Annotated in this window: 55 protein-coding genes (1 of these 55 only partly in view); 31 read left to right on the forward strand and 24 right to left on the reverse strand. The window is 70.9% G+C overall.

The window, feature by feature from the left end; all coding sequences use genetic code 11:
- Positions 1–756: 756 nt before the first annotated feature.
- Positions 757–1,989, forward strand: coding sequence for an arsenite efflux MFS transporter ArsK (gene arsK, locus ACX9GQ_RS00005; RefSeq protein ID WP_459627470.1), 1,233 nt, complete (start codon positions 757–759; stop codon positions 1,987–1,989).
- On the opposite strand, the gene chrA is transcribed toward arsK, so the two are convergent.
- Positions 1,969–3,261 carry a chromate efflux transporter gene (gene chrA, locus ACX9GQ_RS00010; protein ID WP_459627471.1) on the reverse strand — a complete coding sequence of 431 codons (1,293 nt, stop codon included), beginning with the start codon at positions 3,259–3,261 and terminating at the stop codon, positions 1,969–1,971. The genes arsK and chrA overlap by 21 nt on opposite strands.
- 97 nt (positions 3,262–3,358) lie before the next feature.
- Between chrA and ACX9GQ_RS00015 the strand changes: the two genes are divergently transcribed.
- The 7 genes from ACX9GQ_RS00015 to ACX9GQ_RS00045 all read left to right on the forward strand — a co-directional run bounded on the left by ACX9GQ_RS00015 (position 3,359) and on the right by ACX9GQ_RS00045 (position 10,370).
- Complete coding sequence (locus ACX9GQ_RS00015; protein ID WP_459627472.1) at positions 3,359–4,228, forward strand: hypothetical protein; 870 nt, start codon at positions 3,359–3,361, stop codon at positions 4,226–4,228.
- Between the two features lie 237 nt (positions 4,229–4,465).
- Positions 4,466–4,912, forward strand: coding sequence for a type II 3-dehydroquinate dehydratase (gene aroQ, locus ACX9GQ_RS00020; RefSeq protein ID WP_459627473.1), 447 nt, complete (start codon positions 4,466–4,468; stop codon positions 4,910–4,912).
- The gene (locus tag ACX9GQ_RS00025; RefSeq protein ID WP_459627474.1) at positions 4,909–6,096 is read left to right on the forward strand and encodes an MFS transporter; all 1,188 of its coding nucleotides are present in this window, start codon (positions 4,909–4,911) and stop codon (positions 6,094–6,096) included. Before aroQ ends, ACX9GQ_RS00025 begins: the two co-directional genes overlap by 4 nt.
- Before the next feature lie 517 nt (positions 6,097–6,613).
- Entirely contained in the window at positions 6,614–7,834 is a 1,221-nt protein-coding gene (locus ACX9GQ_RS00030) for a multicopper oxidase domain-containing protein (protein WP_459627475.1), read from the forward strand.
- A gap of 16 nt (positions 7,835–7,850) precedes the next feature.
- A complete protein-coding gene (locus tag ACX9GQ_RS00035; RefSeq protein ID WP_459627476.1) occupies positions 7,851–9,077 on the forward strand; it encodes a multicopper oxidase domain-containing protein in 1,227 nt (408 codons plus the stop codon).
- Positions 9,078–9,090: 13 nt separating this feature from the next.
- Complete coding sequence (locus tag ACX9GQ_RS00040; protein WP_459627477.1) at positions 9,091–9,765, forward strand: SCO family protein; 675 nt, start codon at positions 9,091–9,093, stop codon at positions 9,763–9,765.
- A gap of 5 nt (positions 9,766–9,770) precedes the next feature.
- On the forward strand, positions 9,771–10,370 hold the full coding sequence (locus tag ACX9GQ_RS00045; protein WP_459627478.1) for an SCO family protein: 600 nt from the start codon (positions 9,771–9,773) through the stop codon (positions 10,368–10,370).
- 3 nt (positions 10,371–10,373) lie between these two features.
- On the opposite strand, the gene ACX9GQ_RS00050 is transcribed toward ACX9GQ_RS00045, so the two are convergent.
- The 6 genes from ACX9GQ_RS00050 to gspG are packed head-to-tail and all read right to left on the reverse strand — an operon-like array spanning position 10,374 to position 14,295.
- On the reverse strand, positions 10,374–10,853 hold the full coding sequence (locus ACX9GQ_RS00050) for a prepilin peptidase (RefSeq protein WP_459627479.1): 480 nt from the start codon (positions 10,851–10,853) through the stop codon (positions 10,374–10,376).
- A complete protein-coding gene (locus ACX9GQ_RS00055; RefSeq protein ID WP_459627480.1) occupies positions 10,847–11,740 on the reverse strand; it encodes a hypothetical protein in 894 nt (297 codons plus the stop codon). Before ACX9GQ_RS00055 ends, ACX9GQ_RS00050 begins: the two co-directional genes overlap by 7 nt.
- Positions 11,737–12,165 carry a hypothetical protein gene (locus ACX9GQ_RS00060; RefSeq protein ID WP_459627481.1) on the reverse strand — a complete coding sequence of 143 codons (429 nt, stop codon included), beginning with the start codon at positions 12,163–12,165 and terminating at the stop codon, positions 11,737–11,739. The genes ACX9GQ_RS00055 and ACX9GQ_RS00060 overlap by 4 nt, the downstream gene beginning before the upstream one ends.
- Complete coding sequence (gspM, locus tag ACX9GQ_RS00065) at positions 12,165–12,701, reverse strand: type II secretion system protein GspM (RefSeq protein WP_459627482.1); 537 nt, start codon at positions 12,699–12,701, stop codon at positions 12,165–12,167. Before gspM ends, ACX9GQ_RS00060 begins: the two co-directional genes overlap by 1 nt.
- A complete protein-coding gene (locus ACX9GQ_RS00070; protein ID WP_459627483.1) occupies positions 12,698–13,807 on the reverse strand; it encodes a PilN domain-containing protein in 1,110 nt (369 codons plus the stop codon). Before ACX9GQ_RS00070 ends, gspM begins: the two co-directional genes overlap by 4 nt.
- Positions 13,808–13,857: 50 nt before the next feature.
- Positions 13,858–14,295, reverse strand: a complete 438-nt coding sequence (gene gspG / locus ACX9GQ_RS00075) for a type II secretion system major pseudopilin GspG (protein WP_459627484.1) — start codon at positions 14,293–14,295, stop codon at positions 13,858–13,860.
- 312 nt (positions 14,296–14,607) lie between these two features.
- On the opposite strand from gspG, the gene gspD reads away from it, so the two are divergent.
- The 9 genes from gspD (at position 14,608) to ACX9GQ_RS00120 (ending at position 23,764) form a co-directional block, all read left to right on the forward strand.
- Positions 14,608–16,815, forward strand: coding sequence for a type II secretion system secretin GspD (gene gspD, locus ACX9GQ_RS00080; RefSeq protein ID WP_459627485.1), 2,208 nt, complete (start codon positions 14,608–14,610; stop codon positions 16,813–16,815).
- Between the two features lie 8 nt (positions 16,816–16,823).
- On the forward strand, positions 16,824–18,539 hold the full coding sequence (locus ACX9GQ_RS00085) for a GspE/PulE family protein (protein WP_459627486.1): 1,716 nt from the start codon (positions 16,824–16,826) through the stop codon (positions 18,537–18,539).
- An 8-nt stretch (positions 18,540–18,547) separates the two neighbouring features.
- Entirely contained in the window at positions 18,548–19,756 is a 1,209-nt protein-coding gene (locus ACX9GQ_RS00090) for a type II secretion system F family protein (protein WP_459627487.1), read from the forward strand.
- Positions 19,753–20,193, forward strand: a complete 441-nt coding sequence (locus tag ACX9GQ_RS00095; RefSeq protein WP_459627488.1) for a GspH/FimT family protein — start codon at positions 19,753–19,755, stop codon at positions 20,191–20,193. The genes ACX9GQ_RS00090 and ACX9GQ_RS00095 overlap by 4 nt, the downstream gene beginning before the upstream one ends.
- Complete coding sequence (locus tag ACX9GQ_RS00100) at positions 20,190–20,570, forward strand: hypothetical protein (RefSeq protein ID WP_459627489.1); 381 nt, start codon at positions 20,190–20,192, stop codon at positions 20,568–20,570. The genes ACX9GQ_RS00095 and ACX9GQ_RS00100 overlap by 4 nt, the downstream gene beginning before the upstream one ends.
- A complete protein-coding gene (locus ACX9GQ_RS00105) occupies positions 20,567–21,232 on the forward strand; it encodes a prepilin-type N-terminal cleavage/methylation domain-containing protein (RefSeq protein WP_459627490.1) in 666 nt (221 codons plus the stop codon). The genes ACX9GQ_RS00100 and ACX9GQ_RS00105 overlap by 4 nt, the downstream gene beginning before the upstream one ends.
- A gap of 125 nt (positions 21,233–21,357) precedes the next feature.
- The gene (locus tag ACX9GQ_RS00110) at positions 21,358–22,818 is read left to right on the forward strand and encodes a sensor histidine kinase (protein ID WP_459627491.1); all 1,461 of its coding nucleotides are present in this window, start codon (positions 21,358–21,360) and stop codon (positions 22,816–22,818) included.
- The gene (locus ACX9GQ_RS00115) at positions 22,811–23,473 is read left to right on the forward strand and encodes a LuxR C-terminal-related transcriptional regulator (RefSeq protein ID WP_459627492.1); all 663 of its coding nucleotides are present in this window, start codon (positions 22,811–22,813) and stop codon (positions 23,471–23,473) included. The genes ACX9GQ_RS00110 and ACX9GQ_RS00115 overlap by 8 nt, the downstream gene beginning before the upstream one ends.
- Before the next feature lie 78 nt (positions 23,474–23,551).
- Positions 23,552–23,764, forward strand: a complete 213-nt coding sequence (locus ACX9GQ_RS00120; RefSeq protein WP_459627493.1) for a heavy-metal-associated domain-containing protein — start codon at positions 23,552–23,554, stop codon at positions 23,762–23,764.
- Positions 23,765–23,766: 2 nt separating this feature from the next.
- On the opposite strand, the gene ACX9GQ_RS00125 is transcribed toward ACX9GQ_RS00120, so the two are convergent.
- The 7 genes from ACX9GQ_RS00125 to ACX9GQ_RS00155 all read right to left on the reverse strand — a co-directional run bounded on the left by ACX9GQ_RS00125 (position 23,767) and on the right by ACX9GQ_RS00155 (position 31,425).
- Complete coding sequence (locus ACX9GQ_RS00125; protein WP_459627494.1) at positions 23,767–25,431, reverse strand: methyl-accepting chemotaxis protein; 1,665 nt, start codon at positions 25,429–25,431, stop codon at positions 23,767–23,769.
- A gap of 192 nt (positions 25,432–25,623) precedes the next feature.
- On the reverse strand, positions 25,624–26,529 hold the full coding sequence (locus tag ACX9GQ_RS00130) for an N-acetylglucosamine kinase (RefSeq protein WP_459627495.1): 906 nt from the start codon (positions 26,527–26,529) through the stop codon (positions 25,624–25,626).
- A 7-nt stretch (positions 26,530–26,536) separates the two neighbouring features.
- Complete coding sequence (locus ACX9GQ_RS00135) at positions 26,537–27,211, reverse strand: N-acetylmannosamine-6-phosphate 2-epimerase (protein WP_459627496.1); 675 nt, start codon at positions 27,209–27,211, stop codon at positions 26,537–26,539.
- On the reverse strand, positions 27,208–28,065 hold the full coding sequence (locus ACX9GQ_RS00140; RefSeq protein ID WP_459627497.1) for a carbohydrate ABC transporter permease: 858 nt from the start codon (positions 28,063–28,065) through the stop codon (positions 27,208–27,210). The genes ACX9GQ_RS00135 and ACX9GQ_RS00140 overlap by 4 nt, the downstream gene beginning before the upstream one ends.
- Entirely contained in the window at positions 28,062–28,991 is a 930-nt protein-coding gene (locus ACX9GQ_RS00145) for a carbohydrate ABC transporter permease (RefSeq protein ID WP_459627498.1), read from the reverse strand. Before ACX9GQ_RS00145 ends, ACX9GQ_RS00140 begins: the two co-directional genes overlap by 4 nt.
- 232 nt (positions 28,992–29,223) lie before the next feature.
- On the reverse strand, positions 29,224–30,504 hold the full coding sequence (locus ACX9GQ_RS00150) for an extracellular solute-binding protein (protein ID WP_459627499.1): 1,281 nt from the start codon (positions 30,502–30,504) through the stop codon (positions 29,224–29,226).
- Positions 30,505–30,558: 54 nt separating this feature from the next.
- The gene (locus ACX9GQ_RS00155) at positions 30,559–31,425 is read right to left on the reverse strand and encodes a protein phosphatase 2C domain-containing protein (protein WP_459627989.1); all 867 of its coding nucleotides are present in this window, start codon (positions 31,423–31,425) and stop codon (positions 30,559–30,561) included.
- 174 nt (positions 31,426–31,599) lie between these two features.
- Between ACX9GQ_RS00155 and ACX9GQ_RS00160 the strand changes: the two genes are divergently transcribed.
- Complete coding sequence (locus ACX9GQ_RS00160; RefSeq protein ID WP_459627500.1) at positions 31,600–32,778, forward strand: ABC transporter substrate-binding protein; 1,179 nt, start codon at positions 31,600–31,602, stop codon at positions 32,776–32,778.
- Between the two features lie 81 nt (positions 32,779–32,859).
- Here ACX9GQ_RS00160 and serA read toward each other — a convergent pair whose 3' ends face one another.
- A complete protein-coding gene (gene serA, locus ACX9GQ_RS00165) occupies positions 32,860–34,098 on the reverse strand; it encodes a phosphoglycerate dehydrogenase (RefSeq protein ID WP_459627501.1) in 1,239 nt (412 codons plus the stop codon).
- A gap of 162 nt (positions 34,099–34,260) precedes the next feature.
- On the opposite strand from serA, the gene ACX9GQ_RS00170 reads away from it, so the two are divergent.
- Positions 34,261–34,458, forward strand: a complete 198-nt coding sequence (locus ACX9GQ_RS00170; protein ID WP_459627502.1) for a hypothetical protein — start codon at positions 34,261–34,263, stop codon at positions 34,456–34,458.
- Positions 34,459–34,512: 54 nt separating this feature from the next.
- On the opposite strand, the gene ACX9GQ_RS00175 is transcribed toward ACX9GQ_RS00170, so the two are convergent.
- A complete protein-coding gene (locus tag ACX9GQ_RS00175; RefSeq protein ID WP_459627503.1) occupies positions 34,513–35,598 on the reverse strand; it encodes a D-TA family PLP-dependent enzyme in 1,086 nt (361 codons plus the stop codon).
- A 143-nt stretch (positions 35,599–35,741) separates the two neighbouring features.
- On the opposite strand from ACX9GQ_RS00175, the gene ACX9GQ_RS00180 reads away from it, so the two are divergent.
- Positions 35,742–36,788: a Gfo/Idh/MocA family protein gene (locus ACX9GQ_RS00180; protein ID WP_459627504.1), complete on the forward strand. Its 1,047-nt coding sequence runs from the start codon at positions 35,742–35,744 to the stop codon at positions 36,786–36,788.
- 11 nt (positions 36,789–36,799) lie between these two features.
- Positions 36,800–37,729 carry an FkbM family methyltransferase gene (locus ACX9GQ_RS00185; protein ID WP_459627505.1) on the forward strand — a complete coding sequence of 310 codons (930 nt, stop codon included), beginning with the start codon at positions 36,800–36,802 and terminating at the stop codon, positions 37,727–37,729.
- A gap of 6 nt (positions 37,730–37,735) precedes the next feature.
- On the opposite strand, the gene ACX9GQ_RS00190 is transcribed toward ACX9GQ_RS00185, so the two are convergent.
- The 3 genes from ACX9GQ_RS00190 to ACX9GQ_RS00200 are packed head-to-tail and all read right to left on the reverse strand — an operon-like array spanning position 37,736 to position 40,533.
- A complete protein-coding gene (locus tag ACX9GQ_RS00190; RefSeq protein ID WP_459627506.1) occupies positions 37,736–39,160 on the reverse strand; it encodes an ATP-binding protein in 1,425 nt (474 codons plus the stop codon).
- A 1-nt stretch (position 39,161) separates the two neighbouring features.
- On the reverse strand, positions 39,162–39,821 hold the full coding sequence (locus tag ACX9GQ_RS00195) for a response regulator transcription factor (protein WP_459627507.1): 660 nt from the start codon (positions 39,819–39,821) through the stop codon (positions 39,162–39,164).
- A 4-nt stretch (positions 39,822–39,825) separates the two neighbouring features.
- On the reverse strand, positions 39,826–40,533 hold the full coding sequence (locus ACX9GQ_RS00200) for a PepSY domain-containing protein (protein ID WP_459627508.1): 708 nt from the start codon (positions 40,531–40,533) through the stop codon (positions 39,826–39,828).
- Positions 40,534–41,042: 509 nt separating this feature from the next.
- On the opposite strand from ACX9GQ_RS00200, the gene ACX9GQ_RS00205 reads away from it, so the two are divergent.
- Positions 41,043–41,216, forward strand: coding sequence for a hypothetical protein (locus tag ACX9GQ_RS00205; RefSeq protein ID WP_459627509.1), 174 nt, complete (start codon positions 41,043–41,045; stop codon positions 41,214–41,216).
- 76 nt (positions 41,217–41,292) lie between these two features.
- On the opposite strand, the gene ACX9GQ_RS00210 is transcribed toward ACX9GQ_RS00205, so the two are convergent.
- Entirely contained in the window at positions 41,293–41,985 is a 693-nt protein-coding gene (locus ACX9GQ_RS00210; RefSeq protein WP_459627510.1) for a cyclic nucleotide-binding domain-containing protein, read from the reverse strand.
- A 339-nt stretch (positions 41,986–42,324) separates the two neighbouring features.
- On the opposite strand from ACX9GQ_RS00210, the gene ACX9GQ_RS00215 reads away from it, so the two are divergent.
- Complete coding sequence (locus tag ACX9GQ_RS00215; protein ID WP_459627511.1) at positions 42,325–43,263, forward strand: ring-cleaving dioxygenase; 939 nt, start codon at positions 42,325–42,327, stop codon at positions 43,261–43,263.
- A 3-nt stretch (positions 43,264–43,266) separates the two neighbouring features.
- Here the strand turns inward: ACX9GQ_RS00215 and ACX9GQ_RS00220 are convergent, their stop codons facing one another.
- Both ACX9GQ_RS00220 and ACX9GQ_RS00225 read right to left on the reverse strand, forming a co-directional pair.
- Positions 43,267–44,727, reverse strand: coding sequence for an aldo/keto reductase (locus ACX9GQ_RS00220; protein ID WP_459627512.1), 1,461 nt, complete (start codon positions 44,725–44,727; stop codon positions 43,267–43,269).
- 74 nt (positions 44,728–44,801) lie between these two features.
- Positions 44,802–45,491 carry a GntR family transcriptional regulator gene (locus ACX9GQ_RS00225; RefSeq protein WP_459627513.1) on the reverse strand — a complete coding sequence of 230 codons (690 nt, stop codon included), beginning with the start codon at positions 45,489–45,491 and terminating at the stop codon, positions 44,802–44,804.
- A gap of 245 nt (positions 45,492–45,736) precedes the next feature.
- Between ACX9GQ_RS00225 and ACX9GQ_RS00230 the strand changes: the two genes are divergently transcribed.
- The 7 genes from ACX9GQ_RS00230 to hydA all read left to right on the forward strand — a co-directional run bounded on the left by ACX9GQ_RS00230 (position 45,737) and on the right by hydA (position 53,018).
- Entirely contained in the window at positions 45,737–46,723 is a 987-nt protein-coding gene (locus ACX9GQ_RS00230; RefSeq protein ID WP_459627514.1) for an ABC transporter ATP-binding protein, read from the forward strand.
- Between the two features lie 27 nt (positions 46,724–46,750).
- Positions 46,751–48,043: an ABC transporter substrate-binding protein gene (locus tag ACX9GQ_RS00235; protein ID WP_459627515.1), complete on the forward strand. Its 1,293-nt coding sequence runs from the start codon at positions 46,751–46,753 to the stop codon at positions 48,041–48,043.
- Between the two features lie 121 nt (positions 48,044–48,164).
- Entirely contained in the window at positions 48,165–49,049 is an 885-nt protein-coding gene (locus ACX9GQ_RS00240) for an ABC transporter permease (protein ID WP_459627516.1), read from the forward strand.
- 4 nt (positions 49,050–49,053) lie between these two features.
- On the forward strand, positions 49,054–49,944 hold the full coding sequence (locus ACX9GQ_RS00245; RefSeq protein ID WP_459627517.1) for an ABC transporter permease: 891 nt from the start codon (positions 49,054–49,056) through the stop codon (positions 49,942–49,944).
- A 5-nt stretch (positions 49,945–49,949) separates the two neighbouring features.
- Positions 49,950–50,684, forward strand: a complete 735-nt coding sequence (locus tag ACX9GQ_RS00250) for an aspartate/glutamate racemase family protein (RefSeq protein ID WP_459627990.1) — start codon at positions 49,950–49,952, stop codon at positions 50,682–50,684.
- A 5-nt stretch (positions 50,685–50,689) separates the two neighbouring features.
- Positions 50,690–51,535 carry a GNAT family N-acetyltransferase gene (locus ACX9GQ_RS00255; RefSeq protein WP_459627518.1) on the forward strand — a complete coding sequence of 282 codons (846 nt, stop codon included), beginning with the start codon at positions 50,690–50,692 and terminating at the stop codon, positions 51,533–51,535.
- A 46-nt stretch (positions 51,536–51,581) separates the two neighbouring features.
- Positions 51,582–53,018 carry a dihydropyrimidinase gene (gene hydA / locus ACX9GQ_RS00260; RefSeq protein WP_459627519.1) on the forward strand — a complete coding sequence of 479 codons (1,437 nt, stop codon included), beginning with the start codon at positions 51,582–51,584 and terminating at the stop codon, positions 53,016–53,018.
- A 12-nt stretch (positions 53,019–53,030) separates the two neighbouring features.
- Here hydA and ACX9GQ_RS00265 read toward each other — a convergent pair whose 3' ends face one another.
- A complete protein-coding gene (locus ACX9GQ_RS00265; protein ID WP_459627520.1) occupies positions 53,031–53,963 on the reverse strand; it encodes a tellurite resistance TerB family protein in 933 nt (310 codons plus the stop codon).
- A gap of 62 nt (positions 53,964–54,025) precedes the next feature.
- On the reverse strand, positions 54,026–54,667 hold the full coding sequence (eda, locus tag ACX9GQ_RS00270; RefSeq protein ID WP_459627521.1) for a bifunctional 4-hydroxy-2-oxoglutarate aldolase/2-dehydro-3-deoxy-phosphogluconate aldolase: 642 nt from the start codon (positions 54,665–54,667) through the stop codon (positions 54,026–54,028).
- Between the two features lie 138 nt (positions 54,668–54,805).
- Here eda and ACX9GQ_RS00275 point away from each other — a divergent pair, with 138 nt between their 5' ends.
- Positions 54,806–54,954 carry the 5' end (the start) of a YihY/virulence factor BrkB family protein gene (locus ACX9GQ_RS00275; RefSeq protein WP_459627522.1) on the forward strand. It continues 952 nt past the right edge of the window, so only the first 149 of its 1,101 coding nucleotides appear in the window; its start codon is at positions 54,806–54,808; its stop codon lies beyond the right edge, outside the window.

The raw sequence follows: 54,954 nt of genomic DNA on the forward strand, positions 1-54,954 counted from the left end.
CGGCGCCTGCCGCGCCGCCGATGCCCGCGGTTGCGTCGCCGGGTCCTGCCGCACCCGCGCCACAGCCTCCCGCCGTTGCCGCCCGGCCGCCTGCAGCGGCCCCGGCACCGGCTGTCTCGGCCCCCGCTCCGGCTCCGGCCGCTCCGGTTCCGGCCGTCGCGGCGCGTCCGCCTGCATCTGCACCTGCGCCCGCTGCTCCCGCGCCGGCCGCGGCTCCGGTCCCGCCGCCCGTGGTGGCCACCCCTGCACCGGCACCGGCAGCGCCTGCACCTGCGCCAGCCGTCGCCGCCAAGCCCCCCGCGCCGGCCGCTGCGCCCGTGCCGCCGCCGGCAGTGGCGGCGACCCCGGCTCCGGCCGCTCCGGCTCCTTCGCCGGCAGTCGCGGCCAAGCCTCCGGTCGCGGCGCCGGTTCCAGCGCCGGCCGTCGCAGCCCGGCCGGCTGCCCCGACCGCGACGCAAGTGCCTGCTCCTGCGGCGGCTCCGACCGCGACGGCGGCCGCACGGCCGCCGCGTGCGCCGTCGGCGATGCCGGTCGCCGACGCGAACGTGGTCAAGCCGATCCGCGTGCCGCGTGCCAACGTGATGGACACGCGCGGCATCTGCGCCACCCCGACCTGCATGTAGCGGGGGCCTCCCGGGCGTGACCGGCGGGCCGCGGTGGTCCATGATCGGCCGCGGGGCGCGGGCATGAATCGGTCGTGACACGGGCTGGACGAGACGGACGGGACCGGCCGCGCCGGAGGGGCTCCGACCGCCGATGACCACGCGCCCGGGAGTGCCCGGTCCGGCCACCGTCGTGTGGCTGCTCGGGCTGACGCAGATCGTCGGCTACGGCTCGCTGTACTACGCCTTCGGAATCCTGGCGGCGGACATCGCGGCCGACCTCGGCTGGCCCGTGTCGTGGGTGTTCGGCGCGTTCTCGCTGACGCTGCTCGCCGGTGGCCTTGTCGCGCCGCGAGCCGGGCGCCTGATCGACCGGCACGGTGCGCCGGTGGTCATGGCGGCCGGCTCGACCTTCGCGGCGGCGGCGATGGTGGCGCTGGCGCTGGCCCCCGGGCCGGTCGGCTTCGTCCTCGGGCTCGCCGCCGTTCAGGTCTCGACGACCTTCGTCACCTATGACGCGGCCTTCGCGTGCATCGTGCAGGTGGCGGGACTCTCCGCCAGCCGGCGGATCGTGCACCTGACGCTCATCGCGGGCTTCGCCTCCACCCTGTTCTGGCCGCTGACGGCGTGGCTGCACGGCTTCGCCGACTGGCGGACCATCGTGATGGGCTACGCCGTGCTCAACCTCGTCGTCTGCCTGCCGGCGCATGCGTGGCTGCGCCGCGCGGTGACGCACGCCCAACCTGCCGCAGTGCAGGGCGTCGGATCGCCGGGCGCCGCCCGGGCGCCCGCGCCCTTGCCGAAGGCGCTGCAGCGGCGGGCGATGGTCGCTGTCGCCGTGGGCTTCGCGCTCGGCGGATTCGTGCTGTCGGCCATCCTCGCGCAGATGGTTCCGCTGCTCTCCGCCATGAATCTCGGCGATGCGTCGGTCGCGGTGTCGATGCTGTTCGGCCCGTCGCAGGTGCTGGTGCGGTTCGCCAACATGCGCTTTGCCGACGACCGGCATCCGGTGGTGCCGACCCTTGTGTCGGCGGCGCTGCTGCCGGTGGCGGTGTTGATCCTGGCGGGTGGCGGGGCCAGCGTCGCCGCGGCCTGCGTCTTCGCAGTGGTGCTGGGGGCCGGGTCGGGGCTGAAGAGCATCGTGCAGGGGACGCTGCCGCTGGCGCTGTTCGGGCGGGCTGCCTATGGCGAGCGGCTGGGGCGCATCGCCTCGGTGCGCCTCGTGCTCTCGGCGCTGGCGCCGTTCGTGCTGGCCGCGATGCTGGAGACGACCGGGCCGGTGGCGGCGCTCATCGGGCTCGCGATCGTCGGCGTCGGGGGCACGCTCGCCTTCGTGTGGGTGGTCCTCGCCTTGCGCAGCGTGCCGTCAGAGGGCGGCGAGGGCTGAGCCGGCGGCCGCGCAGAGGGCCACGACCATCCACGGCGGCACCTTCCACGGGCCGAGGAGGAGGAAGGCGACGGCCGCGAGCCCAACGTCGGCAGGGCCGTGGATCGCGGTGGTCCAGACGGGGTCGTAGAGCGCCGCCATCAGGAGGCCGACGACGCCGGCATTGATGCCGGCGAGCGCCGACCGGGCGGCGGGGGCGCGTCGCAGGCGCTCCCAGAAGGGCAGTGCGCCGATGACCAGCAGGAACGACGGCAGGAAGACGGCCAGCAGCGCCACGAGTCCGCCGCGCCAGCCGTTCGGCTCCGGGCCCATGGCGGCGCCGAGGTAGGCGGAGAAGGTGAAGAGGGGGCCCGGCACCGCCTGCGTCGCGCCATAGCCGGCCATGAACACGTGCTGCGAGACCCAGCCCGGCGGCACGACGGCGGCCTCCAGCAGAGGCAGCACGACGTGGCCGCCACCGAACACGAGCGATCCGGCGCGGTAGAACACGTCGACGAGGCGCAGCGCCTGCGACGGCACGGCGGCGGCGAGCAGCGGCAGGGCGACGAGCAGCACGGCGAAGACTGCCAGGGCGACGGCCCCGGCCCGGCGCGAAACGACGAGGGGCAGGGCCACCGTCTGCTCGGCGGCCTGGCCCGGCAGGACGAGGCGCCCGGCGAGGCCTGCCAGCAGGATTGCCCCGACCTGGCCCGCGGCGGTGGGGACTGCGAGGACGAGGACGGCGGCGAGGACGGCGATGGTCGCGCGCTCGCGGTCCGGCGCGAGGGTGCGGACCATGCCGAGCACGGCCTGCGCCACGACGGCGACGGCGGCGATCCTCAGCCCGTTCAGCCAGCCTGCTCCGGCCGGGTCGCCGACGGCGGCGACGCCGTAGGCGAACAGGACGAGCGCCACGGCCGAGGGCAGGGTGAAGCCGACCCACGCGGCCAGCGCACCGGCGTAACCCGCGCGCGACAGGCCGATGGCGATGCCGACCTGGCTCGACGCCGGACCGGGGAGGAACTGGCAGAGGGCGACGAGGTCGGCGTAGGTCCGGTCATCCAGCCAGCGGCGACGCGCCACGTATTCCTCGCGGAAGTAGCCGAGATGGGCCACCGGGCCGCCGAACGACGTCAGTCCGAGGCGCAGCGCGACGGCGAGGACCTCCGGCCAGCGGGCGGGGCCCGCTGTTGGTGCCGTCCGGGAGATTGGTGCGTCCTCGGCGGGCGGGGGGCCGGATGCCACTGTCACGTTTCCTTCCTCCGCCGTGTACCGCTGCCGTGTCGGCGCCATGGCCGGCCGTCCCCCGGCTTCGTGACGCGGCTACCGGGGGCGTCGCCGGTGTGCTACGTTTGGGCATTCTTTGCTTCATTTTCCTGACGTTTGCACGATGCGTTCCCTCCGACGCGTTGAGGATACCGAGGAAGCGCGGGCTCGTGCCCGGCTGCTGGCTCATTTCGAAGATTATCCGGAGTCGGTTTTCTACAGCCGGCAGCTCGAGGTGCTATTCGAGCGCGAGTACTTCCACTGGATCACCAACCGGGCCATCCGCCGACTGGTGGAGGAGGGGAGGATCGTCAGCGAGACGCGGCGCCTCGCCATCGGTTCGGAGGTCAAGCTCCTGTGGAACCGCAAGTTCCGTTTCCACAGGCGGGCTGCGAGCGACGTCTTCGCCATGGTCGACCGCTACAGCAGCGCGGCGACCGACGGCACCCTCGGCCTGCAGGGAGAGCATCTGATTCTCGCCGCGTTCGCGCGGGGCCAGTACCTGCTGCACGGAGAAGGAACGAACCGCTTCAACGGTCTGCAGTGGGACGAAACGAACCACGACCTCGACTTCATCTTCGAGAAGAGCGGGAGCTTCTACGGGGTCGAGGTCAAGAACACGCTGCGGTATCTCGACGTGCAGGAGTTCGTCATCAAGGTCCGGATGTGCCGTCATCTGGGCATCAAGCCGGTCTTCGCGGTCCGTGCCCTCCCGAAGACGTGGATCGAAGCCCTCATCCAGGCGGGCGGCTATGCGATGATCATGAGCTACCAGTTCTATCCGTGGACCCACGCGGATCTGGCCCGGGAGATCCGGGCGAGGCTCAGCCTCCCCGTCGACACACCCCGGAGGATCGAAGAGGGGACGATGCTGCGGTTCGAACGCTGGGCCAGGAAGAGCGTGCCGGTTTCAGCGGACGGCGCCGGGACGGACCGACTGCTGAAACGTCTCGCCCCCGAGCGCGGCCTGCCGCAAGGTCGTCCGGATCGGTGAATTTGCGTGAGGATTCACGGGGGACGGGGGTGAAGTGCCTGAAAAGCCAACGAAACCCGCGCACCCCTATGAAGACGTAGCTTCTGGTACCCCGCCCGCGACCCTCGCGGCCGCCCCGGACGCGTCCTCTGCGCAGCGGTCCCGGGCTTGTGCAACCGGAAGCTGACGTGTCCGGGCGCTGCCCCGCGGCCGTCCTCTGCTATAAGGGCGTGAATCACGCCCGAACCGGAGCCTGCCATGAGCCGCCTCGTCTTCCTGCTGAACGGCCCGAACCTGAACATGCTGGGCAAGCGGCAGCCCGAGATCTACGGTCGCGAGACGCTGGCCGACGTGGAGGCGGACTGCCGGAGTCTGGCCGGGGACTTGCAGCTCGAGCTGCGGTTCCACCAGAGCAACCGCGAGTACGAGCTGATCGACTGGATCCATGAGGCGCGGGAGACGGCGGGGGCGGTCATCATCAATCCCGGCGCGTTCACGCACACGTCGATCGCCATCCTCGACGCGCTGAACATCTGCGACTGCCCCGTCCTCGAGGTGCACATCTCCAACGTGCACAAGCGGGAGGAATTCCGGCGGCACTCCTACGTCTCGCTGCGGGCGGACGGCGTGATCGCCGGGTTCGGGACGCAGGGCTACCAGCTGGCGCTGCGGCGCGCGGCGACCCTGATCGACGCGCGGACGTGACGGCCACTCCCGGCGCCGCGGCGCCGCCTGGGGCGGCCGTGCGGGTGCGTCCCGTGCGCTGGGCCACGCGGGCGGTGTTCTTCGTGCTCGGTGCCGCCGTCGCGGCCTGGGCGCCGGTGGTGCCCTACGCCAAGGCGCGGGTCGGAGCCGACGACGCGACGCTGGGCCTGCTGATCCTGTGCCTCGGCCTCGGCTCGCTGACGACGATGCCCGTGGCGGGCTGGCTGGTGGGGCGGTTCGGCTGCCGGCTCGTGCTTCCGGTCTTTGCCGCGGCCATGTGCCTGTCGCTGCCGCTGCTGGGGCTGGCGGCGACGCCGCTGCAGCTCGGGGCGGCGCTGCTTCTCTTCGGGGCGACGGTCGGGGGGCTGGACGTCGGCATCAACATTCAGGCGGTGGCGGTGGAGCAGGCGGAGCGGCGGCCGCTGATGTCCGGCTTCCACGGCCAGTTCAGCCTCGGCGGGATCGCGGGAGCGGGACTGGCGACGGGGCTCCTGGCGCTTGGGCTGCCGGCACCCGTGGTGCTGGCGGCGACCGGCGCCGTGGCGCTGGTGGTGCTGGCGGCAGCGACCCCGCAGCTGCTGCCGCGCGTCGAGGGCCGGGGGGGAGGACCCGCGTTCGTCCTGCCGCCGGGGCCGGTGCTGCTGCTCGGGATGATGTGCTTCGTCGGCTTCATGGCGGAGGGGGCGGTGCTCGACTGGAGCGCGCTGTTCCTGACCGACGAGCGTGGCGTGGATCCCGCCTGGGGCGGCATCGCCTACGCGGCCTTTTCCACGACGATGACGGCCGGGCGGCTGCTCGGCGACCGTATCGTGGCCTGCCATGGCGGGCTGCGCGTGGTCGTCTGGGGCGCGCTGGCGGCGGCGGCGGGATACCTCGTCGTGATCGGCCTGCCCGGCATGGCGGCGAGCATCGCGGGCTTCGCCCTGATCGGGGCGGGTGCTGCGAACGTCGTTCCCGTGCTCTTCACGGCGGCGGGGCGCCAGGCGGCCGTGCCGGCGGAGACGGCGGTGGCCGGTGTCGCGACGCTGGGCTACCTGGGCCTTCTGGTCGGACCCGCGCTGATCGGCTTCGTGGCGCATGCGTCGACCCTCGCCACATCGTTCGGGCTCGTCGCGCTGCTGCTGGTGTCGGTGGGGATGGCGGCCAAGCGTGCGATTTCGGGCGGTCCCGCCCGGGCGGAATAATCCAACCGAAGTATTTTCACGGGTTTGCGAGGGAGTTCCGAAGGGGCCGTGCCCGACCCTCCGATGGTCCCATCGTGCGTGCCCGCCGACAGCGCGCCACGGTCCGGGCCCGGATGGCCGTGGACGCCGACCGACCGGGCCGGGGCGAAACTGACAAGACGCTGACAAGTTGAGCTAAATTCGGGCTAGCGCGAGGCCCGGCCTGCGGTCGGATGGAGAGGCCCTGCCCTCATTCTGCCGCTTTCGGCCCCTGATTCCCTTGGATTTTTACCATTTTGCGACTGGGACCAAGGGTCCGGGGACCATGGGACTATTGGCAACCTGGAGTTGCTGCGTTGGTCCGTTCCGTAAACAGAAGGTGAAGCGTAATCCGTCAATTGCGACTGACCACGAGCGCTGACGGACCATCCGCACCACGCTTCGACCTAGGTCCGTCGCCGGGCGGGCTGCCCGGACACGAGTTGCCGCCGCGAGGCGGGTTCGGGCGGGACGACCGCCGCAAGGGACGGGGGCGAGCATGGAACGCCGCGATTTTCTCAAGCTGTCTGCCGCCGGCGCGGCCGTGGCCAGCGTCGGGTTGAGCCCGGAGCAGTCCGCGGCGCAGACCGCCGGGCCGAAGTCATTCACGCTGAACATCATCGACACGCAGATGGAGCTGATCGACGGCACCATCGTGAACGCGGTGTCGTATACGCCGGCCACGGTCGGCACGCCGCGCATCCCCGGCCCGGTGCTGCGGGTCCGCGAGGGCGACGCGGTGACGATCCTGCTGAAGAACATGCGCAAGGACACGCATGCCTTCGCCATCGCCGGCACTGACGTTCCCACGACGACCATCGCGCCCGGCGCGACGGCGACCGTGAGCTTCACGGCCCCGGTCGCCGGCACGTACCTGTACCACGACAACCGGATGGGCCCGTTCTTCCGGGTACTTGGTCTCTACGGCGCGTTCATCGTCGAGCCGGCCGCCGGCTCGACCGGCCTGGCCATGACGCCCTTCAGCTACGACAAGCTGAACGCGAACCAGAAGACGGTGGTCTCGCGCCTGTTCAACGCCTTCGGCACCTCGACCCGGTTCCCCGGCGGGAAGTGGAAGCCGTGCGCGTCGGACCGCGAGTACTCCTTCCAGGAGCGCATCTGGATCCTCAACCAGGTCGACCCCCGCTTCAATGCGCTGCTCGTCCCCGGCGGCGTCTGCAAGAGCGACGCGAGCCTGACGGGTGACATGAAGTCGACGTGGCAGCCGCGCTACTTTCAGATCAACGGCCGCTCCGGCTTCGACCTCGCCGAGGGCGATGACGTCGTCATCCGCAACTACCTCGGAGAGCCGACCCTGATCCGCGTGGTCAACGCGGGGCTCTGCTACCACTCCAATCACATCCACGGGAACCACCTGATGGAGATGACGGAGACGGACATCAACCCGGCATCGCCGACCTACCTGAAGAGCGTCGTGAAGACGAATTTCTTCGAGCGCGACGTGTGGTCGATGCAGCCGATGCAGCGCAAGGACATGCTGCTTCCGCTCGAGTGCCCGCCGGACATCCCGGAGACGCAGCGCGCCCCGCTGTTCGACACGAACACGAGCCAGGAAAAGCTGCCGCTCAAGTACGTCATGCACTGCCACACCGAGATGTCGAACACCGCCGGCGGGGGCAACTACCCGCAGGGCATGGTGACGCACTGGGAAATCATCGGCGGCGTCGGCAGGCGCCCCGCCACCATGGCCGCGCTGTAAGGGACGGGGGACCGCCATGACCGAGACCACCTCCACCGTCGGCACCACCGACACGACGTCCGCGGACGGGCTCGCCAACGGCGCCGTCGCGGTCGGCATCGCCGGCGCCGCCACCGCGGCCGCCACGACCGCCGCCTCGGCAGCCGCCGGCCCGGGTCCGTTCTCCGGCGGCCTGCCGGACTTCGCGAACCTGTCGACGAGCGGGCCCGAGACCTACGAGACCTACGGCTGCAAGGTGTACAACGGCAGCCCGCCCACGCCCGACTGGCAGACGGCGGACGTGTGGTTCGACCGCAAGTTCTCGACGACCACGATCCAGATGTGGGACGGCGCGATCATACCCTTCTGGTGCTTCCAGGACGAGCTGGTGGGCAACACTTCGGCCACCGTGCCGTCGCCGCTCATCCGCGTCACGGAGGGCGACATGGTGCACGTCCGCCTCTCGGCGGCCAAGAACGTGCACACGATCCATCACCACGGCATCGAGCCGACGACCTTCAACGACGGCGTCGGGCACGTGTCCTTCGAGGTGCAGCAGTACACCTACCAGTGGAAGGCGAACACGCCGGGCACCTGGATCTACCACTGCCACGTCAACACGCCGCTGCACTTCGAGATGGGGCTCTACGGCGCCATCGTCGTCGATCCCAAGCCCGTCAACGGCGTCACCGCGGTGTTCAAGGGCGGTCCGACCTACGACGTCGAGAAGATCTGGGCGTTCGACGACGTCGATCCGCGCTGGCACACGCTGGACCACGCCGCCGGCCTGTGCGGCGAGGACGTCGGGCTCAACGTCTTCCAGCCCAAGTACTTCATGATCAACGGTGCCCCGTCCAAGAAGGGCGTGTCGCTCACGAAGGCGGCGATCAGCGCCCGGCAGGGCCAGAAGATCCTGATCCGCACGATCAACGCGGCCTACTCGCACGTCCGCATGAAGATCGAGGGCCTCGAGGCGACGCTGGTGTCGGTGGACGGCCACCCGCTGAACAAGGACTGGAACGGTCCCGTCACGATCCCGCCGATGACCGAGATCAGCAACGCCACGGCCCAGCGCCACGAGCTGATCATCGACCTCGCCAGCGCCGTGAACAAGGCCGCGATCGCCGCCAAGCCGGTCGCCTGGGGCACGGGCAAGAGGTCCTTCAAGGTCGAGTTCGAGTTCCTCGAATGGGTGGGCTGGGAGCGCCACAACAAGGGCACCGCCTACGAGGGCTACGTCACCACCACGATCGACATCGTCTGACGGGAGAGGACCGATGCGGCTTCATTCCTCGCTCGCCACCGTTGCCATGCTGGCCCTCTCGCTCTCCGCGGGCGCCCTTCCGGCGCTCGCCGGCGGCAGCCGGCTCGGGAACCCCGTGTCCGAGCGCACGATCATCATCGAGAGCGACACCGAGACCTCGGACACGCCCCAGTACCGGCCGCCCCGCGTCGAGGACCTCGGCGGCCCCTTCACGATGATCGCGCACACGGGCGAGACGGTCTCGCAGGACAGCTACCCGGGCAAGTATCTCGTCGTCACCTTCGGCTTCCCGGGGTGCCGCGAGTCCTGCCCGGTGGCGCTGGACCACCTGTCCCGCGCGCTCGAGATCCTCGGTCCCGACGCCGGAAAGGTGCAGACGCTGTTCGTCGACATCTCGATGGATCGCAAGCCGGACCCGCGGGCCATGGGCCAGTTCCTGAGCAACTTCCACGAGTCCATCGTCGGGCTCGTGGGAACCCGCGCCCAGGTCTCCAACATGGTGCGGAACTTCAAGGTCCGCCGCCAGTACGCTCACCTGGCCTTGAGCGCCAGGGAGACGGGCCCGCGCATCGACCACTCGACCTATGTCTTCGTCATCGACCCGCAGCGCAAGACGCGGGGCTACTTCTACCACAACCTGGCGCCCGAGCAGATGGCCGAGGCCCTCCGCGCGGCGATCAAGGAGTGACGGCCATGGCTGGACTGCTTTCGCGGCGCGGCCTGGTCGGTTCCCTTCTGGCGCTCGCGGGCAGCGCGGCAGCCGCCCCGTCCTTCGCCAGCTCCCTGCACGGGGACCGGCCCACGGGCGTCGACCTTTCCCCGCTGTTTCGCCTGACCACGCACCGGGGCGAGAAGCTGGCCAGGCAGGTGATCCGCGGACGGCCTTTCATCGTGCTGTTCGGCTACACGAACTGCCCCGAGGTGTGCCCGACGGCGCTCAACGACCTGTCCGCCCACCTCGCCTCGATCGGCGAGGGCGCCGACCGGCTGGCGGTGCTGTGGGTCACGGTGGATCCCGAGCGCGACACGGTCGATCACATCAACACCTACCTGCAGGCGTTCGACAGCCGCATCGTCGGCCTGACCGGGAGCGTCGAGGACGTGAAGTCCGTCGCCGACGCCTTCGGCGCGCCGTTCCGCCGCGGCAACGTGGTGTCGTCCACGAGCTACAGCATGGACCACTCGTACATGATGTTCGTGATGGACCGGTACGGCCTGCTCGCCCGGACCGTCGGCTACACCGAGCCGTCGCAGAAGCTGGCCGACCTCTCTAAGAAACTGCTGCTGCAGTAGGCGTCAGCCGAGCCAGCCGGCCATCTCCATCCCGCGTGCCGCGACGGCCCCGACCGCGAGGAAGGGGCCGAACGGCATTTCAGGTGACGCCCCGTGCCTTCGGCGGCGCAACAGCGCCACGGCGAGGCCCGTGAGCGACGCGACGACCAGCATCGCCGGAAGCGCGGCCAGACCCACCCAGACGCCGGCCGCCGTCACGAACTTGACGTCGCCGAGCCCCATCGCCTCCCGGCCGACACGCCGCGACACGGCAAGGCGGACCAGAGCCATCGCCGCGCCGCCGACTGCGGCGCCCAGCGCGGCCATGAGCGGAGACGGAAAGCCCGTCAGCAACACCGCGGCGATCCCGATGGCGAGGATGGCCGCGTTGAGGCCGTCGGGGATGATCATCCGCCGGGCGTCGATCCAGACGACCGCCGCCATCAGGCCGAGGAAGAGCGCCTCGGCCGCGAGCGCGGTGACCTCGCCGGCGCCGCTCAGCACGGGGGCAGGCCGGACGGTGACGGCCAGCCGGCCGCGCGCACGGGCGAGGGGTCGCGCCGCACCTCGACGATCCGCAGCGGCGGGGCGGGCGGGATGCCGAGCTCGGCGACGATGTCGATGCGGGCGACGGCGCGCGGCGAGGCGGCGGCGGCGCGCACGGTGAAGGCCCGGCGCTCCGACGGCGCGATCCACGCCGCCGGCAGGCCGCCGCTTCGGGCACCGCCGCCGAGTGCCTCCAGCAGGGCGGGCGAGGCCACGCCGGGGTCGATGCCGATGCGGTTGGAGTGGGCCGTGACGAGCGGCAGCAGGGCGGGAAGCAACGCGTCGCCCGGCGGCGTGAAGGCACCGACCTCGTAGGCCGAGCGGACGGCCCTGAGCTGCGTGATGCTGCGCCGCTCCTCCCGGCGCCGGCCATCCTGTCGGGGCGCTTCCGGCGGCGGCGCGGCGGCGGCGCGGTCACGGGCCGCGAGCAGGCCGGCGACGATGGCGCCGGCCTCGTCCGGGGGGCTGCCGGCGGCGGCGAGCACCGCTGCGAGAAGGGCCGGCGGCGCGAGGTTGAGATTCACCTTGCCGGCCTCGTCCTCGATGCCGACGAGCGCGACGACGTCCTCGCCAGCACGGCAGGCGCGCGGCGTCCCGTCGAGGGAGGGCAGCGGCAGCGCGCTGCGCTCGCCGGTGAGCTCCGCCACGAGTTGCAGCGCGGCACGGGCGGCGGCGCCTTCGGCGGCCAGCGCAAGCCGCGCGTGCTCGGAGGCTGCACCGGCCGCTGCAACGCGCGTACGGGCGGAGGCGACGTAGGCCATCCCGACGAGGCCGACGAGACCGACCGCCCACAGGGCCATGATGAGAGCGAAGCCGCTGTCCCGGCGGCCGCGCGTGGATGTCACGGGGCGGGCTCGTGAAGGTCCAGGCGGACCTCGCCGGCGGTGCCGGTGATGACCACGCCCTCGTCCGCGATCTGCTTCACGGTCCAGCCCTCGGCGGAGCTGCCCTCGGTGACCCAGGCGGGCGTGGCCTCGCCGAACCGCAGCAGCGCCTTGCGGACCGGCGGAGCGATGAGGACGCCGATGACGCGGGCCGGGGGCGGGCCGGCCGCGGGCTCGGCGACGGGGGCCTGCACCTCCTCGACGGGAGGCGGTGCGGGGGGCGCCTCGACGGGGCCGCCGCCTGGCTTGCGGGTGCGGGCGAAAAGCGGGCGCTCGAGGATGTCGCGCAGCTGGGTCTCCGCCTGGGGGTCGTCCGCCTGCGGCGGCGCCGGCGCGGCGATGGCCGCGAGCGGGACGAGCAGGGCGAGGGCGAGCGCCGCGCGCATCAGCGGCCCCCAAAGCCGACGATGTCGAGCTGCGCCTCCAGCGGCGTCAGCTCGCCGGGCGCCTCCTCGCGCGTCAGGGAGGCGCGGACGACGGCACGTGACACGGCCAGCATGGGCGTGCCGGTTTCGAGGCGGGCCACGGCCTGGCCGAGCGACCGCATGGGCCCGGACATGTCGACGCGGATGCCGACCGTCGCCGGGCGCCCCGCCGTCTGCGGCAGTGCCGAGACGGAGAGGATGCGCACGCCACTTGCCGCTGCCGCGCGCTTGACCGCGTCCTGCAGGGCGGCCGCGCGCACCGCATCCGTGGCGCCGGGGAGGAACACGTCGGCCGGGACCGGTCGGTCGGGAGCCAGCGCGCCGAGGGCCCGCTCGTAGCGGGCGAGCAGGTCCGCCTTGCGGACGAGGTCCTCCGTGCGGTCGGAGAACCATGCGGCCACGGGATCGACGAAGGCGAGCCAGGCGAGGGCGAGGATCGCCGCGTTCACCACCCAGAAGGCGGCGCGGCTCGCGACGCGGGAGAGGCTCGCCGTCATGGCAGCGTCTCCGGCGCGGGCTGGGGATGGCGCAGCGCGGCGCGGATGGTGAAGCGCTCGCGCTTCTCCTGCGGGTCATAGACCACGGCGCCGGCGAACGAGGCCTCGCGGAACAGCGGGCTCGCCTCGATGAGCGGGATGAGCGCCGCCGCGGAGGTGGAGAAGCCGGACAGGCTGACGTCCCGTTCGCCGAGCTGCAGCTCGACGATCCAGGTGTCGTCCGGCACGACGCGCGTGAGCTCGCGCCAGACCACGAGCGGACCGGCCTTGGCTCGGCGCTCGCCCAGCGCCTCGACCAGGGCCCTCGCGTCGCCGGCGCTGCGGGCTCGGGCCATCGCCTCGCGCGCCTGCGGTCCGATGGCCTCCAGCCGGCGGTCGAGATCCTCTCCGCGCTGGTGGAGGTCCCAGGCGGCCCAGCCGGCGAGGCCGGCGGCACCGGCCACGGCGACGGCGGCGAGCGTCTTCAGCATGACGCCGGCCATGCTGCGGCGTGCCGGCGCGAGCCGTGCGAAGAGCGCGGCCTCGCCAGAAGGCCGGACCATGACGGCTGCGACCTGGCGCACGTCGAGACCGAGGCGGGCGAGCTGCATTTCCATCCAGTCGCGCGGCACCAGCGCGATGCGCAAGGTCGCCTTGCCCGTGCCCGCGGGATCGGGCTCGCAGGCATGGGCCGCATGGAAGCGCTCGGGGGAGAGCGGGGTCTTCCGGCGCACGACGTCGGCGACCAGCGAGGGGGCGGCCTCCGTGGCCGCCGCGGGCAGGGGGATGCGGTGGGACAGCACCATGGCCGGCGGCGGCTCGATGACGACCGCGGCACCGCGTGGGGCGCGGACCCGCCGGAGCGCGGCGGCCATCCCGCCGGCGGCGAAGGATGCGACCGGCATCGACACGGGTGTCCCGGCCTTGCCGCGGTTCAGGCACACGATCTCGACGTCTGTCCCGGCGGGACGCAGCACGACGAGGGAGGCGCGGGGGGATGCCAGGGGGTCCGGGCGCAAGCCGGCGAGGGTGGCGCGGGCCTCGGCCGCCCACCATGCCCGCACGCGAGCGAGGGCCGGGAGAGAGGCCGGCGGCGCCTGCGGGACGGTGGCGTCACCCATGCTCATGCGTCGATCCCGCGAATCGTGGAGGACGACGGACTACACCACGATCATGGTTACTGAACCGTGCCGGCCTGCCGGCGGCGCTCGACGGCCTCCTTGCCGTCGGGCTGGCGGAAGCTGACCTCGAACGGTCCGTTGGGGCCCGAGACCCGGTAGACGTACGGCTGCCCCCACGGATCGAGCGGTATCGCGTTGCCCTTGATGTAGGGGCCGTTCCAGCGGTCGATGCGCGCCGGCGCCTCGACGAGGGCCTTCAGCCCCTCCGCGGCGGTCGGGTAGCGGCCGGCGTCGAGATAGAAGAGCTCCAGGGCGCTCGCGAGCCGCTCGGCCTGCACGGCGGCGGAGCGGACCTTCGCCTCCGACCAGTACGTCATGACCCGGGGGCCGACGAGCTGCATGATCAGCCCGATGATCGCCAGGACGATCAGGGCCTCCACGAGCGTGAACCCTGCTTCACGGCGCCGGCGACGGTCGTTCGGGAGAGCAATCATGGCACGCAACTACCGGTTCACAACGCCGCTGGCCACCTTGGCCAATGGTTGAGATTCCGTTATCTCTTCAGGGTTGGCGGGTAAACGGACCAAGGTCCAATTTACCTTTCATTGTCTCAGCGGGACTTGTCGCTAGTGAGCGTATTGCTTGTGCGTAACCCGGCGGTCTTGCGCGGATTGGCGACCGGGTTCCACATTTCGCGCCTGTTTGCCGCTGCTTTTCGCGGTTTTCACGCTTGCCCGCTTGCCACGGCTTCCGTTCGCTCTGCCCGTCATCTTGCGTTAGTCTTAACGACGCTGGCCGCCGGCGGCATGGTTACTGCGTGCACGACGCTGCCGGAGCCGCAGATCGGGTCTGAACCCGTCGTCTACGGCTCGCCCCGCCACGAGACGGGCAAGGAGCGGCGCGATTATCCTGGCCGGGCGATTCCCAGCCCGGTCGCCAGCGGCGCGTCGGAGCCCACGGCGTTCGAGTTCGCCGCCGAGGGCCCGGCCGGCCAGACGGGCGGGATCGGCTCCGCCGCGGGTGCGGCGCGCAATGGCGCGAACGGCGGCAAGGCCGACATCACCCTCAACCTCGTCCGCGTGCCGGTGGAGCAGGCGGCGAAGTCGGTGCTCGGCGACGTCTTCGGGGTGAACTACGTCATCGACCCGCGCGCCGAGGGCACCATCACGGTGCAGACGCCGCGCCCCGTGGACCGGAACGGCCTCGCGGCGATCTTCGACCAGGCGCTCAAGGGCGCCGGTCTCGCGCTCGTCGACACGGGCACGGTCTACCGCATCGTCCCTGCAGACGCCGTGGCCTCCTCCGGGCAGGCCTTCCGGGGATCCGGGGAGGGCGCCGGGCTCGGGTCGAGCATGCAGGTCATCAGCCTGCGCCACGTGGCGGCATCGGAGATGAAGCGCATCTTGGAGCCGATGGCGCCGCCCGGCTCCATCGTGCGCGCCGACGACGCGCGCGGCACCCTGATGGTCTCCGGCTCTCCTGCCGACATCGCCGCGCTGCGCGAGACGGCGTCCGTCTTCGACGTCGACGCCATGCGGGGCATGTCCTTTGCGCTGGTGCCGGTGAAGTCGGTGTCGCCCGACGTCGTCGCCGACGACGTGCGCAGGGTGTTCGGAGCCGACAAGGACGGCCCGATGAATGGCATGGTCCAGATCATCCCGAACAAGAAGCTGAAGTCGGTGCTGATCATCTCGCCGAACCGCACCTACCTCACGCGGGCCGAGCGTCTGGTGCGCCGCATGGAGTCGCAGGGGCGCGGCAGCGAGCGCCAGTTCTACACCTACATGGCACGCAACCGGCCCTCCAAGGAGCTGGCCTCGATCCTCGAGACGATGTTCGGCAAGGGACAGGGCGGGACGCGCCAGGCGGAGCGGGCCGTGGCGCCGCGCTTCCAGCCGACCGGCGTCGACAGCACGGGCGGCAACACGGCGGCGGGTGCCCTGTTCCCCGGCGGGACCAGCACCGGCGCGGTGGGGGCGGCGGGCGCCGGGGCGATGGGCGGCTTCGCCTTCGGCGGGCCGGCGCAGGGCCGCGACCCCGAGTCGACCGTCCCCGGCGACCAGCAGAACGGCGGCCGGCTGGGCACGGGCGAGGAGGAGATGCCGCTGCGAATCGTCGCCGACGAGCCGAACAACGCGGTGCTGATCCTCGCCACGGCGAGCGAGTACCAGCGCGTGCTGCGCGTGCTCGAGAACCTCGACGTGATGGCGAACCAGGTGCTGATCGAGGCCACCATCGCCGAGGTGTCGCTGAAGGACGAGCTGCAGTTCGGCCTGCGCTGGTACTTCTCCAACCAGCGCAACACGGCGCAGTTCACCGACTCGATCACGGGTGCGCTGGGCGCCGTGTTCCCGGGCTTCTCCTACGCGCTGCGGGCGTCGAACGTGCAGGTCACGCTCAACGCGCTGAACGACATCACCAAGGTCAACGTCGTCTCCTCGCCGTCGCTGATGGTGATGGACAACCGCGTGGCGACGCTGCAGATCGGCGACCAGGTGCCGATCGCGACGCAGTCTGCGCAGAGCGTGCTGACGCCGGGCGCGCCGGTCGTCAACTCGATCCAGTACCGCGACACCGGCGTGATCCTGCAGATACGGCCGAAGATCAACGAGAGCGGGCGCGTGCTGCTGGAGATCGAGCAGGAGGTGTCGAGCGTGCAGCGCACGACCTCGTCGACCCTCGATTCCCCCACCATCCAGCAGCGACGCGTGAAGACCACCGTCGTGGTCAACGACGGCGAGAGCGTCGCGCTGGGCGGCCTCATCCAGGACTCGAAGTCCCAGGGCAACAAGCAGGTCCCGGTGCTCGGCGACCTGCCGCTCATCGGCGGCGCCTTCCGCAGCCGCGAGGACGGCGTGCAGAAGACCGAGCTGGTGATCTTCATCACGCCGCGGGTGGTACGCGACCTGAACGAGGCGCAGGCGGTGACGGAGGAGTATCGCCAGCGGCTCTCCGCGTTCGGCGTTCGCCCGAAGAAGAATCCCGCCAAGACCATCAACCGCATCCTCGAGTGAGGCCGTCGATGGGCGACGCGCCAGCGCCTCTCGACGCCCAGTCGCCGGCCTTCGCCGAGGCGCTCGGCCACGCGCTGGTGGACGCCGGCGTCCTCGACGGAGCAGGCGCGGAGCGAGCCCGCCTCGCCGCGCGGCAGACAGGCGAGCGGTTCGACCTCGTGCTGCTGCGCCTCGGCCTCGTGCCGGAGGTCGAACTCGCCGCGGCGCTCGCCCGGCTCGCCGGGCTCGAGTTCGTGCGGGCCGCGTCGCACCTCGACAGCTTCGAGCCGCCGGACGGCGTCGACCGCGAGTTCCTGCTGCGCAACCGCATCCTGCCGCTGTCGCTCGGGCCGGACCGGGCGCGCGTCGCCATCGTCGACCCGCTCGATCCGCTGCCGCTTCAGGCGCTGCGCTTCGCGCTCGGCATGCCGGTGGACGCGGTCCTCACCACTCCGGCGGCCTTCGAGGAGGCGTGGGCGCGGCTCGATGCCGGTGGCGGGGGCCCGGCCGGTCCGGCGGCTTCCGGAACGGCGAGCGAGAACGACCTCCAGCGCCTGCGCGACATCGCCAGCGAGGCGCCGGTCATCCGGCTGGTGAACCAGATGATCGCCGCCGCGGTGGATCTGCGCGCCTCCGACATCCACGTCGAGCCCTCGGCCTCCGGCGTCACGGTGCGGTGCCGGGTCGACGGCAGCCTGCGCACGGTGCAGACGGCCCCCGCCGACATGCACGCCGCGATCCTGTCGCGCATCAAGATCATGGGCGGGCTCGACATCGCCGAGCGCCGCCTGCCGCAGGACGGGCGCATCAAGCTCGCCATCCGCGGCAACGACATCGACTTCCGCCTGTCGACGATCCCCACCGTCGGCGGCGAAAGCGCCGTGATCCGCATCCTCGACCGCAGCCGCATCGACCTCGACTTCGGCCGCCTCGGCTTCGCCGACGACCACGTGGCGACCCTTCGCGACCTGATGGCCATGCCCGACGGCGTCGTGTTCGTGACCGGGCCGACGGGCTCGGGCAAGACGACGACGCTCTACACGGTACTGAAGGAGCTCAACGCGCCGGACGTGAAGATCTTCAGCGTGGAGGATCCCGTCGAGTACCATCTCGCCGGCATCAACCAGGTGCAGGTCAACGCGCCGATCGGGCTCGACTTCCCCACCTGCCTTCGCTCGATCCTGCGCCAGGACCCCGACATCATCATGGTCGGCGAGATTCGCGACCCCGAGACGGCGACGATGGCGTTCCAGGCGTCGCTGACCGGCCACCTGGTGTTCTCGACGCTGCACACGAACGACGCCGCCGCGACCGTCACCCGCCTCACCGAACTCGGCGTCGAACGGTTCCTCATCGGTTCGACGCTCAAGGCCGTGATGGCGCAGCGCCTCGTGCGGCGCATCTGCCCGCACTGCGCGGCGCCGCATCCCGACGCCCCGCAATGGGAAGCCCGTCTGGTGGATGAGGTGCCGGCGCTTAAGACTGCAGGCCCGCCGCGCCTCATGCGCGGCCGCGGATGCCGGGAGTGCCAGGGCAGCGGCTTCCAGGGCCGGCTGACCATCGCCGAACTGATGCCCTTCGGCGAGACGCTGCGCCGCGCGCTCTACGCGGGCGCACCCGACCACGACCTGCGACGGCTCGCCCGAGAAAACGGGGTGCGCTCGATGTACGACGATGGCATGGCGAAGGCGTGGGCAGGCCTCACCACCGTCGAGGACGTGCTGCGCGCGACGCAGCAACGCTAGCCGCCGCGATGCCGACCTTCCGCTACAGGGCCTCGGACGCGGCGGGCAACCCCGTCGAGGGCGAGATCGACGCCGCCGGGGAGCAGGCGGCGCGCGACGCCCTGTGGGCGCAGGGCCTCGTGCCCTACGCGGTCGGCGAGGCGGGACCGGCGAGGCTGCGGCCGGCCGGCGGCGGGCGCCGCCTGTCCGCCGCCGAACTGGCAGGTCTCGTGCGCGACCTCGCGGTGCTGGTCGACGCGGGGCTGCCGGTGGACCGGAGCCTGCGGGTGCTCTCGGGGGATGCGGCGTCGCCCGCCCGCCGCGCCGCCGCGCAGGCGCTGCTGAAGGACGTGCTCGCCGGCCGCTCGCTTGCCGATGCGGCGGCCGCGCGCGACGGGGCGGTTCCAGCCGACGTCGTGGCTGTGATCCGCGCCGGCGAGGCGAGCGGCCGGCTCGGGCCCGTGATGCTGGACCTCGCGGACCTCCTCGAGCGGCGCGAGGAGACCCGCGCGCGCACGCGCTCCGCGCTGGCCTATCCCCTGTTCGTGCTGCTCGTCGCCGGCATCGCCATCGCGGTGATCGTGGGCGTGCTCGTCCCCAGCATCGCTCCGATCTTCGAGGATGGCGGGAGGGCGATGCCGCCGGTCATCGCGGCACTCGTCGCCGTTCGCGAGCACGCGAGCGCGATCCTCTCGGTGCTCGGCGGGCTCGTCGTGCTCGCCGTGGTGCTGACGGTGGCCGGCCGGCGGAGCGAGGGCCTGCAGCGCGGGCTCCACCGCAACCTGCTGCGCCTGCCGCTGCTGGGCGACCTGCTGCGCCTGCGCGACGGCGGGCGGTTCCTGCAGACGCTGGCGACGCTGGTCGCCGCGCGCGTGCCGCTGGTACCGGCGCTCGCCACGGCGGGCGGCGTCATGCGCAACCGCTGGATGCGCGAGCAGGCGACGGCCGCGGCGGGGCACGTGCGCGAGGGCGTGCCGCTGGCGGAGGCCGTCGCCCGGGCACCCTTCCTGCCGCCGGCCGCAGTGCCGATGATCGGCGTCGGCGAGGAGACGGGCAGGCTGGCCGACATGCTGGCGCGGGCGGCACGCCTCGCGGAGACGCAGGAGCGGACGAAGACGGACCGGGCGCTGACGCTGCTGACGCCGCTGCTGACCGTGATCATTGCCGGCGTCGTCGGCGCCTTCATCTTCTCGGTCGTGGGCGCGCTCCTCGACATGAACGACATGGTGCTGCGGTGAGCCGGCAGGCGGGCTTCACGCTCGTCGAGACGCTGGTGGCCCTCGCCATCCTGGCCGCCCTGGCGGCGCTCGCCGCCGGCGCCCTGCGCAAGCCGCCGGCATCCGCCCTCGCCACGGCAGAGGCGCGCCAGATCGCCTCGGTGCTGCAGCGTGCACGGGCCGAGGCGGTGTCGACGCAAACGGAGCGGCGTTTCGTGTTCGACGGCGAGCAGCGGTCCTATGGCGTCGAGGGCGGGCGGGCCCGTCGCCTGCCACAGGAGATCCGTCTCTCCGCCGACCTCGCCGCCGGCGAGGCGCGGCAGACCGGCGTGATCCGGTTCTTTCCCTCCGGAACCACGAGCGGCGGCGTGCTGCGCGTCTCGGCCGCCGATGCGGTGCGCACCGTGCGGGTGAACTGGGCCACGGGTGCCGTCGTGGTGGAGGAGGCGGCGCCGTGACCGAGGCGACCCGTCCCGGCAACCAGGGGTTCGTGCTGCTGGAGGCCCTCGTCGCCCTGCTGCTCTTCGCCGTCGTGTCGGCGGCCGTCTTCGTCGCCGTGCAGGGCGGCCTGCGCGGGGACGCCGAAGCGCGGTTCCGGGCGCTGGCCAGCGTGCTGGGCCGCTCGGCGCTGGAGGCCGTCGAAGCGACGCCGCCCGCGGGGTCGGGGCCTGCCGGCCGGCTGGAGACGGGGGACTACGCCGTCGTGGTCACAGCCGCGTGCGGCGCGCCCATCGGCGGCCTCCGTCCCTGCGACCTGCTCGCGCAGGTGAGCGATCGTGCCGGCCGTCGGCTCGACCTCACCACGACGCGCCTGTTTCCTGCGGCACGGCCATGAGGCTCGGGGCACCCAGGCAGGGGGGCTTCACGATCCTCGAGACTCTCGTGGCGCTGCTGCTCGTGGCGCTCCTGGCGGGAGCGGTGCTGCAGGCCGTGCGCTGGGTCGCCGCGGTCACGGCCTTCGGTGATAGGGCGGACCGTGCCGCTGCGCTGCAGGCCGGCGCCAACGCCGTGTTCGACCTGCTGGCCGGAGCCATTCCGGCCGCGGCGGGAGCCGCGAGCTTCGAGGGCGGGCCGGGCGCCTTCTCGTTCGACACGGTGTCGGACGGGACGGCCATGGCGCCGGGGCGCGTGCGCGCCACGCTGCGCCTGGAGGACGGTCGACTGGTGGCCGAGTTCCGGCCCCTTCAGCCCGCAGGCGGTCTGGACCCCGGCAGGCCGCCGGCGCGCACCACGCTCGTCGAGGGCGTCAGCGGCGCCCGCGTGTCCTACTTCGGCGCTCCGGTTGCGGGTGGACCTGCCGCATGGTCGCAGGCGTGGGCCAGCCGGGTCACCGAGCCAGACCTCGTGCTCCTCGAACTCGCGCTCTCCGACTTCCCTTCGCTGCCGAACCTGCCGCTCTACGCGCGAGTCGGCCGTTCGCCTGCAACGCTTCCGGTCCGCCAGGGAACCGGGCCGGAGGGTCGCAAGGCAGCGGTCCAGCTTGCCGAACGCCGCTGAGGAGACGCTTCGGCAACCATAACACGCAGCTTTCTCGGGATTTTCTCCCGTAAGGCGTTTGATGTAGAACAAGCATGAACGATCGCGGCGGTAAGTGGGGCATGTTGGATGCACCTCGGATCACCGTGACTGCGACTGGAGCAAATTCCCAGCAGAGTGGAAGCGAGCGCGCCGGGTTCTCGCTCGTGGCGCAGCGCTGGCGCGATCTTGGGCTCGCGCGGCAGAAGGTCGTCTACGCGCTCGCCGGCATCATCGTGACGATGTTCGGGCTCGGCACCTGGATGAGCGGACGCATCCAGTCGGGCGTGCTGACCAGCATGGCGGCCTCGGCGGCGCTCTACATGGAGACCTTCGTCGCCCCGCACGTGCACCTCACGGCGAAGGGGGCGGAACTGCCGCCGGACACCGTCGCGGCGCTCGACCGGCTGATGGAGAACGCCGCGTTCCGCCGGCAGGTCGCTGCGATCAAGGTGTGGTCGACGGACGGGCGCGTCCTCTACGCGCGCGACAAGGAGATCGTCGGGCGCCGCTTTCCCATCGACAAGGACCTCGCCACCGCGATCAGCGGCCGCCTGACGGTCGAGTTCAGCCCGCTGGCCGACGAGGAGAACCGGTCCGAGCGCGACCTCGGCCTGCCGCTGGCGGAAATCTACGCGCCGATCCACAGCCGGGCGACGGGCGACGTCGTGGCCGTCGTCGAGTTCTACGCCATCGCCAGCGCGCTCGAGGAAGAACTGGCGCGCAGCCGCGTCGAGAGCTGGGTCATCATCAGCGTCATCGGGCTCTTCGTGCTCAGCGCGATCGTGGCGCTGGTCTCGGGCGACGGCGCGACCATCGCGCGGCAGGAGCGGGCGCTGCAGAGCCGTGTGGCGCAGCTGTCGCGCCTGCTCGTCCACAACGAGGAACTGCGGCAGAACCTCGTCGAGGCGCGCCGCGGCGCCGTCGAGACCAACGAGCGCGTGCTGCGGCGCATCGGGGCCGACCTGCACGACGGGCCGGCCCAGCTGATCGGGCTGGCGCTGCTGCGGCTCGACAACCTGACGCCGGCGCCGGGCCGCAGGGATGCGGCGACGGTGATGGCCGAGCTCGAGAAGATCCGCGCCGTCCTCAACAGCTCGCTCAGCGAGATCCGCGTGCTGTCGAGCGGCATCGCCCCGCCGGCGCTCGACCGTGTGGAGGCGCGCGACGCCATCGAGATGGCCGTCAGCAACCACGAACAGCACACCGGCACGCGGGTCGAGTGCGACATCGCGGACCTGCCCGCGGGCCTCCCTGCGCTGCTCAAGACCTGCCTCTACCGCTTCACCCAGGAAGGCCTGACCAACGCCTTCCGCCACGCCAAGGGCGCCGGACAGCGCGTACGGGCCGGCTTGTCGGGCCATCGCCTGTACCTCGAGGTCGAGGACGACGGCCCCGGCATCGGCGAAATGGTGACCCCCACGGCCAAGCGCGGCCTCGGCCTCGCCGGCCTTCGCGACCGCGTCGAGTCCCTCGGCGGGACGTTCGTGATCCGCTCGGAGCCCGGGCGGCGTACGACTCTGCGGTGTGAGTTCAACCTCGTGACGACGGATGCCTCCCATGTCTGACGCCATTCGCATCGCCGTGGTCGACGACCATCCCCTGTTCCTCGAGGGCGTGGTGCAGACGCTCGCGCTCAGCGGGCGGTTCGCCATCGTCGCACAGGGCACTACCTCCGATGACGCCCTCGCCATCGCGCGGCGCGACCAACCCTCCGTCATCCTGCTCGACGTCAGCATGCCGGGCGGTGGCCTGACGGCGGCCCGCGCCATCGGCGAGACCTGCCCGGGCGTCAAGCGCGTCATGCTCACGGCCTCGGAAGCCGACGCAGACGTCGACGCGGCGCTCGAACTCGGCGTCGCGGGCTACATCCTCAAGGGCACCAGCGGTCCGGAGCTGATCCGCGCCATCGTGGCGATCCACAACGGCGACAACTACGTCACGCCGTCGCTGGCGGCGAAGCTCCTGTCCAAGACCCGTCCGGCGGCCCGGCCTGCCGCGGCCCGCAAGGAGGAGGACGATGCCGACCTCAGCGGGCGCGAAGAGGAGATCCTCGCCCTCGTCGCCCAAGGGCTGACGAACAAGGAGATCGCCTACCGCCTCGGCCTCAGCGAGAAGACGGTGAAGCACCACATGACCAACATCCTGCAGAAGCTGCAGGTGCGGAACCGGGTCGAGGCCGTGCTTCTCGCCCATCGCAGGGCCGCGCGTCAGGCCTCTTGACCCTCCCACGGGGGAAGGTCGTAACTCCCTGCATCGGCCGGCCCGCGGGGCCGGCAGCGTGAACAGGGATGATCGGTCATGGACCAGAACCAGCAGGCGACGTTCAAGGTCGCCGACATGAGCTGCAACCACTGCGTCGCGGCGATCCGCACGGCCGTGGGCGAGGCCCTGCCGGGGGCCGAGGTCGCCATCGACCTCCCGGCCAAGACGGTGAAGGTCGCGGGCGACGCCGCCCGCGCCGAGGCCGCCATCCGCGAAGCCGGCTACGAGCCGGTGCGGCTGCCCGGCTGACGTCAGGCGGCGCGCCGCGCCGCCCGGACGGAGGACGCGGAGGCCGGGAAGGCCTGCGCGCTTCCGGTGTCGTCCATCGTCCTGAAGGTCGCGACGAGCGCGTCGAGGCGCTCGATCTGCGCCAGCAGGGCGGACGCCGACGCTGCGCTCTCCTCGGCCAGCGCGGCGTTCTGCTGGGTCATCTCGTCCATGTGCGCGATGGCCTGGCTCATCTCGTCGATGCCGCTCGCCTGCTCCGTGCTCGCCGACGCGATCTCGGAGACGGTGGTGGAGACCCGGGCGGAGGCATCGAGGATGCGACCCAGCGCGTCGCCGGCCGAGCGCACGAGCCTGACGCCCTGTGCCACCTCGGAGGTCGACGAGCTGATCAGGCCGGTGATGTCCTTGGCCGCGTCCGACGAGCGCTGCGCGAGCGTGCGCACCTCGCTGGCGACGACCGCGAAGCCCTTGCCCGCCTCGCCCGCCCTGGCCGCCTCGACGGCTGCGTTGAGGGCGAGGAGGTTGGTCTGGAAGGCGATGTCGTCGATGACCGAGGTGATGGCCGAGATCTTCTGGCTGGCCTGCTCGATGCGGCTCATCGCCTCGACGGCCTCGCTCACCACGGTGCCGCTGGTCTCGGCGACGCCGCGGGCCTCCTGGGCCAGCGCGACGGCCTGGCGCGAGGCGCCGGCGGAGCTCTTCACCGACGCAGCCAGCTGTTCGGTCGTTGCGGCGGTCTCCTCGAGCGAGGAGGCCTGCTGCTCGGTGCGGCCCGACAGGTCGTTGGCGCCCTCGTTGATCTCACGGGCGGCGGAGGCCACGTCGCGGGTCGTCGCCTTGATCGTCGCGACCGTCTCGGCGAGCCGCTCGAGCGTGGCGTTGACGTTGTCGCGCACCTCGCCGAACAGACCCTCGTAGGCCGTGTCGACACGCCGCGTGAGGTCGCCGCGGGCCAGCGCCGCGATGCTGCCGGACAGGTCCGCCATGACGGAGCCGACGGTGCCGAAGACGGCATTGAGGCCACCGGCGATGTCGCGCACGAAGCCGGTCTTGTCCTCGGTGGACAGGCGGATCGAGAAGTCGCCGCGGCGGGCGGCCTCGACGGAGCGGGCCACCTCGGCCTGTGCCTCCAGCTCGGCCGTCACGTCCCGCCATTCGAGCGTGTGGCCGATGCGCTCCCGGCGCTCGTCGTAGATGTAGCTCAGGTCGACGAGGATGGTCTTGCCGCCCACCTCGTAGCGCACCTTGCGCGTCTGGCCGTCGTCGCTGATCAGCTCGCGCTTCAGCCGCGGGTTGGCGCGGTAGCAGTCGATGTGCTGGCCGTACATGCCCTGCACGGTGAAGGACGGGTTGCCCTGCCGGAAGACCGGGGCCAGTTCGTCGAGCAGCTTCACGAGCCGGCGGCTCATGAAGACGATCTTCTCCTCCGGGTCGCTGATCATCAGCATGCCGGGAGAGCCGTCGAGCGCGGCACCGATCCGGGTCTGCGCGGCGTTGCGCTCCTGCAGCGCCACCACCGCACGCGCGGCGCCGGCCGGCAGGCGGCCGGCCTCGTCGGCGGGCACGGGCTCCCCGGCAGCCAGGCGGTCGAGCACACTGGTGACACGGGCGGCCCGCGAGGAGGCGGTCGAGGCCTGCAGTCCGACCCCGGCGAGGCCCCCGAAGACGGCCAGCGCGGACGCCGCCATCGTCCATGGCGAGGCGCCAGCGTCCGCCAAAATGCTCAGATATGCCGCAGGGGCTGCACAAAGTACAACCAAGACTAGAGACAAGATCGGTGATGTCTTGAGATTAGTCATGTCAGAATCCCGGGGGAGGGTGTCTGTCCCCGGGATAGAGGATCATGCGTTACGATCGCGTTGCATGTGTCACCCGGCTGTTCATACAGGGGGCATGCGTGATTTCGCTGCCACGCGGGCGGCCTCGAGCGCCACGTCCACGTCAGCGACGACGGCCTCGTAGACGCCATGCCAACGCGTGTACGCTTCCTCCGTGATCAGCGGGTGCAGCCGCAGGGCGCCCCCCGTCAGGGCCAGCCGGCGGCAGGGCATGCGGGCCGCCAGCAGGTGCCCCAGGCGGGCCAGTTCCGCTCCCGCGTCCCGCAGGATCGCCAGCGCGTCCGCATCCCCGTCGTCGGCCGCCTCCGCCACGAAGGGCGCCAGGGCGGCGATGCCGCCGCGGTCGCGTGAGTAGACGCAACGCCGGACGGACGGCCAGTCGCCGCCGCCGGCCAGCGCCGCCAGCGACCCGGCCAGCGGCCCGTCGGCGAGGCCCTCGTCGCGGCGTCGCAGCACGGTGCGGATGCCGGCGCAGGCGATCCAGTAGGCGCCGCCGGCATCGTCGATGACCACGCCGTAGCCGCCGATCTTGACCGCCGTCCCGTCGGCGCGGATTCCGTATGCCACGGACCCTGTGCCGGCGTAGACGAGCCCGCCGTCGCCTCGCGGGAACAGCGCAAGCGCGGGGATCCAGAGGTCGTCGCCCAGCGCGATCGCGGACGAGGGGGTCCCGAGATCACGCTCCAGGATGGCCGCGAGCTCGCCGGCCTGCGGCGTGCCGGCGCCGAGCCCGGTCACGGCTCCGGCGATGCGCGCGGGGCCGCCGTGCGGACGAACGGCGGCGGCGATGGCGGCGAGCGCGGACAGCGTCCGTTCGCGCACGGCCGGATCGAAGATGTGACCGGAGGCGGGACCTGCCTCGCCGCGTGCGACCACCGTGTCGCGCGCGCTGTCGAGAAGAACCCAGCGGGTGGCGCTGCCGCCGGCGTCGAGCCCGAGCGTCAGCACCGCGGCCTCACGGATGGAGGGCGGCGACGAAGCGCCGGGTGATCTCGCGGGGATTGGTGATCATGGTGCCGACCACGACCGCGTGGGCGCCGAGTTCGAGCGCGCGTGCGGCGAGGCCGGGCGTGTCGAAGCGGCCCTCGGCGACGACGGGGACGCGGCAGGTCTTCACCAGCATGGCGAGCAGGTCGAGGTCGGGTCCGTCGTCGCGCGCGGCCGGCGCGGCGCCGGTGTAGCCCGAGAGCGTGGTGGCGACATAGTCGGCGCCCAGCATCTCTGCGCCGAGGCCCTCCTCGACGGTCGAGACGTCGGCGAAGACCGGACGGCCGAGGTCGGCATGGATGGCGCCGATGACGTGGGCCAGCGTCTCGCCGCCGCGGTCGCGGCCGGTGGCGTCCAGCGCGATGATGTCGGCGCCGGCCGCGGCGACTGCGGCGGCGTCGGCTGCGGCGGGGGTGATGTAGACCGGGACGCCCTCGACCCATCGCTTGAGGATGCCGATGACGGGCAGCGTCGTGGCGGACCGGATGGCGGCGATGTCGTCGGGCCCGTTGGCACGGATGGCGCCCGCCCCGCCCTGCTCCGCGGCCATCGCCATGGCCGCCATGAAGCCGGGGCCGTGCAGCGGGTTGTCGGCCCGTGCCTGACAGGACACCACCAGCGAGCCCTTTGGGATGCCCCTCACTTCACCGCTCCCGACGTCATGCCCTGGATGAACTGCTTCGACAGCAGGATGTAGACGATCGTGATCGGCAGCGCCGACAGCGTCAGGCCGGCGAAGAGCACGCCCCAGTTGGTCGTGAACTCGCCCATGAAGGCGGTCAGCCCCTGTGGCAGCGTCTTGCGCGCGTCCGTCTGGATGAAGACGAGCGGGAAGAAGAAATCGTTCCACACCGGCACGGCGTTGTGGATCGCGGCAATGACCATCGCGGGCTTGGTCAGCGGCAGCATGATCGACCACATGATGCGCGCGTCGGAGGCGCCGTCGATCCGCGCCGCGTCCTCCAGTTCCTTCGGCAGCGTGCGCAGGAAGCCGGTGAGGATGAACACGGTCGAGGGCAGGCCCATGGCCGTGTAGACGACGATCAGCCCGAGGCGGGAGTCGAGCAGGCCGAGGTCCCGCATCTGGATGAAGAGCGGGATGATGGCGAGCTTCAGCGGCACCATCAGGCCGGCGAGGAAGAAGATGTAGACCGCGACGTTGCCCGGGAAGCGGTAGCGCGCGATGCCGTAGGCCGCCATCGTGCCGAGCACGAGGATGGCGAGGATCGAGCCGCCGGTGATCAGGATCGAGTTGAACAGGTAGCCGAAGAAGTTCGTCTCGCCGAGGATGACGGCGAAGTTCTTCCAGTTGCCGAAGTCCGGGATGGCGAAGGGCTTGCCGAAGATCTCGTTCGTGCTCTTGAAGCCCCAGAAGCCCATCATCAGGATCGGGAACAGCATGATGAAGCTGTTGCCGACGAGCAGCACCTGCAGCAGCACGTCGACGAGCGGGGAGCCCGCCGCCTTCGACTGGCTGCGCTCGGCATGGGCGCTCATGACAGCTCGATCTCCCGCCGCCGCAGGCGGATCGTCCAGAAGGTCGCGACCACCGCGACGAACATGAACATGAGGACGGCGAGCGCCGAGCCGTGGCCGAAGTCCTGGTTGCTGGCGCTCTGGTTGCCGAAGGCGGTTCGGTAGAAGTAGAGGCCGAGCACGTCGGTCGAGCCGTACGGGGAGCCTTCGAGGCCCACCATCAGGTAGGGCAACTCGAACCAGTTGAACGCGCCGATGAACAGCAGCACGAAGCACACCGTGGCGCTGGGCGCCACCAGCGGCCAGATGATGGTGCGCACCAGCTGCCACTCGCTGACGCCGTCGATGCGGCTCGCCTCGATGATGTCGGGCGGGATGCGCTGGATGCCGGCGAGGAAGACGAGGGCCGGGAAGCCGACCCAGTGCCAGGCGTTGACCAGGGTCAGTGCCCACAGCGCCGTTTCGCTCAGCCCCAGCCACGGCGTCGTCACCATGCCGAAGCCGAACTGGCTCAACACCTTGTTGAAGAGCCCGAAGACCGGGTGCAGGAACTGCTTCCACAACAGCGCGACGATGACGGTCGACAGGATCACCGGCAGGAACACGGCCACCCGGTGGAAGCGGTGCCCCGGCAGCTGGCGCGACAGCGCGTAGGCGAGCAGGAAGCCGAAGCCGTTCTGGATGATCATCAGCGTGACGAAGACCATCACGTTGTGGCTGAAGGCGCGCCACGTGACGGGCGCCCACGGTTCGCGCAGCAGCACGTCGGCGAAGTTCTTCAGCCCGACGAAGCCGTCGCGCTTGAGGCCGTGCCACTCGTAGAAGGCGTAGACGAAGGCGGACAGGATCGGCCAGACCACGAAGGTCGCCATGAAGACGAGCGGGGGCACGATGAGGAACGTGACCCAGATCCGGCGGCCCACGGGCCATTCGAGGTCAGCGTGCATCGCGAGCGGACATCCCGGCCTTCGTTCCTCGCGGTTGTTCCCGGTGTCGCAGAGACCCCACCCCTGACCCCTCCCCACAAGGGGAGGAGGGGAAACGCAGCGGCGGGCTTCACCAAACCGTCGTCCCGCACGGAGCGGACGGGGCGCGATGGGCTGGCGTGCTGCCGTCACCCCTCCCCCTCGTGGGGAGGGGATGGGGGTGGGGGCGGTGCGAGCCGCCCGATGTCGGCCGTCACTTCTTGAACGGCGCGTAGTAGGTGGCGATGCCCTTGGTGATCTCGGCGCCCACCTCGGCCGGAGTGGCCTTGCCGGCGAGCATCTTCTGCACGCCCGACTGCAGCAGCACCGAGCCCGACGGCTCCTGGTAGCGGAAGTGAACCGCCATCATGTAGGACATCGACGACTTGTTGAGGTCGGCGACCTTCTTGATCAGCGGGTCGTTGAAGGTCACGCCCGGGATCGGCGACAGGTTGCCCAGCATGTTCGCGAACTTGTCGCCGAACTCCTTGCTGGCGAAGTAGCGCATCAGCTTGACGCCGTCCTCCTTGTTCGCCGACTTCGCGTTCACCGCGTAGCCGCCGTCGAGGAAGATGCCGACGAGCCGGTCGTCGCCCTTCTTGAGCACCGGCGAGGCGAAGACGTCCATCTTCAGCGCCGGGTTCGACTTGAGGAACGGCGCCAGCTCGAACGAGCCGCCGGCGAACATCGCGGCCGCGCCGGACGAGAAGAGCTGCTGCGAGGACGGGTAGTCGATGCCCGAGAAGCTCGGCGACAGGTAGTCGGCCTTGGCGAGGTCCTGCAGGCGGCCCAGCGCGTCGACGAAGCGCTTGTCGGTGAAGTCGGCCTTGCCGGAAACGATGTCGGCCTCGAACTGCTTGCCGAACTGGCTCGACAGCATGGCGCTGACGAGCGTCTCGTTCTGCCACGCCGTGGCGGTGCCGTTGGCGAAGGGGATGATGCCGGCGGCCTTGAGCTTCTTGCAGACGTCGAGGAGCTCGTCCCACGTCTCGGGGACCTTCACGCCGACCTTGTTGAAGATCTCGGTGTTGTAGATGATCAGCATGGTCTGCGTGGCGAAGGGCACCGCGTAGATCTTGCCGTCGCTGCGCAGGGTCTGGCCCTTCAGCGCCGCCTCGGGCAGCTTGCTGAGGCCGGGCACGTTGCCGTCGTTGAGCTCGAGCAGGTAGCCGGGACGGGCGACCGCCTCGAAGGCGCCGTAGGCGCGCACCATCATGACGTCCGGACCCTTGTCGCCGGCCATCGCCGTGGAGAGCACGGTCGGGTAGTTCTGCGGCTCGAAGGCCTCGAACGTGATCTTGACGTCGGGGTGCTGCTTGTTGAAGTCCTTGAAGAACTCGGCGTAGGCCGCCTTGTCCTCGTTGCGCCAGCTCCAGAAGCGCAGTTCGCCCGACATCGCCGCCAGCGGCCATGCCGTCAGTGAAGCCGCAGCGAGCGCGGCGAGAGCTTTCACGCCCTTCATCGTATCGTCCTCCCCAGGCGATGCGGGCGCCATGCCCGCCTTTCCAAGTGCTAAGGCAAAAAGGCCAGACCGGTCAACGTCTGGCATTCAACTGGTATTATCCTCTGCGTCGATCCGCAGCAGCACGGCGGTGGCATCGTCATGCGTCTTCACGCGCAGCGCGCGGTCGCCGCGCGGGTCGGCGCGCTCGGCCTCTCGCAGCCGCTCCAGCATCGGCGCGAGGCCGACGGCGAGCGCCGTGTCCACGAGATCCTCCGCATCGTGCAACTCGAAGTGGTCGACCAGCCGGAAGAACCCGTCGGTGGCCAGCAGGAGGATGTCCCCGGGCGCGGCGGGCACCTCGATCGTCGTCACCAGCCCGGCCCACGGCCGGCGCGGATGGACGACGCGGTAGCCGCCGGGGACGTTGGCCATGCGCCGGTTCTCGCGAATCTGGACGCGCAGCGCCGGCCATGGATCCTCATCGGGCCGCTCGCGCAGGGCCCGGCGCAGCGCGTCGAGAGTCCGCTCGCCGAAGGCCTCGACCGCAGGATCCGAGAGCACGCTGACGCGGCCTCGAGCCGAACGGTGCAGCAGCGAGACGTCGCCGATGCAGGACAGGGAAAGGCCGGTTCCTGCCAGTTGCGCGAGGCCGAGGCAGCCCGTGGGGAGGTCGGGCGCATCGACCCGAAGCCCGGGGTCGAGGGCCGCATCGAAGCGCTCAGCAACGGCCCTTTCCGTTTCGTGCAGCAGCTGCGGGAGCGACGGCCTTGCCGGGGCGAGGTCGTGAAGCACCTGCGACAGGGACATGGCCAGCCAGGCTGCGCCGCTGGGCGCAAGGATGTCGGGCCCCAGCGTCACGCCGGTCGCGCCGTCGATGACCCACGCGGCATGGTCCGTGGCGCCGTAGGCGTCCTCGTTCGGCGGCTTGGGCCCGTGGGTGAGGTGGTCGAGAAGCGAGAAGCGCAGGCCCATGGCGTCCACGCTAGCCTCGCCCGGTCGGGACGGGCAAGCCGCGTCGCCATGGCGAAGCCTGCCACCCCCGCTCTATATGAGGAAAGGGCCGGGTTGACCGGTCGCCGACGCGGCCCCTAGGCTGTGCGGATAAGAATGCGTTGTTCGCACAGCGAACGAAACGGGAGGTGGACCATGATGAGACGCACTGTGCTGGCTGCCCTGGCCGTGACGGCGCTGGCGGCCGGGCTCACGCCGGCGAGCGCGCAGGACACCGTGAAGGTCGGACTGATCCTGCCGATGACCGGCGCGTCGAGCACGACGGGCAAGCAGGCAGAGGCCGCCGTCCGTCTGTTCCAGCAGCTCAACGGCACCTCGGTGGCGGGCAAGAAGGTCGAGGTCATCCTCAAGGACGACACCGGCGTCGCCGATACAACGAAGCGCCTCGCGCAGGAGCTGATCGTCAACGACAAGGTCAACGTGCTGATGGGCTTCGGCCTCACGCCGCTGGCGCTCGCCGTGGCGCCCCTCGCCACGCAGGCGAAGGTGCCGCAGATCGTGACCGCCGCGGCGACGGCCATCATCACCGAGCAGTCGCCCTACATCGTGCGCACCAGCTTCACCCTGCCGCAGGCGACCGTGCCGATGGCCGAATGGGCGAGCAAGAACGGCGTGAAGAAGGTCGTCACGCTCGTCACCGACTACGGCCCCGGCATCGACGCCGAGAAGGCCTTCGCCGAGCGCTTCGCCAAGGACGGCGGAACGGTCGTGGAGAGCCTGAGGGTGCCGTTGCGCAACCCGGACTTCTCGCCGTTCCTGCAGCGCGTCGCCGACGCCAAGCCGGATGCCGTGTTCGTGTTCGTGCCGTCCGGCTTCGGCCAGACCTTCATGAAGCAGTTTGCCGAGCGCGGGCTCGACAAGAGCGGCGTGCGCCTGCTGGCGACCGGCGACGTGACGGACGACGACCAGCTCAACGAGATGGGCGACACGGCGGTCGGCGTCATCAACACGCACCACTACTCGGCGGCGCATCCATCGGCGGAGAACAAGGCGTTCGTCGAGGCCTTCCGCAAGGCCAACAACGGCATGCGCCCGAACTTCATGGCCGTGGGCGCCTATGACGGCATGGCCCTGCTCTACAAGGCGCTCGAGAAGACCAAGGGCAACGCCGATGGAACGGCCCTCGTCGACGCCATGAAGGGGATGAGCTGGACCAGCGTGCGCGGCCCGGTGACGATCGACCCCGAGACGCGCGACATCATCCAGGACATCTACATCCGCAAGGTCGAGAAGGTGAACGGCGAGCTCTTCAACGTCGAGTTCGCCAAGATCGAGCAGGTCAAGGACCCGGTGAAGGCGGCGAAGAAGCCGTAAATCCCGATTGTGCTGCGCACCAGGAGCGCGTCGCCGCGAGGCGGCGCGCTTCTTCGTTCCAGTCGGTCGGCTCCGCGCAGCTCAGCCGCGCAGCAGGCGGGCCCGCAGGGTGCCGGGGAGCTTGCGGATCTCCTCGACCATGGCGGCGCCATCGACGATGCCGTCGGTTTCCACCACGACGTAACCGACGTCGCCGTCGGTCTGGTAGTACTGCGCCGCGATGTTGGCGCCGTGGGCGGCGAAGAGGTCGTTGAGCTGGCCGAGCATGCCGGGCGCGTTGCGCTGCACCTGGAGGAAGCGCATGCCGGTCGAGCGCGACGGCAGCTGGACCTGCGGGAAGTTGACCGCGCCGACCGTCGAGCCGACGTCGGAATACTCGACGAGCTTGCGGGCCACCTCGGCGCCGATGCGCTCCTGCGCCTCCTCGGTGGAGCCGCCGACGTGCGGCGTGAGGATGACGTTGTCGAGGCCCTGCAGCGGCGTGACGAAGGGTTCGCCGTTCGCGGAAGGCTCGACCGGAAAGACGTCCACCGCGGCGCCGCGCAGGCGGCCCGAGCGGAGCGCGTCGGCCAGCGCATCGAGATCGACGACGGTGCCGCGCGCGTTGTTGATGAGGTAGGCGCCCTTCTTCATCGCCGCGATCTCGGCGCGGCCGATCATGCCGGCGGTGGCCGGGGTCTCCGGCACGTGCAGGCTGACGACGTCGCTCACCGCGAGCAGCGCCTCGAGGCTCTCCATCGGCTCGGTGTTGCCGTGGCGCAGCTTGTCGGTGAGGTCGAAGAACACGACGCGCATGCCCATCGCCTCGGCCAGCGTCGACAACTGGCTGCCGATGTTGCCGTAGCCGACGATGCCCAGCGTCTTGCCGCGGACCTCGAGGCTGTCCTTCGCCGACTTGTCCCACTCCCCGGCATGGGCTGCCACCGAGCGTGGGAACGTGCGCCGCAGCAGCATGACGATCTCGCCGATTACCAGCTCCGCCACCGACCGGGTGTTGGAGAACGGCGCGTTGAACACGGGGATGCCGCGCACGCGGGCGGCGTCGAGGTCGACCTGGTTGGTGCCGACGCTGAAGCAGCCGACGGCGATGAGCCGGTCGGCGGCTGCGAAGACGGGCGCCCGCAGGTCCGTGCGCGAGCGGATGCCGAGGATGTGGACGCCCTGCAGGGCCTCGACGAGGGCCTGCCCGTCCAGGGCCTTCGGCAGCCGGGTCAGGTTCGTGTAGCCGGCGTTGCGGAAGAGCTCGACGGCGCTGTCGTTGACGCCCTCCAGCAGGAGGACGCGGATCTTGTCCTTCGACAGTGACAGACGCTCGCTCATGAGGCGCTCCGGCGGGTCGGCCGCGCGGCGGCGGCAGGGCGGGCAGCATGTACGGGACGGCGGGGCGCGACGCAACCGTCCGCAGGGCTACCGTCCGGTTTCCTCCTGATTGCAGGCCCTTGCGGGCTGGCGTATCGGTCGTCGATCAGGAGAACGCCCCCGATGAAGCAGCACCCATCCGGACGTCCGCTGCCGCGCCGCAAGCAGGGCGTGTCCTCGGCGATGCGCTGGCCGCGCGAGGGCTTTCTCAATCCGCGCCTGGAGCCGGACACCCGCCTCGCCGGCGGCTTCGGCTTCCGCATGCCCGAACCGGCCGAGCACGACCTGCATCACGTCGCCTGGACAGGTCGGCGTCGCTGACGCGGCCTCCGGCCCGGATGCCCGGCCGCCGGGCGGCGGGGTTCCGGTCGTTCCTCAGCGCACGGTGCCCCGGGCGGCAATCGGCCACTCCCCGACGATCTCGTCGCCCCGCACCGCCACCACGCGGTCGTGCAGGTTGACGCACGCGCAGGCGTGGTTCGGCACAATGCGGACGACATCGCCCACCTTCGGCCGGTCGTTGCAGGCGGACAGGTCGAGGAATCCGTGCTCCTCGGCGAAGCGCGCGATCTGAGCCTGCGGATGCTCGAGGATCAGTCCGAACCCGTCGAGGCCGCCCGTGTCGCTCGAGAGGGTCTTGGACCCGGCGTCGAGGATGCCCCGCTCGGGCGTGGCCCGGCTGACCACCGTCGCATGGACCGTGAGCGCGCAGTCGGCGAGGGATGCGGCGCCCGCGGCCATCATCATGCGGTCGTTGTAGATCGACGTGCCGGCGCGGTGCTCGGTGAATCCCTGCACCTTGCCGAGGTTCATGAGGTTCGGCGTGCCGCCGGACGAGCGGATGACGGGGTCGAGCCCCGCCTCCCGGACTCCGGCCACGGCTTCGTCGAGGAAGCGCTGTGTCGGCGGGTGGTCCGCCGCGGGCGGGTAGAACAGGAAACCCGCGAAGCGCAATCCGGGCCGCGCGGCGATGTCGCGGGCAAGCGCGACCGCCTCGGCGGGCGTGACGACGCCGGCGCGCTCCCGCCCCGTGTCGCACTCGACGACCACGGGCAGGTCGCGGCCGGCCGCGAGCCCGGCGGCCGGCAGGCCGGCGACCACGGTGGGGTTGTCGGCCGCCACCGTGACGTCGATGCGCCGCAGCAGTGCCCCGAGCCGCGCGATCTTCTCCTCGCCGAGGATGTTGTAGCTGATGAGGATGTCGCCGATCCCGCCGTCGGCCATGACCTCCGCCTCGCCGACCTTCTGACAGACGATGCCTCGGGCGCCGGCCTCCAGCTGCAGCCTGGCGAGGGCGGGAATCTTGTGGGTTTTCACATGCGGCCGGTTGGCGAGGCCCGCCGCGTCGCAGAGAGCCTGCGTACGGGCGATGTTGCGCTCCACCACGTCGAGGTCGATCACGAGCGTCGGCGTGCCGAACTCCCGGGCGATGCGGGTCTTCAGGGAGGCATGGTCGGTCATGGGCTGTCCAGCGGATGAAGACCCCAGACTAGGCGATGTGCGGCGCCGGCGAAACGCCCCGCAGGCCGCGCCGTGAAGCGGGGATGGCGCGCCACGCGCCGGCGGGGCAGACTGCGGGCCCCGTCTCCGGAACCCGTCCTCCCATGCCTGCTCCCGCATCCCCCCGCCGCCGTGTCGCCATCATCGGCCTCGGCATGGCCCACAAGCCGCATCTCGCAGGTCTCCGCGACCTCGCCGACCGCTGCGAGATCGCCGCCTGCTTCGCGCCGAGCGCCGAGAGGCGCGCCGCCTTCGCGGCGTCGAACCCCGACCTGACGGTGGTGAACAGCCTCGAGGCGCTGCTCGACGACCGCTCGATCGAGGCCGTGCTCGTGCTCACGCCGCCCAACACGCATCTCGATCTCGTCCGTCGCTGCGCCGCCGCCGGCAAGCACGTGCTGCTGGAGAAGCCGATCGAGATCAGCGTGGAGCGCGCGACCGAGACGGTCGAGACGATGGAGGAGGCCGGCCGTCGCCTCGGCATCATGCTGCAGTTCCGCTTTCGCGAATCCTCGCGCCGGCTGCGGGAGATCCTGGCGGGCGGCGAACTGGGCGAGGTGATCTCCGCATCGGCGTCGGTGCGCTGGTGGCGGACGCCGGAGTACTATGCGGTTCCGGGGCGCGGCATGAAGGCGCGCGACGGCGGCGGCGTGCTGATCACGCAGGCGATCCACACGCTCGACCTGTTCCAGCACCTTGCCGGTCCGGTCGTGCGCGTGTCGGCGATGGCCGTGACGTCCCCTCTTCGCAGGATCGACACCGAGGACATCGCCGCCGCGGCGGTCGGCTTCGCCAACGGCGCCATCGGCACGATCGACGCGACGACCGTGGCCTATCCCGGTTTCCCGGAGACGATCGAGATCGCCTGCCGCAACGGCACGGCGCGCTGGACCGCGAACGGGCTCGACGTCTACTGGCAGGACGGCCGGCACGAGCGCATGACCAGCGATCAGGGCGGCGGCGGCGGCGCCGACCCGATGGCCTTCTCGCACGAGGCGCACAAGGCGGTCACTGCCGACTTTCTCGCCGCGCTGGACGAGGGACGCGAACCCGCCATCTCCGGCCGCGAGGCGCTGCGCGTGCACCGGCTGATCCAGGCTATGCTCGACTCCGCCGCCTCGCACCGCGAGGTCGCGGTGCCGGCCGGCTGAGGACCGCGCCGGTGGCGCTGGATCTCTCCTACGCACAGAACCTCGAGGACGTGCACATCGACCTCGCCTTCGCGGGCCAGCGCGAGGGGTTCTACATCGACATCGGCGCGGGACACCCCGTGGCGGACAACGTCACCGTCTCCGCATATCTGCGCGGCTGGCGGGGCGTGGTCGTCGAGCCGCAGGAGCGGCTTGCCGCGCTCTATCCTCGCCTGCGCCCGCGCGACACCGTTCTCTCCTGCCTGGTCGGCCGGGAGACGGGCGAGGCCGCCTTCCACGAGGTGGAGACGCTGCACGGCTTCTCGACGATGATCGAGCAGCATGCGCAGGCGGCGGGAACGTTCGGCGCCAGCTACGCGACGCGGCGCGTGGCGGTGATGACCCTGCGGGACATCTGCGAGCAGCATGCCCCGCCGGTGATCGACCTCCTCAAGATCGACGTCGAAGGGGCCGAGGCGGACGTGCTGGCCGGCGGCGACTGGGTCCGCTTCCGGCCGCGCCTCGTCGTCGCCGAGGCGCTGGCCCCAGGGACCGGCGAGCCGGCCTGGGAGGCGTGGGAGGGATTCCTGCTCGAACGCGGCTACCGGCTGGCGCTGTTCGACGGCCTCAACCGGTTCTACGCCGCGGCAGAGGAGCCGGGCCTCGCGGAGCGGCTGGCTGAGGCACCCGTGCCCTGGGACAGCGTCGTGCATCTTTATCAGTTCGGGCGGGCTGACTCATCGGCGAACCATCCGGACCACGCGCTGGCACGGGACCTCGCGCGCGGTCTGTGGGCGATGCTGCCGCACCTCGATCCCGACCTCGTGCGCAGGCTCCTCGCCGCGTCCGGGGGCGCGCAGGCCGGAGGCTGGACGGGAGCGAGCGACGCGGATCGCATTCGGCTCGGTCGCATCGCGATGGGCTACGACGGCGGCCAGCTCTTCGACGAGCCGGACGCCTGAACGGCGTCAGGAGCGGGACGGCTGCGGCGTCCGTGGCCTCGCGGTCACAGGGTCGGATCGGGCGGGCGCGATCACGGCGCCCGGCACGATGAAGCTGGCGACACAGCCACCGGTCGCGCCCGGTTCCAGCGTCAGGCGGCTGGCATAGGCTCCGAGCACGTCGGACACGATGGAGAGACCGAGGCCGGAGCCGTCGCCGTCCTCGTTGGCGCGCTCTCCCCTCTTAAGGAGGTCGGTGCCGGCGCTCGGCAGGCCCGGGCCGTCGTCGACCACCCGGATGACGAGTCCCGCCGGCACGGGCTCGGCCCGGATCTCGATCCGGGAAATCGCCCACTTGCGGGCGTTGTCCAGAAGGTTGCCGAGGACTTCGCCGAAATCGTCGGCATCCATGGCGCAGTGGGCGCCCGCCGGGACGCTGTTCACCCAGGCGAGTTCCTCGCCGCGCGGCATGCGCTTCATCAGCCGCAGCAGCCGGTCGACGGTGCCGGCCACGTCCGTGTGGAGGCCTGCCGCCGTGGGCGTGCCGTGGGTGCGGGCGCGTGCCAGCTCGCGCTCGATGTGGCGGCGCATCAGCGCGATCTGCTCGCGCAGGGTGGCGGCGGCCGTCGCCATGCCGGCCTCCTCGAGGCGGCGGGCCTCGCCGGACATGATGGTGAGGGGCGTCTTCAGGCCGTGGGCGAGGTCGCCCGCCCGCTCGCGGGCCTTGGTGACGAGTTCCTGCTGCCGGTCGAGGAGGGCGTTGAGATCGTCAGCGAGCGGAGCGACCTCGTCGGGGAACCGCCCCTCCAGACGCGGCGAGGCGCCGCTGTGGACAGCGTTGAGCCGCTGTCGAAGGGTCCGGAGCGGCATCAGCCCCACGCCGGCCTGGACCCATGCGCCCACCAGCAGAAGCGCGCCGAGGACGCCGAGCGCCACGGCCATGTCGCGCGCGAAGGAGCGCCGCAGGCCTTCGATCTCGGCGTGATCCACGGCCACCTGCAGCCGCCACGGGCGTCTGTCGTTGGCCCCCGGCAGCATGACGTCGCGCTCCATGACGTAGAGCGTCGACTGGCCCGGTCCTTCTCGCTCGATCGCCTCCTCGGCCGCCGGCGCGCCCGGGCCGCCCCCCGGCACGGCATCGTCCCAGAGGGAGCGCGACCGCAGGACGGGGTTTCCGTCCGCGTCGGCGACCTGCCAGTAGGCGCCGCTGTAGGGCGTCTGGTAGCGCGGATCGGAGAGCACGCGGCCGACGTGCGGCTCGCCCCGGTCGTCGACGGCGAAGGCGGCCGCCAACTCGATGAGCTTGATGTCGAGTTCCTGCTCTAGGCGCTGGCTCAGGTGGCGCTCGAAGATGACGGCGAGGGTGAAGCCCGCTGCCGTCAGGGCCGTGACGATGGAGAGCGCCGCCAGCAGCAGCACCCGGACCCGCAGCGATTTCGCCTGCTGGCCCACATCAGCCCTCGACGATGTAGCCATAGCCGCGGCGCGTCACGATCGCTTCGGCGCCGATCTTTCGGCGGATGCGCTTGACCAGCGCCTCGATGGCGTTGCTGTCGGGTTCCTGCTCGCTGGAGTAGATGTGCTCCTCGAGTTCCACCTGGGAGACCATCCGGCCCTTGTTGTGCACGAGATAGCGCAGGAGCCGGTACTCGAGCGGCGACAGTTCCACGCCGTTGCCGTCGAGGGTCACGCTCATGCGCCGCGTGTCGACCCGGATCGCCCCGGCTTCCAGCACGTGCGAGGGGTGACGGGCCGCGCTGCGCCGCAGGATGGCGCCGAGCCGCGCCATGAGTTCCTCGGCATGGAAGGGCTTGGGAAGGTAGTCGTCGGCGCCGGCATCGATCCCCTCGACCCGCTCCATCCAGGAGCCGCGGGCCGTGAGCATCAGGATGGGCGTCGGCACTCCGGCCCGGCGCAACCGCCGCGCGACGGAGATGCCGTCGAGCTTGGGCAGGCCGAGGTCGAGCACGATGGCGTCGAACTCCTCGGTCTCGCCGCGGAACCAGCCTTCCTCTCCGTCGCTCGCCGTCTCGACGACGTAGCCGGCACGAGACAGGCAGTCGCTCAGTTCCGCGACGATGCGGGTCTCGTCCTCGATGAGAAGAATGCGCAAGGGGTCACCTCACGTCGATGACGCGGTTTCGCCGCGCGTCGACGATGACCTCGCGGTACCAGCCGTCGCGCGCCAGCACCGTCACGTTGTACGTCATTCCGGTTGACGATTTGCCGACCTTCACGTCGAGAATGTCGCCGGGCATGGCCTGGCGGACCGTCCCGATCACCCGGTCGAACGGCACGGCTTGTCCCCGGGCGACCGCATCGCGCGCGATGTCCTGGTCGCCGCGCCCTGACTCGCGGTTGCGGTCCTCGCGGCCGCCGCGGTCCTGGCGTCCCCGGGCCGCGTCGCGTCCCCCGTCGCGCCGTCCCTCGTTCCCGCCGAAGAGAGAGCCGAAGAAGTTGGAGAGGCCGTTGCCCTCGCCGCCGCGGCCGCGTCCGTCGGATCCGCGCCCGCGTCCGCCGCCGTCGTCCGAGCCGCGCCCGCGTCCGCCGCCGTCGTCCGAGCCGCGCCCCCTGCCGCCGCCGTCGTCCGACCCGCCGGAGGAACCGCCCGAGCCACCCGAAGAGCCGCCGGAGCCGCCGGACGACCCACCGGAGTCGCCGCCGCCACCTCCACCGCCGCCGCCACCACCGCCCCCGCCGCTGTCTCCGTCCTTCGCCAGGACGGGAGCCGGCGCGAGCACGGTGCACAGCGTCGCCGCCGCGCCGATCAGGGACGCGGAGACGCACAGGCTGCGGGCAAGGGCGGACGGGCTGCGCATGGTCATCCGTCAAATTATCCGAAGATGCCTGACAAAACGCTGACGTATCCCGTCAGGCCCGTGGCGGACGGCCCTCCTTATACCATCGACATCGGCTCGAGCCGACGTGCATCGAGAGGGAGTTTCTCATGGTGATGAATTTGAGGGTTCTGCTGACGACGTCGGCTTGCGCGGTTGCGCTGGGACTTGCTGCGGCAGGCCCTGCCGCGGCGCGGTCCGTCGAGGACGCCGGCGTCGCTTCGGTGACGAAGGCCGCTTCATCCGCCTCGGCGGGATCCATCGTGGTCGCGAAGGGTGGCGATGGCGGTGGATCGGGCGGCGGCGGTGGCGGCGGCGGTGGTGGCGGCGGCGGGTCCGGGTCTTCCGGCTCGTCCGGCGGTTCGGATGACGGCGGCGGTCGCGGCCGCGGTTCTGACGACGGCGGCGGCCGGGGGCGCGGGTCGGACGACGGCGCCGGCCATGGCCGTGGACGGGGAGCGGACGACGGCCCCGGGCACGTGCGCGGAGGCCACGGTATGGACGACGGGGCCGGTCATGACCGCGGCCAGCACCAGAACCGGACGAGGAGCCGGACGCGTGGCGCCGACGACGGCATGGTGCGCACCCCGACCTCGACAGCGACCACCGGAACCGACATCCGTCGCGAGGATCGTCGCCTCGACCGTCGCCAGGATCGCCGCCAGCCCTGAAGTCCAGCGTCACGGGTTGAGGCCGGAGGCCGGGCGGCAGCGCCCGGCCTCTCTCGTTCGGGCGCTTGCCCGGACCTCAGTGCGCGTCGATGAGCTGCGTGGGACGTGCCACGCGACGCAGGGCGTCCGGGTCCGTCACCGCGATGACCGCACCCCGGAAGCTGACACCGTGGGGCTCCAGGGAGGCGATGGTCCGCGACAGGTTCTCGGGGGTCATGCCGAGAAGGGCCGCCAGCGTCCGCTTGCGGAAGGGCAGGCGGATCGGATCGGAGCCGGCAGACATGACGTGGGCATGCAGCACCCAGTTCGCTAGCCGCTCCGTGGAGTTGCGCAGCTTCTGATTGTTGATCTCCCGCACGAGCATCCGGTTGATCTGTGCGATCTCCAGTACCATCGCGTGGCAGAAGCCGTGGTCGCTGGCCAGCGCCTCACGCACGGCGGCGGCCGGCATCATCACGGCGCGGCACGTGCCGATGGTGCGTGCCTGCGATAGGGTGGGCTGGTCGGTCAGCACGGCCGAGGTGGTGAACGGCTGGCCAGGGGGCACGATGCAGATGGCGCCCTCGCTGTTGCCGTGGCTGGCGGCGAGTTCGACCGATCCCTCGAGCAGCAGGAAGAGGAAGTCCGGCTGCTGACCCTGTTCAAGCAGAATCACGCCGGCCGGAAAGGTCTGGATGAACGACACGGCCATGAGGCGGCCGAACGTGTCGTTCGACATCGCCCTGAAGAGGGGGATGCCGCGGGTCATCTGCATGTCTTCGGTGCGCATCGCGCTGCTCTCCACGGTGCCTCGGGCGGCGCTCCTGTGGAAGGGCCGCGGTCGACGCTGTCTGGCGGGATGATGAGAAGGCCGGCCTCAAGCGGAAGCAGCGGCGTGGGGCGCGAGCGGCGTTGGTCGCGATGCAACCTCTCTACCGTGTTCGGCGAGGCTGCACTATTCGATGGACCACTTACGCCTCAACGAATGGGGCAAGTCAATACGACGAATGGACTTTCATCCCTTTTGGGAAACGCGATGATGAATTCGGGGCCCGTGATGCGACGGCTCCGCATGGCGCCGGCGCCGCTGGAGCCCTATGTCCGGGAACAAAAGCGCGGAGATTCGCCCATGGACCTCACAGGCCTCCACCACCTCACCGCCGTTTCGGCCGACGCCCGCGGCAACCACGCCTTCTACACCCGGGTGCTCGGCATGAAGCTGGTGAAGCGCACGGTGAACCAGGACGACGTCAGCGCCTACCACCTCTTCTACGGCGACGGCATGGCCTCGCCGGGCAGCGACATCACCTTCTTCGAGTGGCCGGTGGGCCGGGAGCAGCGGGGGACGAATTCGGTCACCCGCACGGCGCTGCGCGTCGGCTCCGCGGCCTCGCTGGAATGGTGGGCGAAGCACCTGGCGCAGCACGGCCGCACGCATGGCGGCGTGCGGGAACGCGCGGGTCGCGCGACCCTGGAGTTCGAGGATCCAGAGGGCCAGAGGCTGGCCCTCGTCGACGATGGCGGCGTGGGCGCCGCGCACCCCGTCGCCGAGAGCCCGGTGCCTCCCGAGCACCAGATCAGGGGGCTGGGGCCGGTGACGCTGACGGTCGCGGACGCGCGGCGAACCGACCTGGTGCTCACGCGGATTCTCGGCATGCGGCCCGCCCGCCACCACAAGGACGGCAACCGCGACGTGCTCGTCTACCAGATGGGGGAGGGCGGCGCCCACGCCGAGGTGCACGTGACGGAGCGCAGCGACCTCCCCGTGGCGCGGCAGGGCGCGGGTGCCGTGCATCACGTCGCGTTCCGGATGCCGGACGCGGACTACGAGGCCTGGACGGAGAGGCTGAAGCAGATCGGCGTGCCGTCGAGCGGCCCCGTGGACCGCTACTACTTCCGCAGCCTCTACTTCCGGGAGCCCAACGGCATCCTGTTCGAGCTGGCCACCGACGGCCCGGGCTTCGACGTCGACGAGCCGATGGCCGACCTCGGCCGCCGGCTGGCGCTGCCGCCGTTCCTCGAGGGCCGCCGCACGGCGATCGAGGCAGGCCTGAAGCCGATCGACTAAGTCTCAGCCGACCACGGCCTCGGCCTCGATCTCGACCTCGTAGTCGCCGATGAGGTCGCCGGCCTCGACCATGGTGTTGGCGGGCCGGATGTCGCCGAAGTAGAGCCCGTGCGCACGCGCGACGGGCTCCCACTTCGTGACGTCGCGCACGTAGATGCGCGTGCGCACCACGTCCGCGAGGCTGCCCCCGAGCGCGGCGATGCTGGCGGCGATCTTGTCGAGGACGTAGACCGTCTGCCCGCCGGGATCGCCCGGACAGACGATCTCGCCGGCCCCGTGGGTCGCCGTCGTGCCGCTCACGTAGATGCGGTCGCCGACGCGCACGGCGCGCGAGTAGCCGCACAGCGGCTCCCAGATGCTGCCGCTGTCGACGCGCAGGCGTCCGGGCCTGCCCTCGACCGGCACGGCCTTGAAGAACTTCGGCACGCTGTCGAGGTGATGGCTGAGGTCGCCCGACGCCGTGAGGAACGGCGGCTTGCGGTACTCGTCGCCGCAGTCGCCCGGCAGCGGACGCGAGCGGGAGAATGCCTCGTCGAGGTGCGCCCGGTCGGCGTCGTCGAGGCGGATGTCGAAGGCCTTGAGGTTGTCGGCGCGGTGCTCGCGCTCGCCGAGCCGGGCCCCGATGATGACGGCGGCCACGGCCGGGTGGTCGAGCACCCACCGCGTCGCGACGTTGGGGATCGACGCGCCGTGGCGGCGGGCCACCGCGTCGAGCGCCGCGAGGATGCGCTGGAGCGCGTCCCACCCGCCGATGGCGTCCACGAAGCGCTTGTATTTCATCTTGCTCCAGTCGCCGATCGCGTCCGGCTCCGGAGCGCCCAGCCAGCGGCCGGACACGAGGCCGCCGCCAAGCGTGCCGTAGGCGAGGAGCCTGACACCGTTCTCGAGGCAGAAGGCGCTCATCTCGCCCGCGGCCCGGCGATCCAGCACGGAGAAGCTGACCTGGTTGGAGGCGACGGGGATGCCGTGCTTCACGAGGACCCGCAGGTGCGCGGTGTCGAAGTTGGTCACCCCGAGATGGCCGATGATGCCTTCCTCGCGCAGCTTCGCGAGGCCCTTCATCGCGTCGAGGTAGCCGGGGTGCTCGAACGTCCACCAGTGGAACTGCATCAGGTCGATGCGGTCGAGGCCCATCCTGTCCAGACTGCGGCGGACCCCGTCGCGAACGACGTCCTCCGTCATCGGGCCGGGCTTCGGGCACCACTTGGTGAAGGCGGTCGCCCGCGGGGCCTCTCCGGCGCGGCCCTTCGCGAGCAGGCGGCCGGCAATGATCTCGGCGCTGCCGTAGTGATCGGCCATGTCGAAGGTGTCGAAGCCCGCGGCCGCGTAGGCGGAGAGTTCCGCCGCGCCGGCGTCCGGATCGATCGTCTGCCCCCCTCGCTCGATGTCGGCGACCTGCCACAGGCCGGTCACGAGGCGGCTGATCTCGAGCCCCGGCGCGAGTTCGGTGCGGGGCGGTCTCATGGTGGACATCTGCGGGATTCCCGGAGGCTGGACGGACGGCGACTATAGCCGAGCGACCCGCCGCCGCCAGCGTCTCACGCGCGCAGCACGCTCGCGAGATCGACTGCGCCCGTGGCGCTCCCGTCGAGGTCGATATCGTGCTCGACGTGCGAGAGGTGATGCTCCATCAGCGAGGCGGCGCGGTCCCCGTCGCCACGCTCCAGGGCCTCTACCAGTGCCTCGTGCTCCTGCGTTCCGCACTGCGAGGCGCGGGTCGTGCCGTAGAGTGCGATGACCAGCGCGGAGCGCGAGATCAGCTCGCGCAGGAAGCCGGCCAGCACGTCCTGACCGGCGATCTCGGCGATCCGCATGTGGAAATCGCCCGAGAGGCGGATGGCGGCCGAGCGGTCACCGCGGCGAAGCGCCGCGTCCTCGTCCGCTAGGTGCCGGCGCAAGATGGCGAGGTCGGCCGGAGTGCGCAGCCGGGCCGCATCCCGCACGAGGGCCTTCTCGACCACGCGGCGGGCGTGGAAGACCTGCCGCGCCTCCAGCGGAGAGGGGGAGGCGACGGCGGCGCCCTTGTTCGGGCGGATCGTGACGATGGCGTCGCGCGCCAGCATCCGCAGCGCGGCGCGCACGATGGTGCGGCTGACACCGAACGTGGCGCCGAGGTCGTCCTCGCCGAGCCGGGTGCCGGGCGGGAGACGGTGCTCGACGACGGCGCGCACGATGGCGTCGGCGATCTCCAACGCGCGATCGGCCTTGCCCCCTTCGGTCTCGCCCATGGCCGTCGCACTCCCCGTCGCGGTTGTCAGGATGCCACGAACTGTGTGCGATCCGGTGGCCATATTGTATACGATCCATCGCCTCGATCGTATCCAAGTGCACGCTTCTTGGGCATCCGCTGGAGCTGGGCCGGAAGGTCCGTCGGCTGCAAGCCCTTGAATCCCATCGCGGCGCTGTAAAAACGTCGCACGCGGCGGCTCTGGCACGGCCCTTGAAGAGCGTCCTCCGGACCATGGAGTGACGCGTGAAGGGCTCTGCTCTCGAACTGGTCAAGGTCACCAAGCGGTACGGCGCCACCACGGCCGTCGACGCCATCGACCTCAGGGTGCCGGCAGGCACCTATTGCTGCCTGCTCGGGCCCTCCGGCTGCGGGAAGACGTCGACGCTGCGCATGATCGCCGGCCACGAGGCGGTGAGCGGCGGCGACGTGATCATCGGCGCCTCGAACGTCACGGACCTGCCGCCGGCGGCGCGCGGCACGGCGATGATGTTCCAGAGCTACGCGCTGTTCCCGCATCTCGACTGCGTCGAGAACGTCGCCTTCTCGCTGAAGATGAAAGGCGTCGACAAGGCGACGCGTCGCCAGCGGGCGATGGAGCTGCTGACGCTCGTCGCCATGGAGCCCTACGCGGAGAGGCTTCCCGCACAACTCTCCGGCGGCCAGCAGCAGCGCGTGGCGCTGGCGCGCGCGCTGATTACCGAGCCGCAGATCCTGCTCCTCGACGAGCCGCTCTCGGCCCTCGACCCGTTCCTGCGCGTCAAGATGCGGGCGGAACTCAAGGCCATGCAGAAGCAGCTCGGCATCACCTTCGTCCACGTCACCCACGGGCAGGACGAGGCGATGGCGCTCGCCGACCTGATCGTGGTGATGAACCGCGGCCTCATCGAGCAGGCGGGCTCGCCGCGCGACGTCTTCAACCATCCGCGCACGGCCTTCGTGGCGCGCTTCATCGGCGGCCACAACGTCATCGAGACGGATGCGGGGCCAATCGCGGTGCGCGCGGACCGGATCCGGCTGAAGCGCGGCCCCGGCGGCCTCGTCGCGGCCCGCGTCCGCGACGTCGAGTACCAGGGAACCTTCGTGCAGGTCGGCCTCGAGGCCGCCCAGTGCAGGGACATGACGGCCCAGGTGAGCGAGGCGGCGTTCGACGCCGAACCGCTCCAGCCCGGCGACGCGGTCGCCGTGAGCTGGGCCGACAGCGACATCCATCGTCTAACCCCCGCCGCCTGACGCGACGGGCCAACTGGGAGTGGGCACATGACCGACGACAGCACGACGAAGACGGGCGTTTCCCGTCGAACGATCCTCAAGGGTGCCGGTGCTGCCGCCGGCGCTGCCGCGGGCTCGGGGGCCATCACCGGCTTCCCGGCGGTGTTCTCGCAGGAGAAGAAGGTCCTGCGCTACCTCGGCACCGCGGTGAACCAGGCCGACGACATCAACAAGCAGCTGCTCAAGGACACGGGCATCACGCTCGAGTACATCTCGGCGACGACGGACGACGTGACCAAGCGGGTCATCACGCAGCCGAACTCGTTCGACATCCTCGATACCGAGTACTTCAGCCTCAAGAAGCTGATCCCGTCGAAGAACATCCTTGCGCTCGACGCGAAGAAGATCAAGGAGTTCAACAACATCACCCCCATCTTCACGAAGGGCGAGCTGCCCAACGGCAAGAAGATCGGCGACCAGGGCACGGCGCCCAAGAAGGTGATGTTCCTCGACGGCAAGGACTCCACCACGTTCGCCAAGGGCGTGACGGAGTGGGTCACCCTGATCCCGACGGTCTACAACGCCGACACGCTCGGCATCCGCCCCGACCTGATCAAGCGCCCGATCGAGAGCTGGAAGGAGCTGCTGAATCCCGAGTTCAAGGGCAAGGCCTCGATCCTCAACATTCCGTCGATCGGCATCATGGACGCCGCGATGGTCGTCGAGGCGTCCGGCCTCTACAAGTACCCCGACAAGGGGAACATGACGAAGCAGGAGATCGACCTCACCATCAAGGTCCTCACCGAGGCGAAGAAGGCCGGCCAGTTCCGCGCCTTCTGGAAGGACTTCAACGAGTCCGTCAACCTGATGGCGTCCGGCGAGACGGTCATCCAGTCGATGTGGTCGCCCGCGGTCACGGCCGTGCGCTCTAAGGGCATCCCCTGCGTCTTCCAACCGCTCAAGGAAGGCTACCGCTCCTGGGCGTCCGGCTTCTGCGTCTCGAAGGGCGTTTCGGGCAAGAAGCAGGAGTGGGCCTACGAGTTCGTGAACTGGTTCCTCTCCGGCTGGGCCGGGGCCTACCTCAACCGGCAGGGCTACTACTCGGCGGTGCTGCCCACCGCCAAGAAGTTCATGACCGAGGACGAGTGGGGCTTCTGGATGGAGGGCAAGCCGGCCAAGAACGACATCAAGGCCCCGGACGGCTCGCTCCTCGAGAAGGCCGGTTCGACGCGCGACGGCGGCTCCTACGACCAGCGCATGGGCAGCGTCGCCTGCTGGAACGCCGTCATGGACGAGAACGACTACATGGTCCGCAAGTGGAACGAGTTCATCGCGGCCTGAGGTCGTCGACGAACGCCTGAGCGCGGGGTCAATTCCGCCCGCCGCTCCAACGGTTGCCCCTCCCCGTTCGGGGAGGGGTCCATCCTGCGACGACCTGCCCGTCCGCCGAGAGCTTCCCGACGTGAAACCGACGAGCGCCTTCACCCTTCCGGCCTGGCTGCAGGCTGCGCCGCTGGCGCTGGTCTTCGCGCTCTTCTTCCTGGTCCCGCTCGCCTTCGTCGTGATGGTGAGCTTCTGGGACTACAACGAGTACGCGATGCTGCCGGGCTTCACGCTGCGCAGCTACGTCGAGACGTTCGAGGGCTGCTACGACCAGCTGCCCGAGGTCTGCACGATCCTGAAGACCTACTGGTCGACCGTGTTCTTCTGCTTCACGGTGTGGCTGCTGACGCTGCTGATCGGCTTCACGATCGCCTATTTCCTCGCCTTCCACGTCCGCTCGATCACCGTGCAGATGACACTCGCGGTGATCTGCACGATCCCGTTCTGGACCTCGAACGTGATCCGCATGATCTCGTGGATCCCGCTGCTCGGCCGCAACGGCCTCGTCAACCAGGGGCTGATCAAGCTCGGCGTCATCAAGGAGCCGCTGGAGTGGCTGCTCTACTCCGACTTCGCGGTGATCCTCGCCTTCGTGCACCTGTTCACGTTCTTCATGGTCATCCCGATCTTCAATTCGATGGCGCGCATCGACAAGCGGCTGATCGAGGCCGCCTACGACGCCGGCGCGTCGGGCTGGCAGACCTTGTGGAACGTCGTCATCCCGCTGTCGAAGCCGGGGATCGTCATCGGCTCGATCTTCGTCATCACCATCGTGATGGGCGACTTCGTCACCATAGGCGTCATGGGCGGCCAGCAGATCGCCTCGGCCGGCAAGATCGTCGAGACGCGGCTCAACGCACTGCAGTTCCCGCCTGCGGCGGCCAACGCGGTGATCCTGCTCGCCGTCGTCCTCCTGATCATCACGGCGATGAACCGCTTCGTCGACGTGCGCAAGGAGCTGTGACGCGATGCGCGAGGGTCGCCCCGCCTCCTTCTACTGGCTCGCCCCGTTCTTCGGCGCCTTCGTGCTGTTCCTCTACGGGCCGATGATCGCCATCGTCGTGCTGTCGTTCCAGGGGCCCGAGGGCGGGCTTACCTTCCCCCTGCGTGGCCTTTCGCTGCACTGGTTCCGCAAGCTGTGGAGCGGCGGCGGCATCGTCGACATCAAGGGCGCCTTCGTGCGCTCGATCTTCATGAGCCTCACCGTCATGGTGGTGACGGTGGTCGTCTCGGTGCTCGCGGGGCTCGCCTACCGCAAGCGCTTCTTCGGCCAGAACCTCGTGTTCTACGTCACCATCGCCAGCCTGATCGTGCCGTCCATCGTCACCTCGCTGGGCATCGCCCTGCAGTTCCGCCTGCTCGACGACGCCATCCGCAACAACGGGCCGGAGTGGCTCACCGACGGCTACACGACGGCGATGGGGCTCTACACGTCCGGCATGGGGGCGCACCTCACCTGGACGCTGCCCTTCGGCCTCCTGATCATGTTCGCCATCTTCAACCGCTTCGACCACCGGCTGGAGGAGGCGGCGCGCGACCTCGGCGCGACGCCGTGGCAGACGTTCCGCCATGTCGTGCTGCCCATCATCCTGCCGTCGCTGGTCGGGGTCGGGCTGTTCGGGTTCACGCTGTCGTGGGACGAGATCGCCCGGTCGTCGCAGTCCATCGGCGAGAAGAACACGCTGCCGCTGGAACTGCAGGCCTTGACGACGACGATCACGACGCCCGAGATCTACGCCCTGGGGACGGTTACCACCGCGGTGTCCTTCCTCGTCATCGGCGTGGCGCTCGCGGCAATCCTCGTGCTGCGATCCCGCCAGGCGCGCAAGGGCTCCGACGCGGGCCAGGGACTTGTGTGAGCGCGATGCTCCTTCACGTGGTGAACCCCAACACGACCGCCGCCATGACGGCGCGGATCGCCGCGGCCGCGCAGGCGGCGGCTTCGCCCGGCACGACGGTGCGCGCGACGACGCCGCAGGCGGGCCCGGTCTCCATCGAGGGCTTCTACGACGAGGCCTTCTCCGTGCCCTTCATGCTCGGCGAGATCGCCGCCGCGGAGGCGGCGGGCGCCACGGCCCACGTCATCGCTTGCTTCGACGACACGGGCCTCGAGGCGGCGCGCTGCATCGCGCGGGGGCCGGTGATCGGCATCGGCGAGGCGGCGTACCACGTGGCGAGCCTGCTGGCGCATCGCTTCAGCGTCGTGACAACCCTGTCGCGCTCCATCCCGGCGCTGGAGAACAACCTCCTGCGCTACGGGCTCGACCGACGCTGCGCGCGGGTGAGGGCCAGCGAGGTGCCGGTGCTCGAGCTCGACGACCCGGCCTCGGACGCCGTTTCTCGAATCTCGGCGGAGATCGAGCGGGCGAAGTCGGAGGATGGCGCGGAGGCCATCGTGCTCGGCTGCGCCGGCATGGCGGACCTCGCGGCGAGCCTGTCGCGGACGCATGGGATCCCGGTGGTGGACGGCGTCGCGGCCGCGGTGCGGCTCGCCGAAGCCGTGGTGGGGCTGGGACTCACCACGTCGAAGTCCGGCGGCTATGCCTCGCCGAGGGCGAAGCCCTACACTGGGGTCTTCGCCCCGTTCGCTCCCCGGTAGATGCCATGCCCGAGACACCCGTCATCCGCCCGATGAGCCGTCGTGATCTCGACGTCGCCATCGAATGGGCGGCGGCGGAAGGGTGGAATCCCGGCATTGCCGATGCCGACGCCTTCCTCGCGACCGACCCGGCGGGGTTCCTGATGGCCTCCGTGGGCGGGGAGCCAGCCGCCTGCGTCTCGGTCGTCGCCTATGACGACGCGTTCGGTTTCCTCGGCTTCTACATCGCCACGCCGGCCTTCCGCGGAAGGGGCTACGGCATGGCGACGTGGGCGGCCGGCATGGAGCGGCTCGGAAGCCGGGTCGTCGGCCTCGACGGGGTCGTGGCGCAGCAGGACAACTATCGGAAGTCGGGCTTCGTGCTGGCCCACCGCAACGTGCGCTTCGAGGGTGTCTCCCGCGCCGACATGCCGGGCGACCCGCGGCTCGCCCGCATCGGGCAGGGGATCCTGCCCTCGATCGTGGCCTATGACCGCGCCTTCTTCCCGACGCCGCGCGATGCCTTCGTCACCCGCTGGACGCGCGAGGGCGGTCGGGTCGGCTATGCGCTCGTCGAGGACGGAGATGTGATCGGCTACGGCGTCATCCGGCGGGCCCGGTCGGGACACAAGATCGGGCCGCTCTTCGCGCAGACGCCGACCGACGCGGACATCCTGTTCCGGGCGCTCGCCTCGACGGCGAAGGGGGAGATTGTGGTGCTCGATCCGCCGGAACCCAATGAGGAGGCGCTGGCGCTGGCCGAGCGGCACGACCTTTCGCCGTCGTTCGAGACGGCGCGCATGTACCGCGGGCCGGCCCCCGACCTCCCGCTCGACCGCATCTTCGGCATCACCACCTTCGAACTCGGCTGACGGCGCACGGCCGCGCCCTTCTTTCCGTCCTCTCCTGGAGCACGACATGGCGACCTACGACCTGGCAATCCGCGGCGGCACCGTCGTGACCGCGGCCGACGTCACGCGCTGCGACATCGGCGTGAAGGACGGCCGGATCGCGGTTCTTGCCGACGCGGTGACGGACGCGGCGCGAACGATCGACGCGAGCGGCCTGCTGGTCATGCCGGGAGGCATCGACAGCCACGTCCACCTCGCCCAGCACGCCTACGGCGCGCAGATGGCGGACGGTTTCGAGACGGGATCGCGGTCGGCGGTGGCCGGCGGCAACACGACGATCATTCCCTTCGCGCTGCAGCCGCGCGGTGCTTCGCTGCGCGAGAGCGTGAAGGCCTACCACCGGGAGGCCGACGGCCACTGCATGGTGGACTACGGTTTCCACCTCATCGTCACCGACCCGTCGCCGACGGTCCTCGGCCAGGAACTGCCGGCGCTGGTGGCGGACGGCTACACCTCGTTCAAGGTCTTCATGACCTACGACGACATGGTCCTCAACGACCGGCAGTTGCTTGAAGTGTTCGATTGCGCGCGCCGCGAGAAGGCGCTCGTCATGGTCCATTGCGAGGGCTACGACGCGATCAAGTTCATGACGGAGAGGCTGGAGGCGGCGGGCCGCACGGCGCCCTACTACCACGCCGTCTCCCGGCCGCAGGTGGTGGAGCGCGAGGCCGCGCACCGGGCGATCTCGCACTCCGAGCTCCTCGACGTGCCGATCATGATCGTCCACGTCTCGGGCCGGGAGGCGATGGAGCAGATCCGCTGGGCGCAGCAGCGCGGCCTCAAGGTCTATGGCGAGACCTGCACGCAGTACATCTCGCTGACGGCCGACGACCTCAAGGGCCTCAACATGGACGAGACAGGCGGCAAGTACGTCTGCTCGCCGCCGCCGCGCACGCGCGCCGACTGGGACGCGATCTGGGAGGGCATCCAGACGGGCGTGTTCCAGACCTTCTCGTCGGACCACTGCCCCTACTTCTACGATGGTGATGCGGGCAAGCTGAACGCCAAGGCGCGGACGTCCTTCCGCTGGGTGCCGAACGGCATCCCGGGCGTGGAGGTGCGCCTGCCGATCCTGTTCTCCGAGGGCGTCGTGAAGGGGCGGATCACGCTCGAGCAGTTCGTGGCGCTGACCTCCACCAACCACGCCAAGATGTACGGGCTCTATCCGCGCAAGGGATCGCTCGCGGTCGGCGCGGATGCCGACATCGTGCTGTGGGACCCGGCCCGCAGGGTGACGATCAGCCAGAGCCTCATGCACCACGGCGCGGACTACACGCCGTGGGAGGGATTCGAGGTCACCGGCTGGCCGGTGCGCACGATCCTGCGCGGCGAACTCGCCTATGACGACGGCAAGGTGCTCGCAACGCCGGGGCAGGGACATTTCCTGCCCCGGGCGCTTTCGCCCTACGCCCGTCCGCGCGGTACAGGCTCGGCCTACGCCTGAGCCGGGACCGCGTCAGGCGGACTCCGAGACCTTGGCGCTCTCCGCGGCCGCGTCGATGTGGGCGCGAAGCTCGGCGTCGATGCCGAGCTGGTCGGCGAGCGAGGCGAGGAAGTCCTGCTCCTCCCGCGTATCCGGATCCACGGTGAGGCGCGCGGCGGTGTAGATCTCCACCGCCTCCTCGGGACCCTCGGCGAGCGCGGCGAGGTCCATCGGCGTGGCCGGCCGGGCGAACTCGCCCTCGAGGAAGGCCGCGGCCTCCGCGGAGAGGCCCAGCTGGCGCAGGCCGCCGACGATGCGTCCGCGCTCCACATCGTCGACGACGCCGTCGGCCGAGGCGGCGGCGATCATTGCCCGCAGCATGACGGTCGCATGGGCCTGGTCGGCGGCCGCGTCGCCGGTCTCGCCGAAGGGGCTCGCCGCCGGCGCGGGCTGCACCTCGCCGCTGCCCGGCAGGGCGAGCGGTGGCTTGCCGGCCTGGTAATTCCTGAAGGCCTGATAGGCGAGGCCGCCGATCAGCGCGAGGCCGCCGAGCTTGGCCGTGTCCAGCGCCAGTCCGCGACCCGCCTTGGTGCCGAGGAAGAGCCCGGCGAGGCTGCCGAGGGCCGCCCCCGACGCGAACGGGTTGTCCTGCGCCATCCCCTTCGCCCTGCCTGCGAGGTCACCGGCCGGCCCGCCTGCCAGCTTGCCAAGGATATCGTTGATCGCCTGGGTCGCGCCGGTGTCCCGTCCGGCCGTCTGGAGGCCCTGCGTGGCCTGCCCGAGGACCGCGCCGAGCAGCCCGCCCAGCCCGCCGCCCGCCGCGCTGCCGCCGGTTCCTCCCTGCTGCACCTGCGACAGGACCCCGCCGAGCATGTCGGCGAGACCGCCGCCCTGCCGCGCCCCGGGCGCCGACGGGCTCTGGCTCGCGGCCATCATGGCGTCGAGCAGCTTCTTGGCATCGAACATGGCTCACCTCCTCCTGGATGAAGAGGCAGTACATCACAATTCGTGCGCGACTGTGACGGCCCTCAGCCGCGCAGTTGTGCCGCAGCCGCCGAAAGAGCCGTGATGCGGGCCCAGTCGCCGGACTTCAGCGCGTCGGCCGGCGTGATCCACGACCCGCCCACGCAGACGACGTTCGGCAGCGCCAGGTAGGACGGAGCCTTGGCCGCGTCGATGCCGCCGGTCGGGCAGAAGGTGAGGTGGGGCAGCGGCCCCGCCAGCGACTTGAGGTAGGCGACGCCGCCCGCCGGCTCCGCCGGGAAGAACTTCATCACGTGGTGGCCGAGTTCGGCCATCGCCATCGCCTCGCCAGCCGTGGCCACGCCGGGCAGGAGCGGTGCCGGGCCTTCCGCCGCCGCCTCCGCAAGACGCTGCGTCGCGCCGGGGCTGACGAGGAAGGTGGCGCCCGCCGAGGTGGCCTCCTTCACCTGCGACGGGGTGAGCACCGTCCCGGCCCCGACCATGGCGTCGGGGACATGGCGGGCGATCGCTTCCATGGCGGCCAGCGCCACGTCCGTCCGCAGCGTGATCTCGAGCGCGCGGAGGCCTCCCGCCACGAGGGCCTGCGCCAGCGGGACCGCCTGGTCGAGCCGGTCGATCGTCAGCACCGGAACGACGGGCGCGATGCGCAGCACGGCGAGGAGGCTGTCGTTGCGGGACACGGTCATCGGAGGCTCCCTGCTTCCTGTTTCCGCGTCGGATGTGCACTGCGGCGCCTGCCGCGTCAACGCGAAGCCGGCCTTCAGCCGCCGGAACCGGTGCGTCGGGCCGACGTTGGGCGCGGCCATCCATGCGCGAGGCCCGCCATGACAGACCGCAGTCCCCGCAGCGGCGCTCCCCGCCGCCGGACGTCGTTCCTCACCGCCCTTCTGCTTGGGACGGGAGCGGCCCTGGTGGCCCGGCGGGAGGCCGGCGGGCGCCGCGCCACCGGCGACGGTCGCCGTCCTGCCCTCCC

The organism is Alsobacter sp. R-9 (genome assembly GCF_054612375.1).

What these genes read in the sequence shown, in the direction of transcription:
- arsK (WP_459627470.1), top strand. Translation starts at nt 757, where the DNA reads ATGACCACGCGCCCGGGAGTGCCCGGTCCGGCCACCGTCGTGTGGCTG.
- chrA (WP_459627471.1), bottom strand. Translation starts at nt 3,261, where the DNA reads ATGGCGCCGACACGGCAGCGGTACACGGCGGAGGAAGGAAACGTGACA.
- ACX9GQ_RS00015 (WP_459627472.1), top strand. Translation starts at nt 3,359, where the DNA reads ATGCGTTCCCTCCGACGCGTTGAGGATACCGAGGAAGCGCGGGCTCGT.
- aroQ (WP_459627473.1), top strand. Translation starts at nt 4,466, where the DNA reads ATGAGCCGCCTCGTCTTCCTGCTGAACGGCCCGAACCTGAACATGCTG.
- ACX9GQ_RS00030 (WP_459627475.1), top strand. Translation starts at nt 6,614, where the DNA reads ATGGAACGCCGCGATTTTCTCAAGCTGTCTGCCGCCGGCGCGGCCGTG.
- ACX9GQ_RS00035 (WP_459627476.1), top strand. Translation starts at nt 7,851, where the DNA reads ATGACCGAGACCACCTCCACCGTCGGCACCACCGACACGACGTCCGCG.
- ACX9GQ_RS00040 (WP_459627477.1), top strand. Translation starts at nt 9,091, where the DNA reads ATGCGGCTTCATTCCTCGCTCGCCACCGTTGCCATGCTGGCCCTCTCG.
- ACX9GQ_RS00045 (WP_459627478.1), top strand. Translation starts at nt 9,771, where the DNA reads ATGGCTGGACTGCTTTCGCGGCGCGGCCTGGTCGGTTCCCTTCTGGCG.
- ACX9GQ_RS00060 (WP_459627481.1), bottom strand. Translation starts at nt 12,165, where the DNA reads ATGCGCGCGGCGCTCGCCCTCGCCCTGCTCGTCCCGCTCGCGGCCATC.
- gspM (WP_459627482.1), bottom strand. Translation starts at nt 12,701, where the DNA reads ATGACGGCGAGCCTCTCCCGCGTCGCGAGCCGCGCCGCCTTCTGGGTG.
- ACX9GQ_RS00070 (WP_459627483.1), bottom strand. Translation starts at nt 13,807, where the DNA reads ATGAGCATGGGTGACGCCACCGTCCCGCAGGCGCCGCCGGCCTCTCTC.
- gspG (WP_459627484.1), bottom strand. Translation starts at nt 14,295, where the DNA reads ATGATTGCTCTCCCGAACGACCGTCGCCGGCGCCGTGAAGCAGGGTTC.
- gspD (WP_459627485.1), top strand. Translation starts at nt 14,608, where the DNA reads ATGGTTACTGCGTGCACGACGCTGCCGGAGCCGCAGATCGGGTCTGAA.
- ACX9GQ_RS00085 (WP_459627486.1), top strand. Translation starts at nt 16,824, where the DNA reads ATGGGCGACGCGCCAGCGCCTCTCGACGCCCAGTCGCCGGCCTTCGCC.
- ACX9GQ_RS00090 (WP_459627487.1), top strand. Translation starts at nt 18,548, where the DNA reads ATGCCGACCTTCCGCTACAGGGCCTCGGACGCGGCGGGCAACCCCGTC.
- ACX9GQ_RS00105 (WP_459627490.1), top strand. Translation starts at nt 20,567, where the DNA reads ATGAGGCTCGGGGCACCCAGGCAGGGGGGCTTCACGATCCTCGAGACT.
- ACX9GQ_RS00115 (WP_459627492.1), top strand. Translation starts at nt 22,811, where the DNA reads ATGTCTGACGCCATTCGCATCGCCGTGGTCGACGACCATCCCCTGTTC.
- ACX9GQ_RS00120 (WP_459627493.1), top strand. Translation starts at nt 23,552, where the DNA reads ATGGACCAGAACCAGCAGGCGACGTTCAAGGTCGCCGACATGAGCTGC.
- ACX9GQ_RS00125 (WP_459627494.1), bottom strand. Translation starts at nt 25,431, where the DNA reads ATGGCGGCGTCCGCGCTGGCCGTCTTCGGGGGCCTCGCCGGGGTCGGA.
- ACX9GQ_RS00140 (WP_459627497.1), bottom strand. Translation starts at nt 28,065, where the DNA reads ATGAGCGCCCATGCCGAGCGCAGCCAGTCGAAGGCGGCGGGCTCCCCG.
- ACX9GQ_RS00145 (WP_459627498.1), bottom strand. Translation starts at nt 28,991, where the DNA reads ATGCACGCTGACCTCGAATGGCCCGTGGGCCGCCGGATCTGGGTCACG.
- ACX9GQ_RS00150 (WP_459627499.1), bottom strand. Translation starts at nt 30,504, where the DNA reads ATGGCGCCCGCATCGCCTGGGGAGGACGATACGATGAAGGGCGTGAAA.
- ACX9GQ_RS00155 (WP_459627989.1), bottom strand. Translation starts at nt 31,425, where the DNA reads ATGGGCCTGCGCTTCTCGCTTCTCGACCACCTCACCCACGGGCCCAAG.
- ACX9GQ_RS00160 (WP_459627500.1), top strand. Translation starts at nt 31,600, where the DNA reads ATGATGAGACGCACTGTGCTGGCTGCCCTGGCCGTGACGGCGCTGGCG.
- serA (WP_459627501.1), bottom strand. Translation starts at nt 34,098, where the DNA reads ATGAGCGAGCGTCTGTCACTGTCGAAGGACAAGATCCGCGTCCTCCTG.
- ACX9GQ_RS00170 (WP_459627502.1), top strand. Translation starts at nt 34,261, where the DNA reads ATGAAGCAGCACCCATCCGGACGTCCGCTGCCGCGCCGCAAGCAGGGC.
- ACX9GQ_RS00175 (WP_459627503.1), bottom strand. Translation starts at nt 35,598, where the DNA reads ATGACCGACCATGCCTCCCTGAAGACCCGCATCGCCCGGGAGTTCGGC.
- ACX9GQ_RS00180 (WP_459627504.1), top strand. Translation starts at nt 35,742, where the DNA reads ATGCCTGCTCCCGCATCCCCCCGCCGCCGTGTCGCCATCATCGGCCTC.
- ACX9GQ_RS00200 (WP_459627508.1), bottom strand. Translation starts at nt 40,533, where the DNA reads ATGACCATGCGCAGCCCGTCCGCCCTTGCCCGCAGCCTGTGCGTCTCC.
- ACX9GQ_RS00205 (WP_459627509.1), top strand. Translation starts at nt 41,043, where the DNA reads ATGGACGACGGGGCCGGTCATGACCGCGGCCAGCACCAGAACCGGACG.
- ACX9GQ_RS00210 (WP_459627510.1), bottom strand. Translation starts at nt 41,985, where the DNA reads ATGCGCACCGAAGACATGCAGATGACCCGCGGCATCCCCCTCTTCAGG.
- ACX9GQ_RS00215 (WP_459627511.1), top strand. Translation starts at nt 42,325, where the DNA reads ATGGACCTCACAGGCCTCCACCACCTCACCGCCGTTTCGGCCGACGCC.
- ACX9GQ_RS00220 (WP_459627512.1), bottom strand. Translation starts at nt 44,727, where the DNA reads ATGAGACCGCCCCGCACCGAACTCGCGCCGGGGCTCGAGATCAGCCGC.
- ACX9GQ_RS00225 (WP_459627513.1), bottom strand. Translation starts at nt 45,491, where the DNA reads ATGGGCGAGACCGAAGGGGGCAAGGCCGATCGCGCGTTGGAGATCGCC.
- ACX9GQ_RS00235 (WP_459627515.1), top strand. Translation starts at nt 46,751, where the DNA reads ATGACCGACGACAGCACGACGAAGACGGGCGTTTCCCGTCGAACGATC.
- ACX9GQ_RS00245 (WP_459627517.1), top strand. Translation starts at nt 49,054, where the DNA reads ATGCGCGAGGGTCGCCCCGCCTCCTTCTACTGGCTCGCCCCGTTCTTC.
- ACX9GQ_RS00250 (WP_459627990.1), top strand. Translation starts at nt 49,950, where the DNA reads ATGCTCCTTCACGTGGTGAACCCCAACACGACCGCCGCCATGACGGCG.
- ACX9GQ_RS00255 (WP_459627518.1), top strand. Translation starts at nt 50,690, where the DNA reads ATGCCCGAGACACCCGTCATCCGCCCGATGAGCCGTCGTGATCTCGAC.
- hydA (WP_459627519.1), top strand. Translation starts at nt 51,582, where the DNA reads ATGGCGACCTACGACCTGGCAATCCGCGGCGGCACCGTCGTGACCGCG.
- ACX9GQ_RS00265 (WP_459627520.1), bottom strand. Translation starts at nt 53,963, where the DNA reads ATGTTCGATGCCAAGAAGCTGCTCGACGCCATGATGGCCGCGAGCCAG.
- eda (WP_459627521.1), bottom strand. Translation starts at nt 54,667, where the DNA reads ATGACCGTGTCCCGCAACGACAGCCTCCTCGCCGTGCTGCGCATCGCG.